This is a genomic window from Arsenicibacter sp. R0_47 (genome assembly GCF_057652235.1).
Window position 1 is genome coordinate 257187 of record NZ_JBYFCJ010000001.1, and the last position, 57671, is coordinate 314857.

General features: G+C 53.4%; 46 protein-coding genes (1 of these 46 only partly in view). 31 read left to right on the forward strand and 15 right to left on the reverse strand.

What is annotated here, in order from left to right; genetic code table 11:
* Window positions 1–109: 109 nt before the first annotated feature.
* The gene (locus AC23NW_RS01075; RefSeq protein WP_487447127.1) at window positions 110–2056 is read right to left on the reverse strand and encodes an ABC-F family ATP-binding cassette domain-containing protein; all 1947 of its coding nucleotides are present in this window, start codon (window positions 2054–2056) and stop codon (window positions 110–112) included.
* Between the two features lie 165 nt (window positions 2057–2221).
* Here AC23NW_RS01075 and AC23NW_RS01080 point away from each other — a divergent pair, with 165 nt between their 5' ends.
* Window positions 2222–3241: an SDR family NAD(P)-dependent oxidoreductase gene (locus AC23NW_RS01080; protein WP_487447128.1), complete on the forward strand. Its 1020-nt coding sequence runs from the start codon at window positions 2222–2224 to the stop codon at window positions 3239–3241.
* Here the strand turns inward: AC23NW_RS01080 and recF are convergent.
* Window positions 3235–4353 (reverse strand): DNA replication/repair protein RecF, encoded by a 1119-nt coding sequence (gene recF, locus AC23NW_RS01085; protein WP_487447130.1) that lies wholly within the window; start codon window positions 4351–4353, stop codon window positions 3235–3237. The genes AC23NW_RS01080 and recF overlap by 7 nt on opposite strands.
* Before the next feature lie 239 nt (window positions 4354–4592).
* Between recF and pdhA the strand changes: the two genes are divergently transcribed.
* The 7 genes from pdhA (at window position 4593) to serS (ending at window position 10774) form a co-directional block, all read left to right on the forward strand.
* On the forward strand, window positions 4593–5633 hold the full coding sequence (gene pdhA / locus AC23NW_RS01090; RefSeq protein ID WP_293834223.1) for a pyruvate dehydrogenase (acetyl-transferring) E1 component subunit alpha: 1041 nt from the start codon (window positions 4593–4595) through the stop codon (window positions 5631–5633).
* Window positions 5634–5824: 191 nt separating this feature from the next.
* Window positions 5825–6067, forward strand: a complete 243-nt coding sequence (locus AC23NW_RS01095) for a DUF4926 domain-containing protein (RefSeq protein WP_487447132.1) — start codon at window positions 5825–5827, stop codon at window positions 6065–6067.
* Window positions 6068–6226: 159 nt separating this feature from the next.
* A complete protein-coding gene (locus AC23NW_RS01100; protein ID WP_487447134.1) occupies window positions 6227–6922 on the forward strand; it encodes a tetratricopeptide repeat protein in 696 nt (231 codons plus the stop codon).
* Between the two features lie 128 nt (window positions 6923–7050).
* Window positions 7051–7554 (forward strand): 6,7-dimethyl-8-ribityllumazine synthase, encoded by a 504-nt coding sequence (ribH, locus tag AC23NW_RS01105; RefSeq protein WP_487447136.1) that lies wholly within the window; start codon window positions 7051–7053, stop codon window positions 7552–7554.
* Window positions 7555–7639: 85 nt separating this feature from the next.
* A complete protein-coding gene (locus tag AC23NW_RS01110) occupies window positions 7640–8974 on the forward strand; it encodes an aspartate kinase (RefSeq protein WP_487447138.1) in 1335 nt (444 codons plus the stop codon).
* 108 nt (window positions 8975–9082) lie between these two features.
* Window positions 9083–9400: a nucleotidyltransferase domain-containing protein gene (locus AC23NW_RS01115; protein WP_487447140.1), complete on the forward strand. Its 318-nt coding sequence runs from the start codon at window positions 9083–9085 to the stop codon at window positions 9398–9400.
* Between the two features lie 102 nt (window positions 9401–9502).
* The gene (gene serS, locus AC23NW_RS01120; RefSeq protein WP_487447141.1) at window positions 9503–10774 is read left to right on the forward strand and encodes a serine--tRNA ligase; all 1272 of its coding nucleotides are present in this window, start codon (window positions 9503–9505) and stop codon (window positions 10772–10774) included.
* A gap of 51 nt (window positions 10775–10825) precedes the next feature.
* Here the strand turns inward: serS and AC23NW_RS01125 are convergent, their stop codons facing one another.
* From AC23NW_RS01125 to AC23NW_RS01140, 4 genes are read right to left on the reverse strand one after another with little or no spacing between them, the layout of a single operon-like run.
* Window positions 10826–11095, reverse strand: coding sequence for a hypothetical protein (locus AC23NW_RS01125; protein WP_293834216.1), 270 nt, complete (start codon window positions 11093–11095; stop codon window positions 10826–10828).
* Between the two features lie 35 nt (window positions 11096–11130).
* Entirely contained in the window at window positions 11131–12375 is a 1245-nt protein-coding gene (locus tag AC23NW_RS01130; protein ID WP_487447142.1) for an NAD(P)/FAD-dependent oxidoreductase, read from the reverse strand.
* 42 nt (window positions 12376–12417) lie between these two features.
* Window positions 12418–13416, reverse strand: a complete 999-nt coding sequence (locus AC23NW_RS01135; protein WP_293834214.1) for a 4-hydroxyproline epimerase — start codon at window positions 13414–13416, stop codon at window positions 12418–12420.
* Window positions 13417–13441: 25 nt separating this feature from the next.
* Complete coding sequence (locus AC23NW_RS01140; RefSeq protein ID WP_487447143.1) at window positions 13442–14350, reverse strand: dihydrodipicolinate synthase family protein; 909 nt, start codon at window positions 14348–14350, stop codon at window positions 13442–13444.
* A 137-nt stretch (window positions 14351–14487) separates the two neighbouring features.
* Here AC23NW_RS01140 and AC23NW_RS01145 point away from each other — a divergent pair, with 137 nt between their 5' ends.
* The 3 genes from AC23NW_RS01145 to AC23NW_RS01155 all read left to right on the forward strand — a co-directional run bounded on the left by AC23NW_RS01145 (window position 14488) and on the right by AC23NW_RS01155 (window position 18448).
* A complete protein-coding gene (locus tag AC23NW_RS01145; protein ID WP_487447144.1) occupies window positions 14488–15354 on the forward strand; it encodes an AraC family transcriptional regulator in 867 nt (288 codons plus the stop codon).
* Between the two features lie 140 nt (window positions 15355–15494).
* Entirely contained in the window at window positions 15495–17159 is a 1665-nt protein-coding gene (locus tag AC23NW_RS01150) for a glycoside hydrolase family 28 protein (RefSeq protein WP_487447145.1), read from the forward strand.
* Window positions 17156–18448 carry a nucleoside hydrolase-like domain-containing protein gene (locus AC23NW_RS01155; RefSeq protein ID WP_487447147.1) on the forward strand — a complete coding sequence of 431 codons (1293 nt, stop codon included), beginning with the start codon at window positions 17156–17158 and terminating at the stop codon, window positions 18446–18448. Before AC23NW_RS01150 ends, AC23NW_RS01155 begins: the two co-directional genes overlap by 4 nt.
* Window positions 18449–18512: 64 nt before the next feature.
* Here the strand turns inward: AC23NW_RS01155 and treS are convergent, their stop codons facing one another.
* The 3 genes from treS to AC23NW_RS01170 all read right to left on the reverse strand — a co-directional run bounded on the left by treS (window position 18513) and on the right by AC23NW_RS01170 (window position 22506).
* On the reverse strand, window positions 18513–21812 hold the full coding sequence (gene treS, locus AC23NW_RS01160) for a maltose alpha-D-glucosyltransferase (RefSeq protein ID WP_487447149.1): 3300 nt from the start codon (window positions 21810–21812) through the stop codon (window positions 18513–18515).
* Window positions 21813–21904: 92 nt separating this feature from the next.
* Entirely contained in the window at window positions 21905–22321 is a 417-nt protein-coding gene (locus tag AC23NW_RS01165; RefSeq protein ID WP_487447150.1) for a type II toxin-antitoxin system death-on-curing family toxin, read from the reverse strand.
* The gene (locus tag AC23NW_RS01170; RefSeq protein WP_487447152.1) at window positions 22321–22506 is read right to left on the reverse strand and encodes a hypothetical protein; all 186 of its coding nucleotides are present in this window, start codon (window positions 22504–22506) and stop codon (window positions 22321–22323) included. The genes AC23NW_RS01165 and AC23NW_RS01170 overlap by 1 nt, the downstream gene beginning before the upstream one ends.
* Window positions 22507–22620: 114 nt before the next feature.
* Here AC23NW_RS01170 and AC23NW_RS01175 point away from each other — a divergent pair, with 114 nt between their 5' ends.
* The 5 genes from AC23NW_RS01175 to AC23NW_RS01195 all read left to right on the forward strand — a co-directional run bounded on the left by AC23NW_RS01175 (window position 22621) and on the right by AC23NW_RS01195 (window position 33591).
* Window positions 22621–25467, forward strand: a complete 2847-nt coding sequence (locus tag AC23NW_RS01175) for a hypothetical protein (RefSeq protein ID WP_487447153.1) — start codon at window positions 22621–22623, stop codon at window positions 25465–25467.
* Window positions 25468–25796: 329 nt separating this feature from the next.
* Window positions 25797–28094, forward strand: a complete 2298-nt coding sequence (locus AC23NW_RS01180; protein WP_487447155.1) for a S9 family peptidase — start codon at window positions 25797–25799, stop codon at window positions 28092–28094.
* A gap of 19 nt (window positions 28095–28113) precedes the next feature.
* Window positions 28114–30504: a glycoside hydrolase family 127 protein gene (locus AC23NW_RS01185; protein ID WP_487447156.1), complete on the forward strand. Its 2391-nt coding sequence runs from the start codon at window positions 28114–28116 to the stop codon at window positions 30502–30504.
* Between the two features lie 252 nt (window positions 30505–30756).
* Window positions 30757–32379 carry a DUF885 family protein gene (locus tag AC23NW_RS01190; protein WP_487447723.1) on the forward strand — a complete coding sequence of 541 codons (1623 nt, stop codon included), beginning with the start codon at window positions 30757–30759 and terminating at the stop codon, window positions 32377–32379.
* 117 nt (window positions 32380–32496) lie between these two features.
* Window positions 32497–33591, forward strand: coding sequence for an OmpA family protein (locus AC23NW_RS01195; protein WP_487447158.1), 1095 nt, complete (start codon window positions 32497–32499; stop codon window positions 33589–33591).
* A 2-nt stretch (window positions 33592–33593) separates the two neighbouring features.
* Here the strand turns inward: AC23NW_RS01195 and AC23NW_RS01200 are convergent, their stop codons facing one another.
* Window positions 33594–35228, reverse strand: a complete 1635-nt coding sequence (locus AC23NW_RS01200) for a M1 family metallopeptidase (protein WP_487447160.1) — start codon at window positions 35226–35228, stop codon at window positions 33594–33596.
* 45 nt (window positions 35229–35273) lie between these two features.
* Between AC23NW_RS01200 and AC23NW_RS01205 the strand changes: the two genes are divergently transcribed.
* Window positions 35274–36338 (forward strand): sialidase family protein, encoded by a 1065-nt coding sequence (locus AC23NW_RS01205; RefSeq protein WP_487447161.1) that lies wholly within the window; start codon window positions 35274–35276, stop codon window positions 36336–36338.
* A gap of 76 nt (window positions 36339–36414) precedes the next feature.
* Here AC23NW_RS01205 and AC23NW_RS01210 read toward each other — a convergent pair whose 3' ends face one another.
* Window positions 36415–36792: a MerC domain-containing protein gene (locus AC23NW_RS01210; RefSeq protein ID WP_293834200.1), complete on the reverse strand. Its 378-nt coding sequence runs from the start codon at window positions 36790–36792 to the stop codon at window positions 36415–36417.
* 179 nt (window positions 36793–36971) lie between these two features.
* On the opposite strand from AC23NW_RS01210, the gene AC23NW_RS01215 reads away from it, so the two are divergent.
* The gene (locus AC23NW_RS01215; RefSeq protein ID WP_293834199.1) at window positions 36972–37559 is read left to right on the forward strand and encodes a hypothetical protein; all 588 of its coding nucleotides are present in this window, start codon (window positions 36972–36974) and stop codon (window positions 37557–37559) included.
* Between the two features lie 55 nt (window positions 37560–37614).
* Here AC23NW_RS01215 and AC23NW_RS01220 read toward each other — a convergent pair whose 3' ends face one another.
* Entirely contained in the window at window positions 37615–38316 is a 702-nt protein-coding gene (locus tag AC23NW_RS01220) for a TapB family protein (protein ID WP_487447163.1), read from the reverse strand.
* Window positions 38317–38416: 100 nt separating this feature from the next.
* Window positions 38417–39301, reverse strand: a complete 885-nt coding sequence (locus tag AC23NW_RS01225; RefSeq protein WP_487447164.1) for a geranylgeranylglycerol-phosphate geranylgeranyltransferase — start codon at window positions 39299–39301, stop codon at window positions 38417–38419.
* 137 nt (window positions 39302–39438) lie between these two features.
* Between AC23NW_RS01225 and bshA the strand changes: the two genes are divergently transcribed.
* From bshA to gcvP, 6 genes are all read left to right on the forward strand, one after another.
* A complete protein-coding gene (bshA, locus tag AC23NW_RS01230; RefSeq protein WP_487447165.1) occupies window positions 39439–40587 on the forward strand; it encodes an N-acetyl-alpha-D-glucosaminyl L-malate synthase BshA in 1149 nt (382 codons plus the stop codon).
* A gap of 54 nt (window positions 40588–40641) precedes the next feature.
* Window positions 40642–41976, forward strand: a complete 1335-nt coding sequence (locus AC23NW_RS01235; RefSeq protein ID WP_487447167.1) for an NAD(P)/FAD-dependent oxidoreductase — start codon at window positions 40642–40644, stop codon at window positions 41974–41976.
* A gap of 169 nt (window positions 41977–42145) precedes the next feature.
* Window positions 42146–42802, forward strand: a complete 657-nt coding sequence (locus AC23NW_RS01240; RefSeq protein WP_487447168.1) for a sterol desaturase family protein — start codon at window positions 42146–42148, stop codon at window positions 42800–42802.
* A 164-nt stretch (window positions 42803–42966) separates the two neighbouring features.
* A complete protein-coding gene (locus AC23NW_RS01245; protein WP_487447169.1) occupies window positions 42967–43974 on the forward strand; it encodes an NAD-dependent epimerase/dehydratase family protein in 1008 nt (335 codons plus the stop codon).
* Window positions 43975–44199: 225 nt separating this feature from the next.
* Window positions 44200–45603, forward strand: a complete 1404-nt coding sequence (locus AC23NW_RS01250) for a tetratricopeptide repeat protein (protein ID WP_487447171.1) — start codon at window positions 44200–44202, stop codon at window positions 45601–45603.
* 181 nt (window positions 45604–45784) lie between these two features.
* Window positions 45785–48682, forward strand: coding sequence for an aminomethyl-transferring glycine dehydrogenase (gene gcvP, locus AC23NW_RS01255; protein ID WP_487447172.1), 2898 nt, complete (start codon window positions 45785–45787; stop codon window positions 48680–48682).
* Window positions 48683–48800: 118 nt separating this feature from the next.
* Here gcvP and AC23NW_RS01260 read toward each other — a convergent pair whose 3' ends face one another.
* Window positions 48801–49844 carry a toxin-antitoxin system YwqK family antitoxin gene (locus tag AC23NW_RS01260; RefSeq protein WP_487447173.1) on the reverse strand — a complete coding sequence of 348 codons (1044 nt, stop codon included), beginning with the start codon at window positions 49842–49844 and terminating at the stop codon, window positions 48801–48803.
* Between the two features lie 166 nt (window positions 49845–50010).
* Here AC23NW_RS01260 and fcl point away from each other — a divergent pair, with 166 nt between their 5' ends.
* The 3 genes from fcl to AC23NW_RS01275 all read left to right on the forward strand — a co-directional run bounded on the left by fcl (window position 50011) and on the right by AC23NW_RS01275 (window position 51703).
* A complete protein-coding gene (gene fcl, locus AC23NW_RS01265) occupies window positions 50011–50952 on the forward strand; it encodes a GDP-L-fucose synthase (RefSeq protein WP_293845189.1) in 942 nt (313 codons plus the stop codon).
* Window positions 50953–51017: 65 nt separating this feature from the next.
* Window positions 51018–51185 (forward strand): hypothetical protein, encoded by a 168-nt coding sequence (locus AC23NW_RS01270; RefSeq protein ID WP_487447175.1) that lies wholly within the window; start codon window positions 51018–51020, stop codon window positions 51183–51185.
* Between the two features lie 17 nt (window positions 51186–51202).
* A complete protein-coding gene (locus tag AC23NW_RS01275) occupies window positions 51203–51703 on the forward strand; it encodes a hypothetical protein (protein WP_487447177.1) in 501 nt (166 codons plus the stop codon).
* Between the two features lie 218 nt (window positions 51704–51921).
* On the opposite strand, the gene AC23NW_RS01280 is transcribed toward AC23NW_RS01275, so the two are convergent.
* Window positions 51922–52554, reverse strand: coding sequence for an acetyltransferase (locus AC23NW_RS01280; RefSeq protein ID WP_487447179.1), 633 nt, complete (start codon window positions 52552–52554; stop codon window positions 51922–51924).
* A 142-nt stretch (window positions 52555–52696) separates the two neighbouring features.
* On the opposite strand from AC23NW_RS01280, the gene AC23NW_RS01285 reads away from it, so the two are divergent.
* The 4 genes from AC23NW_RS01285 to AC23NW_RS01300 all read left to right on the forward strand — a co-directional run.
* Entirely contained in the window at window positions 52697–53527 is an 831-nt protein-coding gene (locus AC23NW_RS01285; protein ID WP_487447181.1) for a UDP-2,3-diacylglucosamine diphosphatase, read from the forward strand.
* Between the two features lie 69 nt (window positions 53528–53596).
* Window positions 53597–54688, forward strand: a complete 1092-nt coding sequence (locus AC23NW_RS01290; RefSeq protein ID WP_487447183.1) for a glycosyltransferase family protein — start codon at window positions 53597–53599, stop codon at window positions 54686–54688.
* A 54-nt stretch (window positions 54689–54742) separates the two neighbouring features.
* Window positions 54743–56737, forward strand: coding sequence for a S9 family peptidase (locus AC23NW_RS01295; RefSeq protein WP_487447185.1), 1995 nt, complete (start codon window positions 54743–54745; stop codon window positions 56735–56737).
* A 228-nt stretch (window positions 56738–56965) separates the two neighbouring features.
* Window positions 56966–57671, forward strand: partial view of a glycoside hydrolase family 9 protein gene (locus AC23NW_RS01300; protein WP_487447186.1) — the 5' portion only. 2501 nt of this gene lie beyond the right edge of the window; the window shows 706 of its 3207 coding nt (coding positions 1–706); its start codon is at window positions 56966–56968; the stop codon falls past the right edge of the window.

The window sequence follows — 57671 nt, forward strand, 5'->3', positions numbered from 1 at the left end:
CCCCCGGCTTTGAGCTCACCGCCAGGGTTGGCTTCTGGTGTTTTATTTATTAAAAAAATGTGGTGGCACGACTTTGCGTCGTGCCACCACTAGCATAAGTATCTCAGAATTAACCTAGTTTCGCTTCCAGTTGCTCGGCTTCGAGCATGGCGCTTTCCCACTGGGACTGCAGCTGATCAATCTGGTTCGTCAGCCGGTGATATTCGTCGTTTTTGGCCTGCATCAGCTTGTCGTCGCCGTAGGTCGACGGGTCAGCGAGTTCGGCTTCGAGTTTGCCCTTGCGCGCTTCCAGCTGACTGATTTTGCCTTCCGCTTCTTCTGCCTGCTGATTGGCTTTTTTCAGGGCCTTCTGTAGGTCCTTACGCTCATTATCGTTTGCTGGTGCGACAGCGGCCGGTTTTGGCGCTACCGGTGCCGGAGCGGGTTTATTGTCAGTAAAGGCATTTTTAACGCCCTGCTCTTTCCGTTCTTCCAGCCACGTTTCGTATTCGTCGTACGTGCCCGGATATTCCTTAATCTGTTCGTCTTCGATGTACCAGATCTTGTTGGCAATCTGCGACACAAAATACCGGTCGTGAGAAACCACCACGTATGTGCCCTCGTACTGCGCCAACGCCTGAATCAGGATGTTGACCGATTGCATGTCAAGGTGGTTGGTCGGTTCGTCAAGCAGCAGGAAGTTCGCCTGTGACAGCAGTACTTTTGCCAGGGCAACCCGAGATTTCTCACCACCCGACAGTACTTTAATTTTCTTGAACACATCGTCGCCCGAGAACAGGAAACAACCCAGAACACCCCGCAGCTCCCCTTCATTTTTTTCAGGGTTGGCCTGCTTCAGCTCTTCCAGCATGTTGTCGTCGACATTCAGCGATTCGAGCTGGTGCTGGGCGTAGAAGCTGAACAATACGTTGTGGCCAAGCCGGCGTTCGCCTTCCACCGGTTCGTTACCGGCAATGATCCGCAACAGCGTTGACTTACCACGGCCGTTGGCGCCGATGAGGGCCACTTTGTCGCCCCGCTCCAGCCTGATGTCGGCACGGGTCAGGATGCGTTTTTCGCCGTAAGCTTTGCTGATATCGTCCAGGTGCAGGATGTGGCGGCCTGGCTGTGTCGAAAAATTGAATTTAAAGTTAACGCGTGCGTTTTCGTCGATTACATCGTCAATCATATCCATTTTTTCGAGCAGTTTCACACGGCTCTGAGCCTGCTTGGCCTTCGAGGCTTTAGCCTTAAACCGCTCAATAAATCGCTCGGTCTGCCGGATTTTGGCCTGCTGGTTCTCGTACGCGCCTTTCTGAATTTCGTTCCGCTGGGCTTTCTCTTCCAGATAGAATGAGTAGTTGCCAGGGTAATAATTCAGCTTCGCACCTGATACTTCAACCGTAACATTAATTACGTTATCGAGGAATTCGCGGTCGTGTGAGACCACAATCACGGCACCTTCGTAGGTCTGAATGTATTTTTCCACCCACTGGATCGAGGGTAAGTCCAGGTGGTTGGTTGGTTCGTCAAGCATGAGCAAAGACGGCTTCTGGAGCAGGAGTTTGGCGAGCATTACCCGCATCCGCCAGCCCCCCGAAAACATCCGCAGCGGCTTTTGGAGGTCGGCTGTCGAGAAGCCCAGACCTTCCAGAATTTCTTCGGCCCGTGACTGCACGGTATATCCGTCCAGGGATTCGAATTCTTCCTGAGCACGGCCCAGTTTGTCCACCAGATCGTCGGTGTAGTTCGTTTCCATCTGGTGCAGCAGCTCATCAATGATCGCCTGTAGCTTGTTCTGGCGCTCAAAGGCCTGCATGGCTACCGACAGAATCGAGTCGTCGGTCTGATACGAAAGCAGGTCCTGATTCAGGAACCCTATGGTTACGTCACCGGCCTTCGAAATGGTGCCGCCGTCGGGCTGGTATTCACCAATGATGATCCGTAGTAACGTAGATTTGCCTGTTCCGTTGAGACCGATAAGGCCGATTTTCTGGCCAGGCTTGATATGTAGCGAAGCATTTTCGTACAGTGCCCGGCTACCCAGATAGTACGACAGGTTGGTAATCGAAATCATTCGGCAAAGGTACCAAATTTGCGTGGGATGGTAGCATTCCGGCCGGAAGGAGCGACAAAAAATACCCTGGCAGCCCATTCGCTCATTTCCAGCCGGATGGCCTAACATTCGTCCGGACGGGCTGTTGAATTGGGTAGGTCTATCATCCGAACGGGACAAAAGCGTATGCGTACAGGAAAAGCATGGTTGTGGGGGCTCGCAGGAGCAGGGGCAGTATGGGCGGTAAAACAGCTGATCCGGCAACGCCGCCGCATGGAATTTACCGGTAAAACAGTGGTTATCACCGGCGGGTCGCGCGGGCTCGGTCTGGTGCTGGCCCGGCAACTGGCCGAGGCGGGTGCCAACATCGCTCTGTGCGCCCGCGACATTCAGGAGCTCGAACGGGCTAAACAGCAGATTCTGCCCTATAATCCGCTCGTGCTGACGTATCCCTGCGACGTTACCGACCGCGATCAGGTCAATACCTTTATCAGCGATGTGATTCAGGTATTCGGCAAAATCGACGTGCTGATTAATAATGCCGGCATTATCCTCGTATCGCCTTTAGCACACCTGACCGATACTGATTTCAGGGAGTCGATGGACACGAATTTCTGGGCGAGCTACTACACCATTAACGCCGTGCTGCCGCATATGCGCCGGCAGGGGATGGGCCGGATCGTCAATATTGCCTCATTTGGTGGTAAGGTATCGGTGCCGCACCTGTTGCCCTATTCGGTCAGTAAGTTTACGCTGGTCGGGTATTCAGAGGGTTTACGGGCCGAACTACAGTCCGGCAATATTCTGGTAACGACCGTATGCCCCGGCCTGATGCGGACCGGAAGCCCGCGCAATGCCACGTTCAAGGGGCAGCACGAAAAAGAATATGCATGGTTCAAAATCGGGGATTCGCTGCCGTTCCTGACGATGGAAGCTGAGGAAAGTGCCCGGCAGATTCTGGATGCCTGCCGCCACGGCGACGCCGAACTGATTATCTCGTGGCCCGCTAAACTGGCGAATGCCGTTCATGGGCTCATGCCTAACCTGACGGCGGAGGCGCTGGCTTTGGTGAACGACTGGCTGCCGGAGCCGGGCGGCATCGGGGAAAACCGGCGGCTGGGCAAGGAAAGCGAAACGGCACTGTCGGCATCACCGCTTGCCCGGCTTACTGACCAGGCAGCCGTCGCCAACAACGAAGGTTACTGACCAATCCGGAAAAAACGGACATCGGCCTGCACACCGTCCAGAAGCTGGGTGGTGCGTTCGGGCCGAGCATCGGTAATGATCAGCTGGCCAAACGTCCGGTCCTCCATAAGCCGGATCAGCTTGCCGATCCGGATGTCGTCCAGTTTATCGAAAATATCGTCGAGCAGCAGAATGGGCTTAATCCCTTTTTCCTGCTTAAGCTGCTCAAACTGCCCGAGTTTCAGGGCGATTACAAAGGTTTTCTGCTGGCCCTGCGACCCGAACTTCTTCAGGGCAGTAGTACTGCCGTCGGGCATGCCAAGCAAAAACGAGTAATCGTCCTTATGAACGCCCATGGTAGTCCGTTGCAGGGCGACATCGCGGCGCCGGTTCTGCCGGAACTGAGCGGCAAAGTCCGGATTGCCTACTTCCGATTCGTAGACAATATCCGCTTGCTCGCGGGCGTCGCTCAGGTACGTGTAATGTGCCCTGAACTGGGGCAGAAATTCCGCCACGAACTGCGCCCGCCGTTTATGAATCCGTACGGCGAGTTCGAGCATGGGCTCGTCGTAGGTGTCCAGCAGGTCATGGTCAACGTTGCCCCGTTCGGCAAAGAGCTTCAGAACGCTGTTCCGCTGTTTCAGAATCTGCTGATACATCAGGTAATCACGCAGGTAATCCCCGTCGAGCTGCGACAGCACGCCGTCGAAAAAATGCCGCCGGTCTTCGCTGTGTTCACGCACCAGGTCGGTATCATTGGGAGCAACGAGCACCACCGGAAACCGGCCGATATGCTCGCTTACTTTCTCATAAGGCTTTTTGTCGGCCATCAGCACCTTGCGCTGGCCGCGCTGGAGACTCACCGTAATCTGCACGCGGTTCTGGCCCGCTTCATCGTCGGCGTCCTTATAAAAAAAACCGTCGATGATAAAATAATCAGCGTCGTGGTTGATTGTCAGCGTATCCTGCGACTGGAAGGCGCTTTTGCTCAGGGTCAGAAAATAAACGGCATCCAGCAGGTTGGTTTTACCGCTACCGTTGGGTCCCACAATCACGTTGATTTGCGGGCCGAAGGTAAACCGGCCATCTTCGTAGTTTTTAAAATTGGTCAGGCTGAGCTTTTCCAGATGCATGCGCGCTGATTTTTGGGGAGCAAAAGCGGTGGAAAACCGGCAAAATTCCGGTTTTCGTCAGTCTTTTTTCTATTGTCTCCCGTCAAGTGTCTTAAATAATCCGATAATGCGTAATTTCGCAGCCGGGTTGTAAAAGCCTGTTCGTCTGTCCGGCAGATGAACTGAACTCGCTATTGGCAACAAAGATACGGTTGGATTGTTCAACTGACAGTAGTAAGGCCGACACTGAAATAAGCATTATGGCAAGCGTCAAAGAAAAAACGAAAAAGGGCGACACGCCAGCCGCCGCAAAGACTGAGCATCCCAAAGAGCGGTACATGTACTGGTACGAATCGATGGTATTGCAACGGAAATTTGAAGAGAAAGCCGGCCAGTTATACGGTCAGCAGAAAATCCGGGGCTTTTGCCATCTTTACATTGGTCAGGAAGCCTGTTCGTCAGGTTCGTATTCTGCCTTGACCAAAGATGACAAGTGGATTACGGCCTATCGTGACCATGGTATCCCGCTCGCACTGGGTTCTGACCCGAACGCGATCATGGCCGAATTATTTGGCAAGCAAACCGGTTCGTCGAAAGGCAAAGGCGGCTCGATGCACATCTTCGATAAGTCAGTGAACTTCGTTGGTGGTCACGGGATCGTAGGTGCACAGATTCCGCTGGGTGCCGGTCTGGCTTTCGCCGAAAAATATAACAAGACACAAAACCTCTGCATTTGTTTCTTCGGTGACGGTGCGGTTCGTCAGGGTGCGTTACACGAAGCGTTCAACATGGCGATGACATGGAAGCTGCCGGTGATTTTCGTTGTGGAAAACAACGGATACGCCATGGGTACTTCCGTGGCACGGACCTCGAACGTGACGGAGCTGTATACCCTCGGTGAAGCTTACGACATGCCGTCGGAGCCGGTTGATGCGATGGACGTAGAGGCCGTACACGATGCCGTGAGCCGTGCTGCCGACCGTGCCCGCGCCGGTGAAGGCCCGACCTTCCTCGAAATGCGTACGTACCGCTTCCGTGGTCACTCCATGTCGGATCCGCAGAAATACCGGACCAAAGAAGAGGTTGAGCAGTATAAACAGCGCGACCCGATCGAGCAGGTACGGGCAACTATTCTGGAGCGCAATCTGGCAACAGAAGAAGACCTGGCGGCTATCGACAAGAAAATTAAGGGTATCGTTGAGGAATCAGTGAAGTTTGCCGAAGAGTCGCCATATCCGGCGGCTGACGAAGCGTTCAAGGACGTTTACGTGCAGAAGGATTATCCGTTCCTGATGGAATAGGCACAGTATATACAGACAAGAGGTTGGTCTATCGCCGCAACTGCACAGCAGGGAGGCCGGCAGACCAGCCTTTTTTTGTGCCTGAAAAAATCTGGTCCGCTATTTGCTATGGGAAAGAAGCGGTTTCAGTATTATTTTAAACAACCGTACCGGCTGTCAGTTGTCATCAGATAGATTATTTGTCAATTGATATGGAAGAGTTTTCATTGGTTGTTCTTGAAGAGAATCCGGCGAATAGCCGGCTCCGGAAGGGCGACGTCGGTACGATTGTTACGGTATACGGAGAAGGTAAGGCATACGAAGTCGAGTTTGTAACGCTCAAAGGTGAATCCGTTGCGGTTGAAACACTGCTGCCGCACCAGATCAGAGAGGTCCGGACTACAGAAATGATGGCCGTCCGGGACCTGACTGACGGGGTAAGCGGGGTGGTCTGACAAGCGTTCAGCCGGCAGGCAGATTTCCGGAAGCGTGCAGCGATTCGGTTTTCGTCGTGAAAAAAGCCAAATATCTAAGTACCAAAACACTTTTTTTGAAACCGAAGCTTTTTTGAAAATCGAAAAGTTCCTAATTTTGCGTTCCAAATTAAACGCTGTATGAGCAAAAAGAACACGGGACTGGAATTTCTGGAAGATCCGGACGCATTGGCCGGTCAGTTGGAACGTGCGGAAGACTTTTTCCAGGAAAACCGTAACATTGTTGTAGGCATAGTTGTAGGCCTGTTTGTGGTTGTTGGTGGATTCTTCGGCTATCGGTATTATATGAGTACACAGGATGAAGAAGCACAAAACAAACTTTTCCAACCTGTTTATCAGTTCGAAGCCGATTCGCTGAAACAAGCATTGAACGGCACCGGTGCAACGACGGGTCTGCTGTCTGTTGCGGATAACTATGGGTCAACAAATGCCGGTAACCTGGCTGAGTTCTACGCAGGTGTTGCCTTACTGAAAGAAGGTAAGTACGACGATGCGATTGAGCACCTGAAAGGTTTCAGCTCATCAGATCTGCTGGTACAGGCGCGTGCCTACGCCCTGGTTGGTGACGCCTATATGGAAAAGAAAAGCTTTGACGACGCCATCAGCTATTACCAGAAAGCGGCGGACTACAAGCCGAACAAATTCTTTACGCCCGGTTATCTGACGAAACTGGCTGTTGCTTACGAACAGGCCAAGCAGAACGATAAGGCTATCGAAACGTACAACACGATTATTGATAAATACGCTGAGTCGGCTGATGCCGTGAACGCCAAGAAGTATAAATCCTTGCTCGAAGCACAGGCCGGCGAGTCATAAGCGTACGTACATAAGCTACTACCAGAAGGACAACGTCGGCCAGGCGTTGTCCTTTTTTTTAGTCTGAGATTCAGCCGTGACGGGCAGGTATCCTGGCTCATTCAGTCAAACAGAAACAGATCGTTATCATGTCATCAGCCCATAAGAATCTAAGCGTTTTCTCGACAGAAAACATACCGGATATCAGCCATCGCCGGTTTGCCATCGTGGTCGCCGAGTGGAACCACGAAGTAACCGAAGCGCTCTTCGAAGGCGCCTATAACACACTCCTGGCGTATGGTGCCTCGGCCGACCGCATTATCCGTGGAAACGTACCGGGCAGTTTTGAACTGACACTGGGAGCGCAGTGGTTTGCCAACCGCGATGATATTGACGCCGTAATCGCGCTTGGCTGCGTGATTCAGGGGGAAACCAAGCACAACGACTACATCAATCACGCCGTGGCACAGGGCCTCACCAATGTCAGCCTGAAAAGCGGCAAACCGGTGATTTTCGGGGTACTGACACCCAACGACCAGCAACAGGCACTCGACCGGGCAGGTGGCAAACATGGTAACAAAGGCGACGAAGCCGCCATGACCGCCATCAAAATGCTCGGCCTCCAACAACAGGTTTATAGTTTCACTTTCTAATGAGTGATTGGGTGAATGAGTGATTGAGCGAAACGGTTTTGCAGCAATCACTCATTCACTCAATCGCTAATTCACTCAATTAAAAATGCACGTCTGGAAATTTGGCGGAACATCGGTGGGCAAGCCTGAACGCATGCACTCGATTCGCAATTTGGTGACCTCGGATGGGGGTCGGAAATTTGTTGTTTTATCGGCCCTGTCGGGTACGACCAATGCGTTGTTGTCGATTGCTGAGTCGCTGAAAGCGAACCTGCCCGACGAAGCAGGCGAGAAGATGGAACACCTGAAGGCGCATTACGACTCGTTTATCCGCGAACTGTATAAAACGTCTGAAGGCTTCGCAAAAGGCCAGCAGATTATCGAAAATGAGTTCTCGTTTATCCGTTCGCTGACAAAAAACCGGCCGTTTACCCTGAAGCAGGAGAAAGAGCTCGTTGCGGAAGGTGAACTGCTGAGTACGCAGATGTTTGCGGCCTATCTGGAAGAGCAGGGCGTACCATCGGTACTGCTGCCGGCGCTGGAGTTCATGCGGATTGACGCCGATGGCGAGCCTGAACTGGACTTAATTGAACAAAAGCTCCGCGAAATCATGCGGGGACACGATGACAAGGAAATTATTGTGACGCAGGGCTTTATCTGCCGCAACCCGCGTGGTGAGGTCGATAACCTGAAACGCGGCGGATCGGATTATACGGCTTCGCTGATCGGTGGCGCCATCCGTGCGGCAGAGGTACAGATCTGGACCGACATCGACGGTATGCATAACAACGACCCGCGGATTGTGAAAAAAACCTTCCCGATCCGTGAGCTGACCTTTGACGAGGCTGCAGAGCTGGCCTATTTCGGTGCCAAAATTCTGCACCCGTCAACGATCACGCCGGCCAAGCTGCGTGGCGTACCGGTTCGTTTGAAAAACACGATGGATCCGGAAGCGCCGGGGACACTGATTGCCGAGCGCACCAGCACGTCGTCGGATCAGGTATTCAAGGCGATTGCCGCCAAGGATGGCATTACGGCCCTGTATATCCACTCCACCCGTATGCTGAACGCCTATGGCTTCCTGCGCCGCATTTTTGAGATTTTCGAGAAGTACAAAACGCCGGTCGATCTGATTGCGACGTCGGAAGTATCGGTGTCGGTAACGATTGACAATACGACGAATATTCAGGCGCTGACGGACGAGCTGCGGACGTTCTGCGATCTGGAAGAACCGGACTACGATCAGGCCATTGTCTGTGTGGTAGGTAATTTCAGTGCCGACCACCCGGGTATCGCCCTGAAAGTGCTGGAATCGCTGAAAAATATTCCGATCCGGATGATTTCGTACGGCGGGACTGAGCACAATATTTCCCTGCTGATGCATGGCCGCTATAAGGCCGAGGCCCTGAATGCGCTGAACGAAGGATTGTTCGGCCTGTAACAGACGGCCCCGGTACATCAGACATGTGCCGGGGTCTTTTGTTATACCGGCTGCCGTGCCGCTATCCGGTGCTTATTCTGTAACTTCGTAACGGTAAATGGCTGCGATATGAAAAAAATCAGCAAGCGTCTTTTTCTGAAACAGGTAAAAGAAAGCATATTAGCAATTGATCCGGAGGCGGAAGTTTATTTGTTCGGTTCCCGGGCAAGAGGTGACTACCGTCGTAATTCTGACTGGGATTTTCTGGTATTGACGGATAAGACGCCCGATCAGAAACTGGAATACGCCATATGGGATACCTTTACAGAGTTGGAACTGGCTTCAGAGCAGATTATTAACCCAATTGTCCACGAAAAGCGTGAGTGGGTTAAACGGCCGGCGTCGCCTTTATACGGCAATATTTCTCTCGATGGAAGACCAATCTGAAACGCGGGGATTATTCAGTATACACCGGAAAAGATACTGCCATTATTAGAGGAAACTGAAGAATTTATAGCTGCCATCGAGCAACTACTAACCAATTAAACAATGCTACAACTTCCCTTCATCCGTGAGAATAAAGAACTGACACTCGCGGGCCTAAAAAAGAAACGGGTGGCAAATGCCGACGAAGCGGTAGAGCAGGTACTGACGCTCGACCAGCAACGCCGTGATACACAGAAAGAACTCGACGACGTGCTGGCCCGATCAAATGCGAAGGCTAAGGAAATCGGGGCGCTGATGAAGTCAGGCCAAAAAGAAGCTGCCGAGGCCGCCAAAGCCGAAACGGCTGAGCTTAAAAGCCGCTCGAAAGAACTGGAAGAAAGCCTGAAAACGCTGGAACAGCAAGTAATGGACGTACTGGTTACCCTGCCGAACCTGCCCCACAGCAGCGTACCGGAAGGCCGCTCGGCCGAGGATAATGAGGTGGTGCTGGAAAACGGCGACAAACCGGTATTGGGCGATGATGCCTTGCCGCACTGGGACCTGATTAAGAAATACAACATCATTGATTTTGAACTGGGTATCAAGATCACGGGTGCCGGCTTCCCGGTCTACAAAGGCAAGGGGGCCCGTATCCAGCGGGCACTGATCAACTTCTTCCTCGACAAGGCGCTGGAGGCCGGTTATCTGGAAGTGCAGCCGCCGATCCTGATCAACAAGGATTCAGGCTTCGGTACGGGCCAGTTGCCGGATAAGGAAGGGCAGATGTATTTTGCCACTGCCGATGAGCTGTACCTGATTCCGACGGCGGAGGTACCCATTACGAATCTGTACCGCGATGTGATCGTAAGCGAAGACCAGCTGCCGGTCAAAAACGTAGGGTATACACCTTGTTTCCGCCGCGAGGCCGGTTCATGGGGTGCGCACGTACGTGGCCTGAACCGGTTGCACCAGTTCGATAAGGTAGAGATCGTGCAGATCCGCAAGCCGGAAGAATCGTATCAGACGCTGGAAGAAATGAGCCTCTATGTGCAGGGCCTGTTGCAGGACCTCGAACTGCCTTATCGTGTGCTGCGGCTCTGTGGCGGCGATATGGGCTTTACGTCGGCCCTGACGTATGACATGGAAGTATGGTCGGCGGCGCAGCAGCGGTGGCTGGAAGTAAGCTCTGTTTCAAACTTTGAAACGTATCAGGCTAACCGGTTAAAGCTGCGTTATAAGGTAGAGGGGAAAACCCAGTTGTTACACACGCTGAACGGCTCCGCGCTGGCTTTACCGCGTATTCTGGCGTCTATTCTGGAAAACAACCAGACACCGGAAGGTATCCGTATTCCGAAAGTACTGGTGCCGTACTGCGGTTTTGAGGTGATTAATTAATTTGAACGGCCCTTCCAGGAAGTTTAAAACTTCCTGGAAGGGCCGTTCAAATTAACAATTACACGAGTAATTGTCGTATCCGGGATAATTCGGCGAAATAACGCCGTTGATGCTCACAATCTTTTTAACCGGCACTTCCTGACCGGTGGCCAGCAGTAGTGTATCGGTATCATTCTGCGATGCGCGGCCTTTCACCAGCACATCCGCTTTAATAAACTCGTGCAGATCCGTCATGTATTCGAGACGGACAAACCGGCGTTCTGCCGCTGCCGCTGTAATTTCCTGTTCAAACGTGTTGAGTACGGTTGTTGTCGATTCCATAAAAGTGTCCTCGTTTTATAGAATAACAAACGCACCTAGCTGAAACGTTCCGGATTGAACGGGGCCAGATCAAGGCTCGTTGTCTGTCCCGATAACGCTTCCGCAACCAGCTTACCTGTTGCCGGTCCGAGGCTGACGCCCATCATGCCGTGCCCCGTTGCCAGCACCAGATTCTCAAAACGATGCACATGGCCGATGTACGGAATACCGTCCGGCGAGCAGGGACGCAGCCCCCGCCATACCGATTCCGCCGCCGGCAGCTTAACCGTCAATTCGGGATAGTAGCGGTTGATGGCTTCGGAAATGCCCCGTACGCGGTTCATATTCACCCGCATGTCGGTACCGGCCACTTCGAGTGTTCCGGCAAAACGCAGGCTGTTGCCGATCGGCGTGGCCGTGGCGCGGGCTTCGAGCATAATGGCCGGCACACGGATGTTCGCGGGCAGGTCGGCCTGCATGAAGCTGTAGCCTTTGCCGCCCTGCAGGGATAGCGACAAGCCCAGCAGTTTCGCCAGTTCCGGCGACCAGGCACCGGCTGCAACAACCACGGCATCGGTTTTGTACGCGCCTTTGTTGGTAATCACCTGCTGAATGGCTTTGCCTTGTGTCTCAAACCGGACAACATCTTCCCCTTCGGCAATAGCAACGCCCTGCTTCCGCAGGTACGCGACCAGCTCCTGAATCAGTTTATTCGGGTTGATGTGTGCGTCGCCGGGGTAGTACACGGCGCCGCGCACGGTAACACTTACGTCGGGTTCCAGCGCCTGAACGCCCGCACACGAGAGCACCTGTGCGTCGATACCGGCGCGGTTGGCAATCCGGGCTTCTTCGCCCATTTCGTGTTCATTGTCCTGCGTCTGGTACAGCATCAGCAGCCCGCGCTCGTGCCAGCCGAAGTCAGCGGTGCCCGAAGCCGCCAGGTCCTGATACAGTTTCTTGCTGAGCAGACTCAGGTCGCGGAGTACGGGAATGGCCCGTTCTACGTGCTCTTCCGTCGAATGTTGCCAGAAAAGGTAGCCCCACCGCATCAGCTCCCGGCTGAGTCGTGGCTTCACGTAAAAGGGGCTGGTTGATTTCAGCATCCAGCGCATGCCTTTGGCGATCATACCCGGCTGGGCGAGCGGAATGATGTGGCTCGGCACAATCATACCGGCATTGCCGTGCGAGCAGCTGTCGGCAAAATGATTCCGTTCAATGAGCCGGACGGTGTGGCCGGCCTGTTGCAGGTAATAGGCCGAGAATAACCCGTTTACCCCTCCACCAATAATGGTAACGTTCATAGAGCAGCAAAACACCGGACAAAACGTTGTCCGGTGCTGTGTTTAGATAACCTGAAATCCGTGTACGTACGGGTCTTCTTCGTCGAATAAAATATGGTTGAACCCGTGAATAATGGCCCAGCCTTCAATGCTCGGCACAATCGCCGGTTTGCCGCCCAATTCGGTTTCGGCTTCGATCCGGCCGATAAACTTCGAACCGATGATGCTTTCGTGAATAAATTCTTCGCCTGGTTTCAGCCAGCCTTTGGCGTACCACTGCGCGAGCCGCGCCGATGTGCCCGTGCCGCACGGTGACCGGTCGATGGCCTTATCACCGTAAAAAACAGCGTTACGGGCGGTCGATGTCGGGTCGAGCGGTTCGCCGGTCCAGAGAATGTGGCTCAGGCCGCGGATCGTCTCGTTTTCAGGATGCACAAAGCTGTGGTGTTCGTTGAGGCGTTGCCGCAGCACACGGCTCCACATGACCAGCTGATCGGCGGTGTAGTGTTGTAGTCCCGGAAAGTTCGGCTGCGGGTCAACGATGGCGTAAAAGTTGCCGCCGTAGGCCACATCTACCGTCAGGGTGCCTAAATCCGGGCATTCCACGGTCAGGTTTTCGGCGGCCAGATACGACTTGATGTTCGTGATTTTCACCGACTTCACCTTACGGCCTTCCTGCCGGTATTCGATCCGGACCAGCCCCGCCGGTACTTCCAGATGCAGTAGTCCCGGTGTTTTGGGCGTAATAAGCCCCTGCTCAATGGCAACGGTTACGGTCCCGATGGTGCCGTGGCCGCACATGGGCAGACACCCCGACGTTTCGATAAACAGCACCCCGGCATCGTTGGCCGGATCCGACGGCGGGTACAGAATACTGCCCGACATCATGTCGTGACCCCGTGGCTCAAACATAAGCCCTTTCCGGATCCAGTCGTATTCGGCCAGAAAATGCTGCCGTTTTTCGCTCATCGTTGCGCCCTGCAGGTGCGGGATGCTACCGCCCGTTACCACCCGGACAGGGTTGCCGCAGGTATGGGCGTCGATGCAGAAGAATGTTTTCATCAGAAGACAAAAGAATAAGAGTCGGCTAGACTGCCAGCGCCGGCCGTATGGCCAGCGATGATTCGATCACGTCGAGGACGCGCTCGCGCTCAGCACCGGTCAGCATCAGGCGAGGGGCCCGGACATACTCAGAACCGATGCCGGTGGCAGCGGCGGCTAATTTAATATACTGCACTAGTTTTGGCTGAATGTCGAGCTCCAGCAACGGCATAAACCAGCGATAAATCTGGAGCGCTTCTTCAATCTGCCCGCTTTTCGCCAGTTCATAGATCGCAACCGTCTCCTGCGGGAAGGCATCAACCAGACCGGCTACCCAGCCATCTGCGCCCAGCAACAGGGCTTCAAGGGCCAGCGTATCCACACCACCGAGGATGTTGAAGCGGTCGCCGAAGGCGTTGCGCATGCGGGTGATGTTGGTCAGGTCGCGCGTAGATTCTTTCACTGCGGCAATGTTCGGTACATCGGCCAGGGCTTCGAACATCGGCACCGTAATGGCGATCTTATAATCGACCGGGTTGTTGTACAGCATGATCGACAGGCTGGTCGCTTCGGCAACGGATTTGAAGAACACCGTTGTTTCGTGCGAATCAGCGAAATAGCGCATTGGCGGGAGCAGCATCAGGGCGTCGGCACCGTTGGCTTCCGCTTCTTTGGCAGCGGCTATGGCTTCGCGGGTGATGGATTCTGCCACGTTCATGATCACCGGAACGCGGCCGGCGCTAACCTCCAGGGCCGTTTCGAGCAGCTGAAGGCGCTCTGAACGGGTGATGGTGCTGGCTTCGCCCAGCGAGCCGCCCAGAATCACGCCATGTACGCCCGCGTCGATCTGAGCGTTAAGGTTTTTACGGAACAGGGGTAGGTCAAGTTCGTCGTCGGCGGTGAACGGCGTCAGAATAGCGGGGTAAACCCCCTGCCATGAAACAGGTGTTGCCATGAGTAATCGGTTGTATAAGTCCTGAAATCAAAGTTCCGGAAAAAGCAGCAGATGAGCTAAACTGAATTTAATGTATTCTAATACTTTTTTTGCCTGTATTTTCAGTAATCTTGCAGTTGCATAACAAACAAGTATCAATGAAGGCGCTTTTGTTTCGGGTTCCGGCGGTTGATGACCGGTCGTTCCGTGTTCAGGAGGACGTAGAAGCACATTTCTACGGGCGTTTACATTTCCATCCCGAGATTCAGCTGACCCTGATCCGTGAAGGCGAAGGGTCGCAGATTATCGGCGATAAGATTGACCGCTTTCGTCCCTACGACGTGCTGTTGCTGGGGGCAAACCTGCCGCACGTCTTCCGCAGCGATCCGGAGTATTATGGCGGACAGGCGGATTTGCGGTCAGTATCCTACACCATTTTCTTTAAACCGGAACAGGTAGGTTTGTTCGGCTTACCCGAAACGGCGCATCTGCAGCAGTTGCTGAACGATGCCCGGCATGGCGTACGACTCCGCTGCCAGGAGCCGACGGCCCTGACCGAGATGCTGGAATCGCTGCCGCAGCAACGGCCGTTTGAGCAGCTGGTGACGCTTATGCGGGCGATGGACGAACTGGCCAGCCATCCGGCGCGGGAAGTGCTGTCGACAAGTGCTTACGAGCAACCCCGCCGCCCCGACGACCACCAGCGGCTGGATCAGGTGTTTAACTACCTGTTGCTGCATTATGCCTCGCCGATTACGCTGGAAGATGTGGCCGACGTGGCCAACCTGACCCCGACGGCCTTTTGCCGGTTTTTCAAGATTCATACGCGGAAAACGTTTTCGCAGCTGCTTAACGAAATCAGGGTCGAACACGCGTGCCGGTTGCTGTTACAGTCGGAGCAGTCGATCAGCCAGATTGCCTTTGCCTGTGGCTTCACGAACCTCTCGAACTTTAACCGCCAGTTTAAGGCGATCACCGGCAAAACCCCCGGGCAGTACCTGAAGACGGGGAGGCTGGATGCCTGATGGATATATGTAGAACGGAATGATATTCCGTTTTAAATGACAGCCTGTTTTGAATAGCAGTCCGTTTTACAATCTATTTTTTCAAAATGAGCCTGTTCTCTTGCGGTGGACGGGGCAGAAAATTGACTTACAGATAAGCCATGAAATTTTCCATGAATAACTATGTAACGTGCCTTGGATTGACCCTTGCCTTATCCGCCGGTCAGTTTGTACATGCGCAGAACCCGACCCCTTACAGCTGGAAAAACCTGCCGAAAATCACGCAGCCGGTTTTCCGGAAAGACACACTCAACATCACCGCCTATGGGGCAAAACCGGATGGCTATACCCTTAACACCAAAGCCATAAATGCCGCCATTCAGGCGTGTAGTCAGAAGGGCGGGGGTGTGGTGCTGGTACCTGCCGGTTTGTGGCTGACGGGGCCGGTTGAGCTGAAAAGCAATGTGAACCTGCACCTGAAAAAGGCGGCAACCCTGTTGTTTACAACCGATAAAAGCCAGTATGCGCTCGTTGAGGGCACGTACGAAGGCAAGCGGGCTGCCCGGAATCAGTCGCCGGTGTCGGGGATAAATCTCGAAAATGTCGCTGTTACCGGTCAGGGGATTGTCGACGGAAACGGCGACGTGTGGCGGGCTGTTAATAAAAATCAGCTGACCGAAAGCCAGTGGAAAGAGAAAATAGAGTCGGGCGGTGTGTTGAAAGACGACGGCAAAACGTGGTATCCGAGCGAGCAGTTCAAACGGGCGAGCGTCGGTAACCGCAGCATGCTGCTCACCGACGGCAAGACCCCGCAGGATTTTGCCGATATGAAGGATATGCTGCGGCCGAATCTGGTAGTGTTCACCAACTGCAGAAACGTATTACTGGAAGGTGTTACGTTCCAGAATTCAGCGGCCTGGTGCCTGCATCCGCTCATGTGCCGGAACCTGACGATCCGGAACGTGACCACCAAAAATCCGGAATACGCCCACAACGGCGATGGTATGGATATTGAATCCTGCAAAAACTTCCTGATCGAAGGCTGTACGCTCGACGTGGGCGATGATGCGATCTGCATCAAGTCGGGTAAGGACGAAGAGGGCCGTAAGCGGGGAATGCCGACCGAAAACGGCGTGATCCGCAACAATACCGTCTATAACGGCCACGGCGGGTTTGTGGTCGGCAGCGAAATGAGCGGCGGGGCGCGTAATATTTTTGTCTATAACTGCACGTTTATTGGTACCGATAAAGGCCTTCGCTTCAAATCGGTCCGGGGGCGCGGCGGGGTGGTAGAGCACATCTACGCCAAAGACATCTTCATGAAAGACATCGCGCAGGAAGCCATATTCTTCGACATGTACTACTTCGTTAAGTTTGCGACCGACGGGGAGCGCGATATGCGGCCGGTAGTAAACGAAGGAACGCCGGTTTTCCGCGATATGCATTTTGAGAATATCGTCTGCCACGGTGCGACAAAAGGCGTTTTTGTGCGCGGTTTGCCCGAAATGCCCGTCAAAAACATCGTGATGGAACGGCTGTTTCTACAGGCCGACAAAGGTGTTGAACTGATCGACGCCAGCGGGATTCAGATCCGGAAGGCGCAGTTTGTGACGAAGGAAACAAAGCCGGTAATTCTGGTTGAAAACGGGCAGCAGCTGACGTTTGACGGCATTACTTACGACCCGAATGCGGGCCTGTTGTTTTCGATCAACGGCGAACGGAGCCGGCAAATCAGCGTGACCGGCACCGATCTGACAAAGGCGCAGAAGAAAGCCGAATTTGGTCAGGGTGCCTCGGAGCAAAGTTTGACGACTGCACCAAAATGATCCGGAACCTGTGGGTAACCTGCTGGCTGGCCGTTGTGCCTGCGGTACTTTGGGCACAACAGCCTGTGCCGGTTAAACCGCGTATCCTGATCAGCACCGACATCGGCGGCACCGATCCGGACGATAACCAGTCGATGGCGCATTTTCTGATGTACAGCAACCTCTTTACGACTGAGGGGCTCGTATCGTCGCCTTCGTACGGGAACGGCACAAAGCAGCATTTGCTGGATATGATCGGTCTGTATGAGCAGGATTTGCCGAAACTGGCTAAGCATGCCAAAGGTTATCCGTCGGCGGATGCGCTGCGGGCCATCTGTAAGCAGGGGCGGCACGGCCTGCTGCCGTTCAAGGGGTATGCCGCCGCCACTGAAGGCTCTGACTGGATCATCAACTGTGCCCGCAAACCCTCGCGTCAACCGCTTTGGGTACTGGTCTGGGGTGGTCTTGACGATGTAGCGCAGGCTTTACACGACGCACCGGATATTCAGGATAAAATTAGGGTATACTGGATTGGCGGACCTAACAAGAAATGGGGTGCCAACGGCTATGCCTACATCGCTGAACACTTCCCGAACCTGTGGCTGATCGAAGCCAATGGGTCGTACTATGGTTTCTTTACCGACACAGCCGCGCCGGACAGCCTCCGGAACGACCGCTATTACGACCGCTATATCCGTGGTGCCGGCCGTCTGGGCGAGGACTTTAAACACTACTACAAAGGCAGCGTGAAGATGGGGGATACGCCTTCGCTGCTGTACATGATGGATGGCGACCCTGCCAATCCGCTGAAAGCCGGCTGGGGCGGCAGCTTTACGCGGTTTACGCATAGCCCGCGGGTGGTTTTCAGGCGTAACACGACGCTGGCCGACACTGTGACGGTATATTCGGTGGTGGAACTCCGGTTCAAGGGACCGGTTATCAATCTGCCGCCGGATTCTGCCTGTTTCACAATGGCGGTCAAGGCAAAGATCGGGCAGCAGACATGGCCGGGCTATTACCTGGGCGATGGGAATTATGCGATCCGGTATTCACCCAAACAAGCCGAAACACTGACGTATACGATGACCGCCAACATCGCCGGTTTTCCCGAACAGCAGGGACAGTTTGTCGTCCGGAACGGCTGGCCGGGCAAACCATCGCCTGACGATTACCGGTTAGGCCCGAACTGGTTTACTGACCGCCCCGATGCCCAGCTGTTCGAAGGCATACAGCAGGGCGCTAAAACCGTTTCCGCCTGGCGCACTGCCATCCTGCTCGACTGGGCAAAGCGGTGGGCATGGCTGCGGTAGGCTTTTTATGTTGACAGGAGCCGGTTTTATATTGCACACAGCAGCACAAACCGGCTCCTGCTTTTTACCGCTCTACCACCAACCGGTGAATGATCCGGGCGGGAACGGTTACGAATTCGGGGCGGTTCGCCAGTTCGGTGTTGAGGTCGGACAAGGCACGCTCGAGCATGTAGGTTTCCAGCATCATCGTCCGGTCGGTTTCGTCGGCCGGGATAAACGAGCAGCCTTCCACTGTATCCAGATAGGCCCGCAGGAAAAAGCCGCTCATGCCCTTGGCCCACAACCGCGCAAACGGCAGCAGTCCTGTAATGTCGGCTTCCTGCACCTGCCGCGTAGCCTGAATGCCCTCGTAGGCAACGTAATAAAATGACCGGATCATCGATGCCACATCGCGCAGCGGCGACCGCTTCAGCCGGCGTTCGCTGTAGCTGCGGGTCGGGTCGCCCACGAAATCCTCGATGGCGAGGTCTTTGCCCGTGAGCAGAACCTGACCCAGATGGTAATTGCCGTGAATCCGGATCTTGGTCGCTTCCAGCTTGTGGGTATAAATCCGCTTCAGTACATCCAGCACGGCGTCCTTATGCCCGACAATGGTATCAATCTCTTTCCGCGCCGATTCGGGCAGGCTGTGCAGGTGCCGTTCAATCTGCTGATACCCCTCACGGACCAGCGATTGCATCCCGGCAAAAAGCGACCGCTGATAGTGCAGCGAAAAGGACTCGGGGCTGAAATCAGGCAGCTTACTGTCGGCCAGCGCCATGTGCAGCTGGGCCGTACGGACTCCCATCAGGCGCGCTTCTTCGGAGGCGGTGTTGCCCAGCAATACCTTCAGGTTTTCCGGTAGCTCGTCGAAGGCCAGCGGATGGGTCAGTGTCCCTTCCAGCTTTGTCGGCAGTTCGTCGCGGTTGCGGGCCAGAATCCGCTCGATGTAGTTGTTGATCCGCTCCTGCATGAACGTCCGCCCGTTACCGTGATTTTCGATCAGGTCCTGCATCATACCGAGTACAATCGTATCGTTCTCCTGCTGCCACTCAATGGCGCCCCGATACGCCGGAATGTAGTTGTAATGCGCTTCGTCGGTCAGGTAACGGGTAATTTCCAGATCAGGATTAATGGCCGGATCCACTTTGCGGTAGAGTTTCAGGAAGTAGCAGTTGTCGTAAGCCAGCCCCGTATAGCCGTCTACCGAGGTGTGTACCTTCACCTTGAGCGTCTCGTCGCCGCACCGGTTGGCCAGCGCTTCTTTCCCCTGGAACAGCAACCGGCTGCCGGCCGAGGCGCCGATCCGCTGGTTTTGGGCCATGTGGGTCAGGAGCGTTTGCTGTAGGTCGGCCGTAAACAGGGCATCACACAGGATCCCTTCGGTGTCGCCGATCCGCAGCCGGGCAATGACGGCATCCGGACAGGTTGCGGCCAGTTTACCGGCGCCGAAGCCCAGCGGCAGAAAATAGGTCTCCGGCAGACCGCTCTTGTAGGTCGCTTCGATAAGCAGGAAAACGACGGAGCCGTTGCCGGTCTCAACCGTTGCCTGCCGGACAATGCTCAGGCTGTGCAGGTTCCGGTCTTTGCCGCTGAACCAGTTCATCCGGGCAAAATAGGCCGGTAACAACGTTTGTTCGAGGTCACTGCCGAAGCTTGGCAACAGGTCCTCCCAGCGGTTAAGCGTCAGCGACGGCCATTCGTCGGACTGGCGGCTGGCCGTATTGACCGGCTCCATCACAAACCACTCATATTCGTATGGCGCCATGGTAAAGAAATAGGGTACGCCGTCGCGGACTTCGGGGAAGCGGTTCTTGCTGAATACCTCTACCGGCCGGTAGCCCGCAAACCGCGACAGATCAATCTCCGCCGGTTGCGAGTATTTCGACAGGTTCACCACGATCAGCAGTGTTTCGTCTTCGTACTGCCGGGTATAGGCCAGAATTTTCGGATTCTCAACCGGCAAAAACGTCAGATCCCCCCGCCCGAACGCCTTGAACCGCTTCCGCATGTTGATCATGCGTTTGGTAAACCACAGCAACGACGAAGTATTCTGCCGCTGCGTCTCCACGTTCACCGACTCGTAGTGATAGGCCGGATCCAGAATCACGGGCAGGTAGAGCTTCTGCGGGTTGGTGGCCGAAAAACCGGCGTTCCGGTCGGGCGACCACTGCATCGGGGTGCGCACGCCGTCGCGGTCACCGAGGTAAAAGTTATCGCCCATTCCGATTTCGTCGCCGTAGTAAATCACCGGCGTACCACGGAGCGAAAACAGCAGGCTGTTCAGCAGCTCAATTTTCCGGCGGTCGTTGTCCATCAGCGGGGCCAGCCGGTGCCGGATACCGAGGTTAATGCGGGCTTTCGGGTTTTTGGCGTAGGTTTTATACATGTAATCCCGCTCTTCGTCGGTCACCATTTCGAGCGTCAGTTCGTCGTGGTTACGCAGGAAAATGGCCCACTGACAGGTGTCCGGAATGGCCGGTGTCTGGTCGAAAATATCCGTGATCGGGTAGCGGTCTTCCATCTGCACGGCCATGAACATGCGCGGCATAACCGGAAAATGGTAGTTCATATGGCACTCATCGCCATCGCCGAAATACGAAGCCGATTCTTCCGGCCACATGTTGGCTTCGGCCAGAAAAACGGTGCCGGGGTGTTTTTCGTCAACGTGTTTCCGGAGTTTTTTGAGGTATTCGTGGGTTTCGGGCAGGTTTTCGCCGTTGGTGCCTTCCCGTTCAAAGAGGTAGGGAATGGCATCGAGCCGGAAGCCGTCGACGCCCATTTCGCACCAGTAATCAATGATGGTAAAGATTTCGGCCTGTACCTGCGGACTGTCGTAGTTGAGATCGGGCTGGTGGTGGAAAAACCGGTGCCAGTAATATTGCCCGGCTACAGGGTCCCATGTCCAGTTGCTGGCTTCAAAATCCTGAAAAATGATCCGTACGTCTTTATACTGCGTCGGATCGTCGGACCAGACGTAGTAATCCCGTTCCGGAGAGCCTTTGGGCGCTTTGCGGGCCCGCTGAAACCACGGATGCTGGTCAGACGTGTGGTTAATGACCAGTTCGGTAATGACTTTGAGATTGCGTTTGTGAGCCTCATCCAGAAACTGCCGGAACTGATCGAGATCGCCGTACGACGGATTGATACTGTAATAGTCGGCAATGTCGTAGCCATCGTCGCGCAGCGGTGAGGGGTAGAAGGGCAGCACCCAGACGGTCGTGACGCCAAGTTCCTGCAGGTAATCCAGTTTTTGAATAAGTCCCTGAAAATCACCGATTCCGTCGCCGTTTCCATCGCTGAATGCCTTGATGTGCAGTTCGTAAATAATGGCGTCTTTGTACCAGTGGAGCTTATCGTCGAGGGTTATGTTTTGTGGATGCATAGCCTGTTGTTGTTCATGAACGTTGATATACGATTACGTATACAACGCCCTGAACGACAAAATGGCCTGAATTTTTTAGGAAGTGTACGTTGTCAGTGAGGCTGGTTGGTAACAGCGTATCGGGTAAACCAAGCCCTGCAAGTATCCAGATCGACCAGGCCGGAGGCTACCCGGATAATGAAATCTGTCAGTAAAGTATCGTCTACGGATGGTGCCATGGAATATCCGTTCAGGTTGAGAAAAATCAGAGCTGCACCAAGTCCGGTTCGTTTATTTCCGTCTGAAAAGATATGGTTACAGATAATGCTATGGCAAAGAAGCGCAGCTTTATCTGTAATCGTCGGGTAAAGCGGCACTCCAAACATATCTGCCTGCACTGCATCCAGGAGGTAATCTAAATTTTCTTCGTGTAAAAAGTTTTTGGGCGGCATAAAATTCCCGCCGTGCTCCTGAATAGTCGCCTGGTTGAGTTTGATAATTTGCTCTTTCGTCAGATACCTTACCTGCATTACGCCAGTGCTTTAAAGGTAGCATCAAAGCGCTTGAAGTTTGCCTGCATTAAGGCGTCGACTTCAGCATCAGTCGGCTGAACCTGTTCCTGCAGAATTTCTTTCAGCAGATTTTTAAACGTTTCGGGTTCTTCATGCAAAAGCTCCCGTAAAGCAGCCTTAATGGTGTTTTTATCAATAACCATAATTCTTTACATTTAACATCAACAAAAATACATACTTCCGGTCGTTATTAACAACAACGTAAACCGTCTAACGTTTTTAATCACAGTTTCTTTACGCCGTCACTACTTGTCTGTATGCAATCACTCTACCACCTCATTCGCTTCGAAATCAACTACCATCTTCGCCGGCCGGTTACCTATGTGTTTGCTCTGCTTATTGCTGCACAGGCAGTCTGGTACAGTCAGCGGTTGTTTTCCTACTACGCCAACGATAAGACCTTCATCAACTCACCGGCGAACCTTTACCTCGTAATGGCCTCGTTCGGCATGGCCATTGCCATCATGGCATCAATTCTGGCGGGGCAGTCGCTTACCAAAGACCTGGACCACAAGGTAACGGGGTATCTCTACAGCCTGCCGATGTCAGATCATACCTATCTGATCGGAAAATTTGCGGGGACATACATCACCGTGCTTTTACTGTCCCTTTTCTATCCGGTTGGCGTGTTGGTTTTACCACTGCTGTTTCCGGATCAGACCGGTCCGCTGCACATTGGTCCGTTGCTCGATGCGTTTGTCCGGGTCGTGCCACAGAACATCCTGCTGGTAACGGCCATGTCCTTTTCGCTGACAATAGTTACCCGCCGGATGCTGGGGGCCTACCTGACGATGCTGCTGTTCATGGTGTACTTCCTGCTGATGGAATCGAACCGGGAGGCGGCTTTCGAAAGTGATCTGCTGATGCTCGATCCGTTTTGCTTCGGTATTACAAAGGACACCGTCGATGGTCTGTCGACAACTGAGCAAAATACCGGTTACCTGCCATTTGCCGATTTCTTCATCATTAACCGGTTGCTGTGGCTGGGGGCGGCTCTCGGGCTACTCGTCAAGGCGGATACTCAATTTTCGTTTCAGGACTTTGTAGAACAACCACAGTCCCGCCGACAATCACTTAAAGTAATTGAGAACGTTATTCCGCAAACAACCGGTCTGCCGGTGATGACGCCGCTTTTTACAACTGCCGCCCGTTTGAAACAGGCTGCCTGGCTTACATGGCTGGAAATCAGGATGCTGTTCCGTCAGCCCGTAGCAGTACTCAGTTTGGTGGCAGTTATGCTGCTGACCGTTGCCTATGCCTATCTGTACCGTACAGAGGGCGCTGATCAGTTTTTGTTGCCGCTAACGGCCAGGATCACAGCGCTTCGTCATCCGATTGGGATTGCCCTGTCGCTGTTGCTCATCGTTCTGACCGGTGAACTGATGTACCGTGAACAGACAACCCGGTTTCAGCTCATTTATGATACGCTGCCGTTCCCTGGCTGGGTAACGCTGTCGGCTAAGGTATTGACGATGATACTTCTGGCGCTGGGCTTGTCGCTGGGCTTAGGCCTGGCCGGTGTGGGCGTTCAATTGGCGAGCGGGCTGGCGTCAGCTGTAAACGGAGCGCTTTATGCCCGTGATTTGCTGATGGATGGTTTTGGCGGATTTGTACAACGCATTATCCTGACAGTACTGATCACAACCCTGATCCCGAACCGGTACCTGGGTCTGTTTATATCCATATTGGTGTACGTGTTGCTGGTTACGGCCGATGCGGTCGGGGTTGATGTCCCGGTCTACAGCTTCCTGCCTGCCGCCGCAGATTACTCCGAACTGACCGGCTACGGCCTGTCTGCCGCTATCCAGCCTTACTATGCGCTGCTATGGTGGCTGGTAGCCGGATTGCTGTTCCTGCTGGCGCTTGGCTGGCAACTACGTGGTATAGAAACGTATCCTGTCGCGCGGCTCCGGCAATGGCAACAACGGGTAAACCGCCCGTACCGGCTTGCCTTGCTGGCCGTAGCTATACCGATCCTGGCCGTTAGCGCCCTTATGCTGCGTTTACCCGATATACAGCCAGCAACGGCCTTTATCCCGCAACGCTGGGCACCGCCGGCTAATCAGCAGCGGCTGGATTATACCATCCGGACTGCTCAGGGAACTATTCCCGTCACAGTATATGCACAGCATACCTACAACCTGTCGCTGTTCAAAGAGGCAATTACCGACGCGCTGCAATCTGGTTCGGCAGTATTAGGGAAGTATCCCTATCCGTCGCTGACGGTTGCGGAGGTGCCGTTTCAGGGCGATCCGGCCCTGTCGATGGCTGGGGGGCGGATTTACCTGTCGGAGAAACGGGGCTGGTTTACCGACATTGCGCGGGAGGGACCCGACGAAACCTACCTGCTTCTGTCTCGGCTGGTATTTGAGCAATGGCTGGGAACCCAGAATGTTGATAAGCCGGTAACAGGGGTCATCCAGCATGGTATCGCAGAGTTTCTGGCCTTACAAGCGCTGGTTAACCGATATGGTGAACTAAAGCTACCCGTACATATGGAGGAACATTTCAGGCTGTATAAGAAAGGGCGCGGACGGGAAAAAGGGTATGAACCGACGCTAACCGAAAGTGCGCGAAAACCATATGCCGATATTCATAAAGCCAGTTTAGCCCTGCATGATCTGGGGCAACTCTGGGGTTATAAAAAATTAAATAAAAGTATCGGAAGCTTCTACAGCACAACGATTGGAGCCGGTAAACCGGAAAAGGCTACTACGCCGGCATTACTGCAGCAACTGACTAGTCAGTTGCCCGACTCACTAACTTATCAGCTGGCTTACTTTACAAAGCGGAATTGGTACGATTGGCAGATTGCATTTTTGACCCAACAGGATGATGTTGTCCAGTTTAATGCCTTAGCAGATAAGTGGGAAGACGATGGCATGGGTAATCAAAAACGTGTTCCGGTTCTGGATTGGATACAGGTAGCGTTGCTGGATGAAGAAAAGCACATACTGAGCCGGACGGAGGTATTTGTCGGGCCCCTTGAGCCACCGGTCAGAGTTACTCTCGTACCCAAAGCCAGATTTATTGCTATTGATCCTGTATGTACTGTGCCCGACCTTAACCGAAGAAATAATATCAAGCGGTTAATGGTATATTAAGCTGTGTGTACCTATCGTCTTGGCCGGATATTACTCCTTAAAATAAGCTTACATCCGGCCAAAATGAGCATATATAAACAGCTATTGCCTTTATTTGAGCAAAAGGGCGATAAAATACTACCAAACTTCGGTAAAGCAGGCAAAGCTATGTTGTGGGGAAAAGAGTAAGTTTGATGTACCTTTTGTGTACAACGAGAAACTATACAAAAAGATGTTAAGGGACTGACAGAAACAGCTAACTGCCTTGGATAGCTGTTTTTTTTGTAAATTTTGTGTAGAAATTAGTTTACAAATTCTTTTCGGAATAAGCACTTAACCATAACCCATACATGCGTTCACACGTTTTCCGACAGCGGTGTTGCCGCCGCTTAAGCTATCTTTTTCTCCTTATATTAATCCCCTCACTGACTTTCGCTCAGGGTCAGCAGGCTGATTATCTCCGCGCTGAGGCGCTGCGTACTAAACTGCGCGATAAAGTGTATCATGCACCCAATACCGTTAACTGGTCCGCATCCGGTAAATACGGCTGGTATACCATTCAGACTGAACAGGGTAAAGAGTTTATCACCGTTGATCCGCAGGCGCGCACCCGCCAGCCTGCCTTTGATCACAGCGATCTGGCACAGAAACTGTCCGATAATTCCCGCCGGAAATATATTCCGTATAGCCTGCCGTTCAATCAGTTAACCTACCGGAAAGACGATCAGGAAATCGAATTTGTCGTCGATGGCATTACCTGGCAATATGCCCTGGCTACCCGCGAACTACGTAACAAAGGGGAAACTAAACCGGAGGGGCGCAATCCCCGGTACTGGGGTGCATCGGCGCCGGAACTCAGTGATCAGACCGTTATCTCGCCCGACAGCAACTATGTTGCCTTCATCCGCAACTACAACGTATATATACGGGCGCAGAAAACCCGTCAGGAAACCCAGCTGAGCTTCGACGGCTCGGAAGGTGAGTATTATTCCAGCCGCCTGCAATGGTCGCCCGATTCCAAAAAACTGGCCACCAACAAGGTGCGGCCGAATCAGAAGCATTTGATCTATTTTGTCCGGTCGTCGCCGGAAGACCAGCTACAGCCAAAGCTTGAAAACCGCGAATACCTGAAACCGGGCGATGCGCTGCCGGTACGCCGGCCGCAGCTCTTTCTGATTGACGAACGCCGGCAGATTCCTGTCGATGATGCGCTGTTCAATCAACAATACAACATTTCGCGGCTGGAGTGGCGCAAGGACAGCCGCGCCTTTACGTTTGAGTACAACCAGCGCGGGCATCAGGCTTTCCGGGTCATTGAGGTCAACGGCACAACCGGTGCCGCGCGGGCCATTATCGACGAACAAAGCAGGACGTTTATTGACTACAGTGGCAAACACTTCCGCCACGATGTAGCCGACGGTAAGGAAATTATCTGGGCCTCGGAGCGCGACGGCTGGAACCACCTTTATCTGATCGACGGTCGTAACGGCAAGGTGAAAAAACAGATTACCAAAGGCGATTGGCCGGTCCGGCAGGTTATCCATGTAGATGAAGACAAACAAACGATTCTGTTCGCGGCCGGTGGCCGGATTGAAGGGCAGGATCCGTATTTTCTCCAGTATTACCGCGTGAATTTTGACGGCAGCGGTCTGACGGCCCTGACCACCGAAGACGCTAATCATACGGCAGCATTCTCGCCGGATCATACCACTTTTATTGATACCTATTCCCGCGTGGATATGCCACCGGTGACTGTCCTGCGCAGCGCTGCTGACGGCAGCGTGCTCATGGAACTGGAGAAGGCCGACATTACCGAATGGAAAAAACTGGGCTGGCGCGAACCGGAAGTATTTGTGTCGAAAGCCCGCGACGGCAAAACGGATGTCTGGGGCATCATCATCCGGCCGACGAATTTTGATCCGGCCAAAAAGTATCCCGTCATTGAGAACATTTACGCGGGGCCGCATGCCTCATTTACCCCGAAGTCGTTCATGACCAATAACCGGTCGATGTTTGAACTGGCCGAACTGGGCTTTATCGTGGTGCAGCTCGACGGGATGGGCACCTCGCACCGGTCGAAGGCGTTTCATGACGTATGCTGGCAGAATCTGAAAGATGCCGGCTTCCCCGACCGTATCCTGTGGATGCAGGCGGCGGCGCAGAAATACCCGTTTATGGACATCAGCCGCGTTGGTATTTACGGCACATCGGCCGGCGGGCAAAGCTCAACGGGGGCGCTGCTTTTCTATCCGGAATTCTACAAAGCGGCGGTTTCTTCCTGCGGATGTCACGACAACCGCATGGACAAAATCTGGTGGAACGAACAATGGATGGGCTATCCGATCGGCCCGCACTACGATGAGTGCTCGAACGTGACCAACGCGCATAAACTACAGGGCAAATTGCTGTTGTTTGTGGGCGAGGTAGATGATAACGTCGATCCGGCGTCGACCATGCAGCTGGTTAATGCCTTGGTCAAGGCTAACAAGGACTTTGATTTTCTGATGGTGCCGAACATGGGGCACTCGACCGGCGGGGATTACGGCGAACACAAACGGCGTGATTTCTTTGTCCGGCATCTGATGGGCATCGAACCACCGTCGTGGAGTAGCCTCGAAGCGGCGAACAAAGCACTGACAGTGAAATAAATACATAACCTTTCTACGCATGAAAACGTACTTTCTGACAGGCGTATCCCTGCTGTTGGGCACCGCATTGTCGCTCGGGCAAACCAACCGGAATGATTACCCGATCCGGCCGGTGCCGTTTACGTCGGTTAAGGTCAATGATCAGTTCTGGGCGCCGCGCATCAAACGCAACCACGAGGTAACGATCCCGATTGCGCTTGATCAGTGCTACAAAACCGGCCGTGTCGATAACTTCCTGGTTGCGGGAAAGCTAAAGCCGGGCAAGTTCTGTACCGAATACCCGTTCGATGACACCGACATTTACAAGATCATTGAAGGAGCCAGTTTCTCGCTGCAAACCTTTCCTGACCCCAAACTCGATGCCCGGATTGATACCCTGATTGCCTATGTCGGCAAGGCGCAGGAACCCGACGGCTACCTGTACACGACACGTACGATTGATCCGGCGCACCCGCACGCGTGGGCCGGTACGGCACGCTGGGAGAAGGAATCGGACCTGAGCCATGAACTCTACAACAGCGGGCACCTGTTTGAGGCGGCGGTGGCGCATTACCAGTCAACGGGCAAAAAAACGCTGCTGGCCATTGCTACGAAAAACGCCGATCTGCTTTGCCGCGAGTTCGGGCCTGGCAAGCTGGATTATGCGCCAGGGCATCAGATTGTGGAAATGGCGCTCGTTAAGCTCTACCGCGTCACCGGACAGCAGAAATACCTGGACCTGGCAAAGTTCTTCCTGGATGTGCGCGGACGGGGAAAAGAATACAGTCAGGATCATAAAAAAGTAACGGATCAGACCGAGGCCGTCGGGCATGCCGTACGGGCTACGTACATGTATTCGGGCATGGCCGATGTGGCCGCCATTACGGACAATAAAGCCTACCTGAACGCCATTGACCGGATCTGGGAAGACATTATCCACGATAAATTTTACCTGACCGGCGGCATCGGCGCGGCAGGCGGCCATGAGGGCTTCGGAGCTGATTATGAGCTGCCGAATATGTCGGCTTATAACGAAACCTGTGCCTCAATCGGGAATATCTACTGGAATTACCGGCTGTTCCTGCTCCACGGACAGGCAAAATATTACGACGTACTGGAGCGGACGCTGTATAACGGCATGATTTCGGGCGTATCGCTGAGCGGCGACCGTTTCTTCTATCCGAATCCGCTCGAATCGCAGGGACAACATGCGCGGAGCGCCTGGTTTGGCTGTGCCTGCTGCCCGAGTAACGTCTGCCGGTTTATTCCGTCGGTGCCGGGCTACATGTATGCCCAGACCGATAGCCGCCTGTATACCAATCTGTTTATCAACAGTACGGCACAGGTGCAGCTGGGCGGAACAGCACTGGAGGTGATCCAGAAAACAGACTATCCGTGGAGCGGGTCGGTACAGTTTACGCTGAACCCGGCCAAACGGAAAGCGTTTGATATGGCCATCCGGATTCCGGGCTGGGCGCAGAACCAACCGCTGCCGGGCGACCTGTACCGGTTTACCGATCAGGACAAAACGCCGTTTACGCTACTGGTCAACGGCAAAGCGGTGGCCTATAAACTGGTTGATGGCTATGCCATTGTCCGGCAGGAGTGGAAAAAAGGCGATCAGATTCAGCTGGAACTGCCGATGCCGGTGCGGCAGGTGGTAGCTAACATACAGGTGGCGGCCGATGTCGATAAAGTGGCCCTGCAACGCGGTCCGATTGTGTATTGCGCCGAGTGGCCTGACTTCCCCAACGGCCACGTCCTGAACCTGATTGTTTCGCCGAAAACGCAGTTAACCGCCAGCTACCGGCCGGACGTCCTGGGCGGGGTAACGCTTATCGACGGGCAGGCGCAGCAATCGCGGCGCACGACCGATAACGGCATTGCCGTGGCCGACGCCCGTTTCCAGGCGATTCCGTACTTCGCGTGGGCCAACCGTGGTTCGGGCGAAATGGCGGTCTGGTTTGGTACCAAAGCAACGGCATCCCGCCCGCTGCCCGCGCCAACCATTGCTTCAACCAGCAAGATTACCGCCTCGCACGTGACAAAAACACTGATGGCCATCAACGACCAGGCTGAGCCTAAAAACTCAAACGACCATGACAACCTGTACTACCACTGGTGGCCGAAAAAAGACACTTTGCAGTGGGTGCAGTATACATTTGAGAAGCCGGCTACCGTCTCGTCGGCAAAGGTGTACTGGTTTGATGACGGCCCGTGGGGCGGTTGCCGCGTACCGGCGTCGTGGAAGGTGTTGTACCGCACGGAAGCCGGTGACTGGAAGGAGGTGCAGGCGAAAGGTACTTACGGCACGGCAAAGGATGCCTATAACGAAATCCTGTTTGAGCCGGTCCGGACCAGTGCCTTGCGGCTCGATGTGCAGCTGCCGAAGGAGTTTGCCAGCGGCATCATGGAATGGATGGTGCGCTGAGGCGGCTTTTTAGGGATAAAATTGTAGATTACCAGCTACTTAACCAGTACTCACTACCTTCACTGATTCACAAACATGATGTTACATTTATTTAGAGCGGCTGCCCGTTTGGGGGGGATCACCAGGGCGACCACGTGGGGTCGCCCCTACGGGGGGCAATGCGCGGCATTGCTGTTGACCGGTGCTGCGGTGTATGCCCAGCCTGCGCCCATCAGTCCGCTGTATCGCCAGACCAGTGAGGTGCATCACCTCATGACCCAGTACAATGCCGATCAGGGCAGTCTGAGCCGGTTTTATGTTGTCGAAAATTCGCCCGAACGGCGCGAACGCATGCAGCGGCATACGACCGAATACCTGGCACAGCTCCGTAAAATGGACTTCGACAAACTACCCGTCGATAGCCAGATTGATTACCTGCTGTTTCAGCGGAACCTGAACGTGGCGCTGCGCGAACTGGCGCAGGAGGAAACGGAGGTAAAGCAGATTCAGCCGTGGTTCCCGTTTGCCGATAAGGTGTATGCCCTCGAAAAGGCCCGCCGGCGGGGGGCTTCGGTCAATGGGGAGCAGATTGCTACCGAGCTGGCAAAGCTGAGCAAGGAGATTGCCGAAACAAAGAAAATGGTCGAAAAGCAGGACAAAATCGACGTTGCGCTGGCCCAGCGCGCCGAAGGAACTGCCAGTGGCCTGCGGTCGGCGCTCAAAAGTGTGTTTGAGTTTTACAATGCCTACGACCCGCAATTCACGTGGTGGGTACCGGCGCCGTACCAGAAAACCGATAGTTTACTGGCGTCGTATGCCTCGTTTTTTGCGAACAAAGCTAAGGTTGCGGCACCGTTTAAAGATGATGGCAGCGGGATTGCGGGCGTGGCTGTCGGGCGCGAGGAGTTGCTGCGGCAGCTGGAGTTTGAATACATCGCCTATTCGCCCGAAGAGCTCATCGACATTGCCAACCGCGAATTTGCCTGGTGCGACCGTGAGTTGTTGAAAGCGTCGCGCGAAATGGGCTTCGGCGATAACTGGAAACAGGCGCAGGAAAAGGTAAAAAACAGCGTGGTGCCGGTGGGGAAGCAGCCGGAGCTGATTCTGCGGCTCTATAACGAGTCGGTTGATTTTCTGAAGAAAAAAGACCTGATTACGATCCCGCCGATTGCAGAGGAGACGTGGCGCATGGCCATGATGTCGCCGGAGCGGCAGAAATTCAGTCCGTTTTTTCTGGGCGGCGAAACCATCCTGATTTCGTACCCGACCGCTGGCATGTCGCACGAAGACAAGCTGATGAGTATGCGCGGCAATAACCCGCACTTCTCCCGCGCTACGGTACACCACGAACTGATTGCCGGCCACCACCTGCAGGGCTTTATGAACAACCGCTACAAGACCTACCGCCGCTTCCGGACACCGTTCTGGACCGAAGGCTGGTCGTTGTACTGGGAAATGATCTTATGGGACATGAACTTCCCGCAGTCGCCGGAAGACCGGATCGGGATGTTGTTCTGGCGGATGCACCGGTGTGCCCGGATTATTTTTTCGCTCAACTACCATCTCGGCAAATGGACGCCGCAGCAGTGCATCGACTTCCTGGTCGACCGTGTAGGCCACGAACGGGCCAATGCCGAAGGAGAAGTGCGCCGGTCGTTTGTCGGGGGCTATGAGCCGTTGTACCAGCTGGCGTATATGACGGGTGGCTTCCAGTTCTACGCGCTCAAAAAAGAACTGGTCGATAGCGGTAAAATGACCTATAAGCAGTTTCACGATACAATCATGCAGCAGAACTCGCTGCCCGTCGACCTGATTCGTGCGCTGATGACTAACCAGAAACTCTCCCGCGACTATAAAACCAACTGGAAGTTTTACGTCCCCTCGCCGACGCGCTGACCAGACGGCTTCAGTTGATGCCGCATGCATAGGATTTGTAATGTAACGACAAGGCAAGCCTTGTCGTTACTATGTTTGTCGTTTTTTAACTATGTTTGTAGTGAAAACGACAACGCTATGAAATCCCTGCCATTTTTCCTGTTGCTTTTCTGGTTTTCGCTGCCGTTGCTGGGGCAGCGCCCTTCGGCTAAAAAGCCATTGCGACAAACGGGAGACGGGCTTAAAGGAGAGTATTTCAATGGCAATGCGTTTCAGGAAAAGGTCGCTACCCGCGTTGACCCCGTCATTAACTTCACCTTCGACGGTTTTACAAAACCTGTTCAAGGCTTAAAAATCCGGCCATTCACGGCACGCTGGACGGGGCTTCTGCTGGCACCGGCTACCGGGCAGTACCAGCTTACGTCGGTGGTTGACGATGGCATCCGGGTGACGATTGGCGGTATGCGGGTGATGGACGAGTGGCGCTACAGAAAGCAAAAGGTAACCGGCCGGCCTTTCCGGATGGAAGCCGGTAAATACTACGATATCCTGATTGAATACATTAATGAGAAGAGCAACGGGTACGCTGATCTGGACTGGGATTTCAGGGAAAAGGCGAAATACACTGCACCCGGCTTTATCTCAACCCGTTCCATTATTCCGGGCCGCTTTTTCTTCAGTGAAGCCGCCCCGGATACGCCGCCACCGGCCAAAACGGCTCCGGCAGCCCAAACGCCGGTAATCGCCGCGCGTGAGAAACCCGGGGCGGTGCCACCAAAAGTAACTCCTACAAAACCTAATGCGGTGCAACCTAATGTGGTCCAACCGATAGCGGCCAGTCAGCCTGTACTGCCACAAGCGGCTGTGCCGCAGATGACGCTTTCGTTAGGCAGCACGGTCATTCTCCGGAAAGTAACGTTCGAAGAAGGGGAATATATCCTTAACCCGTCTTCCTTTACTGAGCTGAACCAGCTGGCTACCAGCCTGAAGCAGTATCCCCGGATACATGTCGAGATCGCCGGGCATACCGACCTTGAGGGTGATCTGCGCCTGAACCAGTATTTATCCGAAAACCGCGCCAAAGTGGTGGCCAACTACCTTGTCCGGAAAGGTATTAACGAAGAGCAGATTACCATTAAAGGCTACGGCGGCAAGCGGCCCCTGATCAAAAGCGGGACCGGGGCCGAACGCGCCGCCAACCGCCGTGTCGAAATTACGGTAACGGCGATGTAAGGCTACTTTACCTCTTTCACCAGCACATAATAATCGGCGTCGGCCGTAAGTGTTTTGCCGGCCGTGTTCATTTTTTGCCACGCTGTGGTTGGTTTCAGGCGCTGGGTCGAGCCATTGTCGTCCAGGCATACCTCCAGCGGCATGTCGAAGCCTGCCACGCAGTTGGTCCAGCGGTATTCCAGCGTTTTACCCTTGATGCGGTATTCGAGCGTTGGGAGGCGGGTGTCGCGCAGGTACTGATCAAATACGGGTTGCAGGTTCATGCCCGATTGCTGGCTCATAAACGCTTCAATCTGCTTGCCTTCGACGGTCTGGTGGTAGAAAGTTTTGTTCATACCCCGCAGAATCCCGCGCCATTTTTCGTCGTTGTTGACCAGCTGACGGATGGTGTGCAGCATGTTGCCGCCCTTGTAGTACATATCACCGGAGCCGCTGTGGTTGACGTTGTAGACCCCGATAATTGGTTTGTCGTTACGGATATTCCGGCGGGTGCCGATCACGTAGGTGGCGCCGGCATCCTTGCCGTGGTAGTATTCAGTAAACAGGTTTTCGGAGTAGTTGGTGAAGCTTTCATGCACCCACATATCGGCAATGTCGCGGTAGGTAATGTTGTTGGCATACCACTCGTGGCCGGATTCGTGGACAATGATGAAATCCCACAGCAGGCCCCAGCCCGTCTGCGAGAGGTCGCGGCCGAGGTAGCCGTTGCGGAAGCCGTTTCCGTAGGTGACCGAACTCTGGTGTTCCATGCCCAGATAGGGTACTTCGACCAGTTTGTAGCCGTCTTCATAGAACGGATACGGTCCGAACCAGTGTTCAAACGCTTTCAGCATGTCTTTTACCTGCGGAAACTGCTTACGGGCCTGCGCTTCGTGTTCGGCGAGGGCGTAAAAACTGAGCTGTAAGGGGCCTTTTTCGCCGGTATATTCTTCGGACCAGGATACGTAGTTGCCCACATTAACGTTCACGCCGTAGTTATTGATCGGGTTACTGACAGCCCATTCAAACGTGCGGGTACCGTCGGTATTCTGAATAACCCGCTGGAGCTTCCCGTTCGATACATCCATCAGTGGTTCCGGCACCGTCACGCTGATCAGCATGGATTCTGGTTCGTCGTACATGTGGTCTTTGCAGGGCCACCACGCACTGGCGCCCAGGCCCTGGCAGGAAGTTGCAATAAACCACTGGCCTTTGGCATCGCGGGTCCACTGAAAGCCGCCATCCCAGGGCGGACGTTTAGCAACCCGTGGCTTGCCCTGATAAAACACCGTCAGTTGTTCGGTTTTGCCGGTCTGCTGTGGCTTTTTCAGGGTTACGAAAAAAGCATCACCGTCGCGCCGGAATGAAAGCTCCTGCCCGTCCTGCTCGATTCTGGTCACCTGAAGCGGCCGTTGCAAATCAATCTGCATCGTCTGGGATGGTTTCAGGACTTTATACTGAATTAAATTGCTGCCGCTGATAGTACTATCGGCCGGTTGTATCCGTACTTGTAGATGATAATAGGCCAGGTCCCACCATACGCGTTCGGGCGTGATGCTGCCGCGCAGCGTGTCGTCGTGGGTAAAGGTGTAACGTTGTGCCTGAAGCGAACCGCTCAGCGCCAGAAAGAGGGTGATGAAGAGGAAAAAACGGTACATACGTGTCTTTTGATCAAGCAAAGCAACTCAACAAATCGCTCCGCCATGCAATCTAACGTATTTCTGCTTTTAATGTGTTTACTGCCGGCCTGGTTATCGGCCCAAACCGGCCCGGGTATTGTGAAAAGTGAATTTATTTACGAGACCGCACCGTTTCCGTCCTGCCATGCTTCGACGATTGCCGAAACGCCGTCCGGTCTGGTTACGTCGTGGTTTGGCGGAACGCACGAAAAACATCCGGATGTGGGTATCTGGGTCAGCCGGCAGGTGAAAGGAGCCTGGACCCCACCGGTCGAAGTGGCCAACGGGGTGCAGACCGACGGCAAGCGGTATCCGTGCTGGAACCCCGTGCTGTTCCAGTTTCCGAAAGGACCGCTGGTGCTTTACTACAAGGTCGGCCCTAGTCCGTCGACCTGGTGGGGGATGGAAATCCGGTCGGCCGACGGCGGAAAAACCTGGTCGGCCCCGAAGCGGCTACCCGACGGGATTCTCGGCCCGATCAAAAACAAACCGGAGTTGCTGGCATCCGGTAAGCTCCTGAGTCCGACCAGTACCGAACACGATGGCTGGCGGCTGCACGTCGAAAGCTCAACCGACAAAGGACAGACGTGGCAGGCAACCCCGCCGCTCAACAGCGGTAAGCCCGGAGCCATTCAGCCAAGCATCCTGATCCATCCCGGCGGAAAACTACAGATGGTTTGCCGGGGGACAGGCGGTTACATTCTGAGCACATGGTCAACCGATGGCGGTACAACCTGGTCGGCGCTCGAAAATACGCCGTTGCCGAATCCAAATTCGGGGATTGATGCCGTAACGCTGAAAGACGGACGGCATGTGCTGATCTATAACCATATCTCCGACGGGGCCGAAAAATGGGGTCGCCGGTCGGTACTGAACGTAGCGTTCTCAAAAGACGGCAAGGTCTGGGAAGCTGCCAATGTACTCGAAAACGAACCGAAAGCCGAATTCTCCTATCCGGCCGTTATCCAGACCAAAGACGGACTGGTGCATATTACCTATACCTGGAAACGGGAGCGGATTAAACATGTAGTCCTTGATCCGTCAAAAGTTACCCTGACAGCGATGAAGGACAGCAAATGGCCGGAGTAAGGTATCGCTGCCCCACCAACGAAACGCCCCCTGCCGGAACCAACCGGCAGGGGGCGTTTTATGTATATCAGTTCGCTCAGTGCGCGTGTTCCAGACGGCAGTGGCGGATATTGAACAGGTGAGAGCCAACGAGACCTAACGAAGCGGCATAGCCCACGTACTCAAAGATCGGGTTAACGTCTTCCAGCAGAATGGCAACGGTGAAAAGGCCCAGAAAACCCCAGAGGCTTGTCCGGACAGTGTTGGGGGCATGGCGGGTAGCAAAATACACCGCAATGATGTTGACACCGATGAAGACATAGTCGAGACTTAAAAAGCTCGTTCGTACCAGGTCATCTTTTAAGAAGTTGGTTGTCATCAGCAACACAGGGGTAATCAGGCAATGAATCAGGCACAATACCGAGCCTGTAATCCCAATGTAATCCGCTTTATTTGATTCCGCTTCCGTTTTCATCACCGCAAATTTACGTCAATTCTTTCGTCCGTTGGTACTATTAACTCAAATATTTGCAGCAAAGTTGCAAATAATATGCAACGGCGTTGCAAAAATAGAAAAATCTTTCCGTTATTTGTCAGGACATTACAGTTCCGAGTGACTGAACTACTGGTTTACAATCTGAATACGAAGAAGTTATGAGAAAATCTGGTGCTAATTCTTTTCGCCGTTATGTAGCAGGAGCATCCCTGTTTTGCGCGACTTTTTTTTTGCTGACCGGCTGCGACAGGGCCAATAATCCGGAGCCGGCCGATGAAAATGAACTGATTACAACTGTGAGCCTGAAGTTCACGGAACAGGGCACGACCAACGCCCAGACCTTTACTTACCGGGATATTGACGGCGATGGCGGGCAGGCTCCGACGAAGTTCGACGCCATTACGCTGACGGCCGGTAAAACCTACGATCTGGCTATTTCGTTTCAGGACGAAAGCAAATCTCCGGCCGACGACATCACCGCTGAAATTAACCAGAAGAAAGATGAACACCTGGTGGTATACACACCGTCACCGGCTTCCTTGCTGACGGTTACCATTACCGATAAAGACAGCCGGAACTATCCGGTCGGACTGACCTCAACGGCGAAGGCAGGTGCGGCCGGAACCGGAACCCTCAATGTACAGCTGCGTCACCAGCCACCGGTCAATGGGCAGCCTGTTAAGAATGGTACTGCCACGCCGGGCAGCGACGATGTAAATCTGAAATTCACGCTGACAGTTAAGTAAGCAAACAGAAGAGTGGAGGGTGTAACGAGACCGTCAGGTCTCGTTACACCCTTTTTTAAAATACCTTACTCAGTACGGTATAGGCATACAGCTTACCATTCTTGCTGTAGGTTTCAGAGCGGATGTCGAACAGGGTATTATTGGCGCGGTAGGTCACGACCTTCAGATTGGCCGGAATGCTCATGCCCATCACTTTCGACTTCACGGTCATGTCTGAACTGATTTTGAAGACCTCAAACGTCCCCGCCGGTACGGTCAGGTTTTCCTTGCTGCTCACGCTCCGGTTGGTCATATCGATGCTCATTTCAACCATCAGGGAGCCGTTGTTATACATGTCGGCTTCCAGTTTACCATCCGGCAGCGTCTGCCCTGCCGAGAGGGCCGGATACACCAGCCGGTTGGTTTTCAGCCGTACTTCCCCGTCTTTAAAGGCCTGATTCTGGCCGTTCTGCATAAAGCCTGATAAATCGGCGACGAGTTCATTGCCTGAACAGGTGTAGGTCAGGGTCGATTTCTGTACGGATTTGCCTTTTTCATCGGTTGACTCAAAATCGACTTTTACAACCGTATTGCCACCGTCGCGGCGCACATCGGTGACGTTATACGTCATTTTGCCGGTCATTTTATCTTTGGCATTGTAGGTAACCATTTCGCAGCCCATACCGGCCTTGAGGGTGATGCCCATACATGTCTGTGCATACGTGGTGACAGACGCAACGGCGATCAATAAAAACGTGAAAAGAAAGGAGCGTTTCATAGAGCTATGGAAATGTTAACCGGCTCAAGATAACCGAAGTTACAACGCAGCTCTACAGCTTCTTAGGAAACGGTAACAAGGCGGATGGTTACCCGGCCCGTTAAGCCCAGATCATACTGACAACCCCAAGGAGCATGATGATTTTACACAGATCGCTGAGGTGGCGGAAATCCCGCTTTTTGTCGGCCAGCAGTAAGCAGTAAACCAGATACCCCACCGGCAGGAGCAGCGCCGTGAAAATAAGGCTCAGGTGCAGATTGCCCAGCGAACGCGCCATCAGAAACAGGATCAGGATAAAGGTGGCGATAAGGCCGTACAGGAAATATTTGGTCCGGCGCAGTCCCCAGACGATGGGCAGGGTCCGGCAGCCAAAGCGCGCGTCGCCGCGGATATCTTCCATGTCCTTGATAATTTCCCGGACGAGTGAAATCACAAACGAAAACAGGGCGTAAATCATCAGTAAATCCACATTACGCCGGTAATACACGGCCAGAATAATGAGCGATAGGGCCGTTAAAAACGACACAATGACGTTTCCGATAAAGGGCTGCCGTTTGAAATGGGCCGAATAAAACCACAATAACGTCACTGAGAGCACATCGACCACAAATACCCACCGGCTCAGATACAGGCCGATCAGGCACCCGATAATATTGAGCGTCTGGTGGGCGCCCATGGCCACGCGGCGCTTCAGGTACCGGCCGATAATCACCCGTTCGGGCTTATTGACGATATCGATTTTAATGTCAAAGTAATCGTTAATGATATACCCCGCTGCCGCAATACAAACGGTTGATAATGTGAGCAAAAGCATCTGCGGATCGAGCAGGGCCGACCCCGGACTCAGGTCCGGCCGGTTAGTCATTGAACCAATCAGACAAATGCGGGCAAGGTACTGCGTTAAGACCACGATCAGCAGATTTTGCACCCGTACCAGCCGCAATAAACCAGAAAAATATGCCGAAAGAGGGAGTTTGCGGGTCATGCCAGGATACTGATATATGCTACTTAATCAATCAAAAATAACACATTAAGGTTATTAAGATAAACCGTTCCATACCATTAACAAATTGTTTACGGTCATATATGGGATTTTTTACGGAAAAATGATGTTGCTCAATCATGAAAATCGGCATTGTTTGCTATCCTACCTTTGGTGGTAGTGGTGTGGTAGCTACAGAATTAGGCAAAGCACTGGCCAAAAATGGCCATCAGGTCCATTTTATTACCTATCAGCAGCCTCCACGGCTCGATTTTTTTAACGAGAACGTATTCTACCACGAAGTCAATATCCCGTCGTATCCGCTTTTTCAGTACCCGCCCTATGAATCGGCGCTGGCCAGCGAGATGGTGAATGTGGTTATGAATGAAAACGTGGATCTGCTCCATGTCCACTATGCCATCCCTCATGCATCGGCTGCCTACATGGCAAAAATGATTTTGCGGTCATGGGGTAAATGTGTGCCCGTGGTTACGACCCTTCATGGTACGGATATTACGCTGGTGGGCAAGGATGCCTCCTATGAGCCGGTTGTCACGTTCAGTATCAACGAATCGGACGGCGTTACGTCGGTATCGGAAGATCTGCGGAAAGACACCTACCGGCACTTCAAGATCAACCGTGAAATTGAGGTAATACCGAACTTCATTGATCTGACCCGTTTTCAGCGGCAGCAGAAAGACCATTTTAAAACGGCCATTTGTCCGAACGGGGAAAAACTGATCGTACACACCTCAAACTTCCGTCGGGTAAAACGGATCGACGATGCGGTGATGACGTTTTATCATGTCCGCCAGCAGATGCCGGCCAAATTACTGCTTGTCGGTGACGGCCCTGAGCGGAACCGGATTCAGCAGCTTTGCCGTGAACTGGGTATCCATGATGATGTCCGTTTTCTGGGTAAGCTCGATGCGGTGGAGGAAATTTTGTCGGTAGCCGACCTCTTCCTGATGCCGTCTGAAAATGAAAGTTTCGGGCTGGCCGCACTCGAAGCCCTTGCCTGCGAAGTGCCGCTGATTACGTCGAACGCCGGTGGACTGCCTGAGCTGAATATACAGGGTGTGACCGGGTTCATGAGTAATGTCGGCGACGTGGATGATATGGTGAAAAATGCTCTGTATGTCCTCAACGACGACAACCTGCCGACCTTCAAGGCCAATGCACTGGCCCGTGCCAAAGAGTTTGAATTGTCTAAAATCCTGCCTTTATACGAGAACCATTACGAACGGGTAATTGAACAAGCACAGTCGCTGCGGGTTTATCCGGTATAGGCAGCGGTTGCTGAAACGGCCGCTGTGGCTTGTCCGATCAACGAAACACAAGTTATGAATCCAAACATACCTCCCCGTGACGGCCGGAAGCGCATTGTCATTGTTGGTGCCGGATTCGGGGGCCTGAAGCTCGCCCGCCGGTTATCGCGCCGCGCCGCCTTTCAGGTGATTTTGCTCAACAAGCAGAATTACCACGAATTCCAGCCGCTGTATTATCAGGTGGCTACGTCGGGCCTGGAAGCTAATTCCATCCTGTTTCCGTTGCGGGCGGTGTTTGGCGGCTGCAAAAACGTGCATATCCGGATTACAACCGTAACGGGCGTACGGCCGGCCGATAAAGTCGTTGATACTGAACTCGGCCCTGTTGAATACGACGACCTGGTGATTGCCACGGGCGCGGATACCAACTTTTTCGGGATGCAGAACATCATTGAGCGGGCATTGCCGATGAAGTCGGTTGCCGAAGCCATTGCACTGCGTAACCGGATTCTGCAAAACTTCGAAGATGCGCTGAGTGTCGGTAACGAAGATGAAAAGCAGGGACTGATGAACGTGGTCGTTGTCGGCGGCGGGCCAACCGGCGTTGAGCTGTGTGGTACGCTGGCCGAGATGAAGCGCACGGTGTTACCGCGCGATTATCCCGAACTGAATTTCGACATGATGCAGATTTACCTGATCGAGTCGGGCGGGGAATTGCTGGGGCCGATGTCGGAAAATGCACACCGGAAATCACAGGAATATCTTGAAGAGCTGGGCGTTCATGTCAGCCTGAATACCCGTGTAAAAGACTTTGACGGCCGTACGGTCTTTATGGCCGATGGCAATACTCTGCGGACCAACAACCTGATCTGGGCAGCCGGCGTACGGGCCAATCCGCTGGCCGGGTTACCGGCCGAATCGCTGGGGCGCGGCAACCGGCTGACGGTGAACCGCTATAATCAGGTACAGGGCGTTACGGATGTGTATGCCGTAGGCGACGTAGCGCTGATGACCGAAGAAAAATGGCCGAACGGCCACCCGCAGATTGCGCAGCCGGCCATTCAGCAGGGCAACCACCTGGCCAAAAACCTTATCCGCCGCCAGCAGGGGGAAGCTATGCGGGATTTTGTCTATAAAGATCTCGGGACTATGGCCACCATCGGACGTGGTCTGGCCGTGGCTGATCTGCCGTTTCTGCGCTTCAGCGGCGTCATGGCGTGGTTTGTCTGGCTCTTTGTTCACCTCATGGCCATTGTCGGCGTAAAGAACCGTTTGCTAATATTAATTAACTGGATGTGGAACTATGTGACATACGATAACTCGCTGCGGTTGATTATACGGCCCAAATTGCCTAAAGGGAACTTTGACGCTATAAAGGCGAAGGTTGATGATCAGGTAGTTGTAAAGTAGCGTAGGGGTATTCCGGATCTCAGCTGTCTTGTAACAGAGGATTTACCTCGGATGGTCATCTAATAATTTTAATAAGGTTATGAAACCTGTAAGCAAGTCTGACAGTTGTCATAACATCAAACCAAGAACGGTTTTAGATTTGCGATCATTCAACTTTATAAAAACTACTATGGAACAAACTACTGAGAGAGCCACCATGGATCGCCCCGGATTCCGGGCGGCACATGCGCGGCCTAAAAATAGCGGTACCCGCCAGCTATTCGACAATCCTGTTCTGGAAGCACTTTCACGTACGCATATTTCAGTGCCTATTTCAATGTGGCTTGCCCTGTCAGCTTTTCTGGGCTGGTATGCGTTTACGTACACAGACATGAGCAGCGCCCTGATTGGCGGGCTGTTTGTTACGGGCTTTGTTTCCTTTACGCTGTTTGAATATGTACTGCACCGGTATCTCTACCACCTGGAGCCGAAAACAGAGCGCCGGGCCAAAATTCAGTACACATTTCACGGCATTCACCATGAATTCCCGAAAGACAAAACCCGTCTGGCAATGCCGCCGGCACTGGCTATCTTCGTAGCTGCGTTTTTCTTCGGCGTATTTTTCCTGCTGATGGGTGAAGCAGCCTATGCGTTTTTCCCTGGTTTCCTGGTCGGTTATTCAGGCTATCTGGCCGTACACTTCATTGTACATGCCTACGCCCCGCCGAAGAATTTCTTCAAGTGGCTGTGGATTAACCACAGTGTACACCACTACAAAAACCACGACAGTAACTACGGCGTGTCATCGCCGGTCTGGGATTATATTTTCGGTACTTACGTTCGCTGATCGTGCGGGCAAGGGTACGGGATTAATCGTGCCGGAAAGAAAAAGCAACAGGTCTGCATCCTGTCTGAAAAAATTACAAACCACTGCCGGCAACCAATCCGTTGCCGGCAGTGGTTTTTTTAGGGGAAATACCGAATTTCGCAGCATGGAAGAGCAACAGCTACATGACGTCATTTGCTAAAACCGTTTTTATTACCGGCGCGACCGGCTTTATCGGCAGTCATATTGCCCGGCGGTTTTTGCGGGAAGGCTATCAGGTGGAAGCCTTGAAGCGACCGGAAAGGGATGCCGGCCTGCTCACTGATGTTGCTGATCAGATCAAGTGGCACGAGGGCGATATTACCGATATCCCGTCGCTGGAGGCGGCTATCCGGCCAGGTATTGATGTGGTTCATGCCGCTGCCGTTGTGTCGTTTGTTCCGAAAGACCGCGCCTACATGGAAAAGGTCAATGTTGAAGGCACGGCTAATGTGGTCAATGTCTGTCTGCACGCCGGTATCCGCAAACTGGGCTATATCAGCTCGGTAGCGGCCCTGGGGCGTCCGGCAACGAATAATCAGCCGGCGGGTCAGCCCGTACTGATTTCTGAAAAGCAGAAATGGGAGGATTCACCGCTGAACTCGAACTACGCCAAAACAAAATACCGGGGCGAACTGGAGGTCTGGCGTGGTGTTGCCGAGGGCCTCAATGCCGTTATGGTTAATCCGTCGGTTGTATTCGGGCCGGGCGACTGGAACCGGAGCAGTATGCAGCTGTTTAAATACGTGTATGACGAAAAACGGTTTTATCCCGGCGGGCTGGTGAACTACGTTGACGTCCGGGATGTGGTCGACGCAATGTTCAGACTGATGGTCAGCGACATTACAGCCGAACGCTACATTCTGAATGCCGGCACTATTCCGTACAAAGAATTGTTAGATAAGATAGCAGTAGCGTTGAAGAAGCGTCCGCCATCCGTTCCGGTGTCGCCCGTTCTGTCAGAAATTGCGTGGCGGGTAGAGGCTGTGTGGTCCTGGATTACCGGTACATCGCCGCTGGTTACGCGCGAAACGGCCCGTTCGGCCGGTAGTTTCTATCAGTTTGACGGGAGCCGGATCCGGCAGGTGATTGATTTTCAGTATCGTGCATTACAGGACACGATTCAGGCTGCGGCAGCGGTCATAAACGGCTGACGGAGCAGGTGATTTGCCCCCATGCAGTACGGCGAAAATTAGTTTGCGGTAATTGGTGAAATCATTTAAAACGCATATCTTTCTACTGCTATTAGATAGTTCGCACGGCTGTTGTGCGGCCCCTATCAACTGATTTGCGAATAACGAACGACGAATGGCGATCCTGTTGCGGTTGCTTTTTCATAGCTCGCACCTCGTAAATTGTACATCGTAAATCAATTGGACATGGAGCAAGAGTTTGAGGAAAGAGAAGGCGATATCAAGGAATCTCTCCGTCAATTTGAACTGATGTTAGCCCGTCGCGAGCGTCAGTTTTTTGATCTGGAAGTGTATGAGCGCCTGGTAGAACATTATCTGAATGAAGGTGACCTCGACAAGGCGTTGCTCGCCGCCGAGGCCGGTCTGGATAACTACCCCTATGCCCTGGAACTGATGCTCGACAAGGCACAGATTCTGGCTAACCAGACCCAGTTCGATGAAGCACTTGAGCTACTCGACCGGGCGGGCCTGTTTAACCCCGGCGATCTGGATATTCAGTACATGCAGGGTACTGTCCTGAACATGGCCGGTCGGTTTGAAGAGTCGGTGCAACTGCTGGAAGAGCTGCTGGACCGTACGGACGATAAAGACGATATTTATTTTCAGATTGGTCAGAGCTACCAGAACTGGGGCCGGTACGACGAAGCTATCGAGCAGTACAAAAAGGCAATTGATCTGAACATCAATAACGAGAATGCGCTGTATGAACTGGCTTTTTGCCTTGACCTGACGGGTGAACTCGAAGGTAGTCTGCCGTATTATCAGAAACTGATCGACGGCGACCCGTATTCGTACAACGCCTGGTATAACATCGGGATTGCCTACAGCAAGCTGACACGGTTTGAGGAGGCGGCTGAAGCCTATGACTATGCCACCATCATTAAAGACGATTTTGCGTCGGCATGGTTCAATCTGGGCAATACGCACATGAATCTCGGCCAGTTTGAAAAGGCAGAGCAGTGTTACCGGAATACCCTCAAGCACGAAGAGCCAACCTCGGATACGTATTGCCACCTCGGCGCGAGCCTCGAAAAGCAGAACAAGCTACAGGAGGCTATCCGCGAATACCGCGAGGCTGTCCGGCTGGATCAGCTGTGGGACGAGGCCTGGTTTGGCATCGGTGTCTGCATGAGCGAACTCGGTAAGTGGTATGAAGCCTTGCCGTTTATCAATAAAGCCATTAAGCTGAACGACCAGAACGGGGAGTATTACCTGGCGCTGGCGGAAACCGAATACAAAATCGGTAATGTCATATCGAGCGTGGAAGCCTTTGAAAAGGCAGCCGAGGTAGATCCTGCCAATCCGGATATTTATCTGGTGTGGTCGCTGCTGCCGTTCGATCAGGGGAACTTCACAAAAGCATTTGAGATCATTCAGCAGGGCATTTCGGAGTTGCCGAAGGAGGCCGATCTGTACTATCGTGCAGCCGTTTACCTCATTCACGCCGGTCTGTACCGGGAGGCACTTCTGAATCTGGAAGCAGCCCTGACCATTGATTATGAAGCGCATGTGCAGCTGTTTGAGTTTTTCCCGGAACTGGAAAAACAAAAGGCACTGTACAAAATCATTCAGCAATACAAAAAAGACTGATACATAATTGCCGTTTCAGAACGTAACGCCGCCTCCATACCCGGGGGCGGCGTTATTGTTAACATAGGAATGAGCAAAGAGACTATTGCTGGAAAACAGGAAATTGTAAACAAGGCTCTGAGAGTCCGCACCTTTTGTCGTAACTTTGAGTTTTGATAGAAATCTCCGTTTCTACTGATTTATGAAAATTAATCTTCAGCAAACTGATCTGTTTGAGAACCGGCATAACGGAATAGTCGATCAGGACGTGACCGACATGCTCACCAAAGTAGGGGTCGACTCCATTGATGAGCTTATCAATCAGACCGTTCCAACAGGTATCCGGCTTGCCAACCCACTTAATTTGCCAGCGCCTAAAAGCGAATACCGCTTCCTGGCTGACTTCAAAAAATTAGCCCAGCAGAACAGGATTTTTAAATCATACATCGGTACGGGCTACTACGATACGATTACGCCAAACGTTATTCTGCGCAATGTGCTGGAAAATCCGGCCTGGTATACGGCTTATACCCCGTATCAGGCAGAGATTGCACAGGGACGTCTGGAAGCACTGCTGAATTTTCAGACGGTCGTTATTGAACTGACCGGTCTGGAGATTGCCAACGCATCCCTGCTCGACGAGGGCACGGCGGCGGCCGAAGCCATGCACATGCTGTATGCCACGCGGCCGGCTTCGAAAAAGAACGCAAATACATTCTTTGTATCGAGCCTATGTCACCCGCAAACCATTGACCTGATCATCACGCGGGCAACGCCGATCGGGGTAAACGTCGTTGTGGGCGATCACCGTCAGGTGAATCTGACCTATCCTGACTTGTTCGGGATGTTGCTGCAATATCCGGCAACGGATGGCAGCGTGTTCGACTATACTGACCTGATTGCTTCGGCGCACGAACAACATATTACGGTAGCTGTAGCGGCTGACCTGCTTGCGTTGACACTGCTGACGCCTCCGGGCGAAATGGGTGCTGACGTGGTTGTGGGTTCTGCCCAGCGTTTCGGCGTACCGATGGGCTATGGTGGACCGCATTCGGCGTTCTTTGCCACCCGTGATGCCTATAAACGTCAGATTCCGGGCCGGATTATCGGCGTGTCGCAGGATGCTGAAGGCAAACCGGCCCTGCGGATGGCGCTCCAGACCCGTGAGCAGCACATCCGCCGCGAAAAGGCGACCTCTAACATCTGTACAGCGCAGGTATTGCTGGCTGTTATGGCCGGCAGTTACGCCGTTTACCACGGTCCTCAGGGGCTGCAAACGATTGCCGGTAAGGTGCATGGCCTGACTAAGGTATTCGCAACGGCCCTGAAACGCAACGGCTATGAGGTGCTGAACGAAAACTATTTTGATACCATCACGGTAAAGGTTGACGACGTTGACTCGCTGAAAAAATCGGCAAAAGCAACGCAGGTTAACCTGCGCTACTATGCCGATGAAGAGCGCGTAGGCATTGCCTTTGATGAAACAAAAACACTGGAAGACGTAACTGAGCTGCTGATGGTATTCGGCATCAAGGCTGATGTTGAACGGATTGCCGGTGAACTGGAAATTAGCTGGCCGGAGCGGCTGGTTCGTCAGTCAGATTACCTGACGCATCCGGTCTTCAATACGCACCATACGGAGCACGAAATGCTGCGTTACCTGCGGTCGCTGGAAGAAAAAGACCTGTCGCTGGTGCACTCCATGATTTCGCTGGGTAGCTGCACGATGAAACTGAACGCTACGGCCGAGATGATTCCGGTGACGTGGCCTGAGTTTGGTCGCCTGCACCCGTTTGCGCCGAAAGATCAGACAGCCGGCTATCAGCAGCTGTTTAAGGATCTGAACGCATGGCTTTGCGAGATCACCGGTTTTGCCGCCATGTCGCTGCAGCCGAACTCAGGCGCACAGGGCGAATATGCCGGTCTGATGGTGATTCGTGCTTACCACCTCAGCCGTGGCGACGACCACCGGAATGTAGCCCTGATCCCGCAGTCGGCACACGGAACAAACCCTGCCAGCGCCGTTATGGCCGGCATGAAGGTCGTTATCGTGAAATGTGACGAACGTGGTAACATCGACGTGGCTGATCTGAAGGCGAAGGCTGCCCAGTACAGCAACGACCTGTCGTGTCTGATGGTTACCTATCCGTCGACACACGGGGTGTTCGAAGAAAGTATTAAAGACATTTGTGCGACCATCCATAAGTTTGGCGGGCAGGTGTATATGGACGGTGCCAACATGAATGCGCAGGTGGGTCTGACCTCGCCGGCTACCATTGGCGCGGACGTTTGCCACCTGAACCTGCACAAGACGTTCTGTATTCCGCACGGCGGTGGTGGTCCTGGTATGGGCCCGATTGGTGTGGCAGAACATTTGGTGCCGTTCCTGCCGGGTCACGTTGAACTGAACGGTACGGCTGAACGTGCTGTGAAATCACCGAAAGGTGCGGTGTCGGCTGCCCCGTATGGTTCGGCCAGCATCCTGACCATTTCGTACGCCTACATTGCGATGATGGGTGGCGAAGGCCTGACGAACGCCACCAAGCGGGCTATCCTGAACGCGAACTACATCAAGGCGCGGTTAGAAGGCCACTTTGACATTCTGTATACAGGCGCAAACGGCCGTTGCGCACACGAAATGATCGTTGACTGCCGTCCGTTCAAAGCATCGGCAGGCGTTGAGGTAGAAGACATCGCCAAGCGGCTGATGGATTATGGCTTCCACGCGCCGACAGTGTCATTCCCGGTTGCCGGTACGCTGATGATCGAACCAACCGAATCGGAGTCGAAGACGGAGCTGGATCGTTTCTGCGACGCCCTGCTGAGCATCCGGAACGAAATCCGGGAGATCGAAGAAGGTAATGCTGATAAGGCAAATAACGTCCTGAAGCACGCCCCACACACCGCTACAGTGGTGTTGAGCGATAGCTGGGATCGTCCGTACAGCCGTCAGAAAGCGGTTTACCCGCTGCCGTACGTACAGAGCCGTAAATTCTGGCCAACCGTAAGCCGCATTGACTCGGCCTTCGGTGACCGGAACCTGATCTGCGCCTGCATCCCGACTGAAGCCTACGCGGCTGAAGAAGCGACTGTGGCGTAAACAGACACGCTGTTCCGGCTTTACAAATCCGGAATAAGCTAACCGTGGATTTCCAATCCGCGTCCCGAACAGCGTTTATAACAAAAGGGCCCGTTCTGATCAGAACGGGCCCTTTTGTTTAGTTATTTGTAGTCGATTCCTCTTCGGTTTCGGCGGGTTTATCTTTGGCATCGTAGGTGATTTTGCCTTTTTCGTCCCATTCGCTGATGATAAACGGCTCAAACTCCGTATCCCAGCGGTCGCGGCCGTATTGCATCAGCCGCTTCCGGAACTGACGGGTGGTACCGGCGTAATATTCCGTCCACCGGCCGATTTTCACGCCATGGTCGTACTTACCGGTGACCGAAATCTTTCCGTTTTCATGGAAAGCGTAATACGTGCCGTTAACCTGGCCGTATTCGACCGGCGTTACTTCCTTGATTTTCGTATGGGCCGAATCGTACCAGGCAATCCGTGCTTCGGCCGGAAAACCGTGGTGCCAGCGGCTCTTATCCACCAGCAGGAAGTTCTGGTCGTATTTTTCCCAGCGGCCGTCTTTGGTGCCCAGATAGTAAAAGCCTTCTTCCATCAGGTTGCCGTTCTGGTAGCGCTTGTAGGGTCCGTGAAGCAAGGGCCGGCGGTCGGTCCCGTCGCGGGGAATGGCACTGGTAACCCGGTGGTTTTTCTCGTCGAACCAGTAGGTGTCTGACGTCTGGACAAACTTCGGGGAGTCCTGATGTTGCCGGAGAATGTAAAACTCTTCGACCACTGTACGGTCACCGCTGCCGAACTTATTGTAGGCTTTCACCATGGCAATGCCATCGTAGTCGGTTTTGGACTGCTTTTTCTTTGCCCGGTCGGAATCTTTCTTCTTGCGAAGTTGCTTTATCTTTAAACCCAGATCGGGTAAGGTTTCGGTAACCAGCTGATCGACGTTTTTAGGCGTTTCGTAACTGCCTGATGGCAGGCCAAGGCCCGACAAGGCCGACGGGGTAGAGACCGAGCCGGAGGTCGATGGTAAGGGAATATTCGACAGAATCGACTTTTTCTTACCGCGCTCCTTCAGAGGCACAGGCGGTCCGCCCGCGGTCGTTAAGGCCGACGGTTGTGTGGTTTGCGACCAGACCGGTACGCTAACCAGTAAACAAGACGCTAAAAAGGTCAGATGAATAATTTTATGCATAGTCGCAGGCACGGCGCATGAAACTGATTCCTGAGGGCGGCACTCCGCCGGAAGTTTCTTAGTTTTGCAACGCCGTGACGTTGTGATTTATTTTACAAAAATAATGCCTGACTTCGAATAAGTTGTCAGCACACCGGCAGACTACTGCCATTGATTTTCAGCCATCGTGGAACAACAAGCAAAAATTTATGTAGCCGGTCATCGGGGGATGGTAGGCTCTGCACTGGTCCGGAAACTAAAGACCGCCGGTTACGAAAACATCATTATGCGTACCTCGTCGGAACTGGATCTGCGGAATCAGGAAGCGGTTAACGAATTCTTCGCTGCCGAGACCCCTGACTACGTATTTCTGGCCGCTGCGAAGGTAGGTGGTATTCTGGCTAACAATACGTACCGGGGCGAGTTTCTGTACGATAACCTGATGATTGAAGCCAATATCATCCATGCTGCTTACCGGAACGGAGTGAAAAAGCTGATGTTTCTGGGCTCGTCCTGTATTTATCCGAAAATGGCACCTCAGCCGCTGAAAGAAGAGTATCTGCTGAGCGGATTTCTGGAGGCGACCAACGAACCCTATGCCATTGCCAAAATTGCGGGCATCAAGCTGTGTGAAGCTTACCGCAGCCAATACGGGTCGAACTTTATTTCGGCTATGCCGACAAACCTCTACGGCCCGAATGACAACTACGATCTGCAGGGCTCGCACGTGCTGCCGGCATTGATCCGGAAGTTTCATGAGGCCAAAATCAATGACCAGCCAACGGTTGAGGTGTGGGGTAGTGGCTCGCCGCGCCGCGAATTCCTGCACGCCGACGACCTGGCCGATGCCTGTTTCTTTCTGATGCAGAACTACGACGGTGAGCAGTTTGTAAACATCGGAACGGGCGAGGATGTGACCATCCGCGAACTGGCTGAAATGGTGAAAGACGCCGTTGGTTTTGCCGGTGAAATCCGCTGGAATACCGAAAAGCCGGATGGTACACCGCGCAAACTGATGGATGTTTCCCGCCTGCACGACATGGGATGGCGACACACAACCGACCTGAAAGAAGGCATCGAAAAGACGTATCAGGATTTTCTGGCCAACGTCGAATTATACGTTGAATAATGTAACCCGTATGGGCGACCCCACGTGGTCGCCCTGTTATGTTTTCATGTCAGCCACAGCCGTGTATGAAGAAACTAACGCATTATAAAAACTTTGGTGAATTAAAAGCAGAAGTGCAGCCAATTAAAGCGGACACTGCCGGTATTAAGGAGCGTCACGCAAAATTTGAAACATCCTTGGCGGAGTTAAGGCTCCTGTACCTGAAATCAAAATCATCTTCGAAGAAAGAGTAGTAAATCTGATATAGTCTATGGAATACGCGGGCATAATCCGGGATATATGCAGTATTTTTGACCGCAATTCAGTAGAATATATGATTATCGGTGGTACTGCTGTAGCTCTTCATGGTTATTACAGAAAGTCTACGACTCAATCCGGAGCAATCGTTGATAAGCCTGATATAGATTTCTGGTATAATCCTACTTACGAAAACTATTACAATCTTCTGAATGCTTTAGAGGAGCTCGGCATAGTTGTATCTAAATTTCGGGAAGATACTTCTCCTGATCCTAAAAATTCGTTTTTCAGGTATGACTTAGAGGAGTATAGTCTTGATATTCTTCCTGTTATTAAGGCACCCATAAGATTCTGGGATGCATTCCGGCGAAAAGAGCATTTTTACTTTGATGGTGTCGAAATCTCATTTATAGGATTGGAAGACTTACTGAAAGATAAAGAAGTATCGGCAAGGCCCAAAGACATAAATGACGTTGAAAATCTCAAACGCGAGAATGGTTTTAACTCATTTTAAGCTCCGGCCGGAAACTACTCCGACCGGAAAAAATATTACCTGTACTAAATTTAAATTAACATATTTTTTGCAGTTACGTGTGTAACGGAATTGTGTACTTGTTCTTAGGCGACCGCGTACAAGAGGACGACCACGTACAAGAGGGCGACCACGTACAACAGGGCGACCACGTACAACAGGGCGACCACGTACAACAGGGCGACCACGTGGGGTCGCCCCTACAGGGTTTTGGCGGGGTTGCCGAATACGGTTTTGCTTGCCGCTACGTTTTCAACCACTACTGATCCGGCGCCGATCCGGGCGTTTTTTCCGATCGTTACACCCGCCACAAGAACGGCTCCCGTGCCGATAAAGGCACCGTCTTCAATCGTTACGCCGCTGTTAATGACACAACCGGTTCCGATGTGCACATAGTCGCCGACGATAGTGCCGGCGTCAATGATCGTACCTGCCTGAAGAATGCAGTGATTGCCGACGGTTACAGTTGGATTCAGCACCACGCGCGCCGCAATCAGGTTGCCATGACCGATGCCCGACGAACTGGCCAGCAACGCTGTGTCATGAATGGCATTCACCGGCTGTACTTTCCGGCGCTCATTGAGCATCTTCACTAATTGTTTACGCACACGGTTGTCGGCAATGGCAACACAAGCCTCGCATTTCTGACCGATCAGCTTCAGGTAGCCGTCATCATCCGTATCGCCAAGTACCGAAATATCACCGAACTCCTGTCCGCGCAGCTTCTGATCGTCATCTAACAGGCCATATACCACGACATTGTTGCGCTGAAAAATGTCCAGCGCCGTTTGCCCAAGGGTACCGGCCCCAAATATCAAAACGGGATTTTCCATAGATAAAAAAACACAATCACTCTGTAGTGTACAATACCGCAGATCGGCCAAAAACGTTCACCGGCGACCGAAGGAGTTGATTATTAGCAATTTCATAATAGTGCCATAAAACGCGGGTAATGTGCAGTATGTATTTTCGGACATGAAACCAAAACGGCATTTTCGCACCATTGTGCTCTCCGATATTCACCTCGGTACGTCGGGTTCGAAGGCAAAGGAAGTTACAGAATTTCTGAAAACATACTCTTGCCAGAAACTGATCCTGAACGGAGACATTATTGATGGCTGGCAGCTGAAGCAATACGGTGCATGGAAAAAAAAGCATACCGCCTTTTTCCGGACCGTACTGAAGCAAATTGTCCGCTACGATACTAAAGTCATTTACCTGCGGGGAAATCACGATGACTTTCTGGATCAGATCATGCCGCTGCGGCTCGGAAAAAACTTCTCGATCCGGAAGGATTATGTGCTTCAATCGGGGGATAAACTGTTCTATGTCACCCACGGCGATGTCTTTGACTCCATTACCTCGCACATGAAGTGGCTGGCCCACCTCGGCGATATCGGCTATACCTTTCTGCTCTGGATCAATAAACTCTACAATGGCTACCGGACCTGGCGCGGGCTGCCCTATTATTCCTTATCGCAGGAAATCAAAAAGCGGTTCAAGCAGGCCGTTAACTACATTTCTGACTTTGAAATCAAACTGACCGAACTGGCCAAAGCCCGCAACTGCGACGGCGTTATCTGCGGCCACATCCACCAGCCCGCCATTCATAACTATACCAACGGGATGATTTACATGAACTCCGGCGACTGGGTCGAAACGCTGAGTGCGCTGGTAGAGGATTACGACGGCAACTGGAATCTGATCTACTATACGGCCGATCAGGAAGAAAAAAGCCCCGGAACGGTTCCTGCCCTCAACCTGACATTTGAAAAACCTGCCATAATCCCTAATTTGGCCATGTAAGTGAGTGAATGAGTGATTGAGTGAATGAGCGATCACCCAATTGCTCATTCACTCAATCACTCAATAAATATGCGTATTCTATTCTTAGTGCAGGGCGAGGGGCGGGGGCACATGACACAGGCGCTGGCGCTGGCGCAGATCGTGCAGGCAGCCGGCCACGACCTCGTGGGTGGTCTGGTCGGGGTGACGCAGGGACGGCCGGTCCCCGCTTTTTTTGCCGATGCCTTTCCGGCTCCCATTGAGGCAGTAAACAGCCCCGCACTTATATTTGATACAAAAACAAACGAGCTGAAAGTCGGTACGTCGGTGCTGAATTCGCTTAAGAAAAGCAAGGTCTACTTCAGCAGCCTGCGGCAGATCCGCGATGCCATCCGGCGGCACCGCCCCGACGTGGTAGTGAATTTTTACGAAATTCTGGGCGGGCTGGCCTATGCCCGCTACCGGTTCAAGGTGCCGGTTGTGACCGTTGCGCACCAGTACCTGGCCTTTCATCCTGCGTTTCCGTTTCCGCCGGACAAACCACTGGACAAGCAGGCGTTTCTGCTCTTGTCGCGCATCAACGCATGGGGTGCCCGGTTGAAACTCGCCCTGTCGTTTGATGAACTGCCTGACGTTCCTGCTGAGCAGCTGAAAGTAGTGCCGCCGTTGCTGCGGCAGGAGGTGCTCGACCGCACACCCACCACTGAACCGTACCTGCTGGCCTATGTGACGCAGCCGGGTCTGCGAATGCAGGTAGAAGAAGCCCATCGCCGGCGTCCCGATGTACCGCTGCGTTTTTTCCACTCGGGCGTGACCGAACCGGAGCAGGTTGTCGATGATACGCTCACGCTCCATGCCATCGACGGCAAACGGTTCCTGGATGTGATGCAGCATTGCCGCGCGGTAGTGACAACGGCGGGTTTTGAGTCGGTATGCGAGGCGTTCTACCTCGGTAAGCCCGTGCTGATGATTCCGCAGCCCAACCATTATGAGCAGGAAGGCAATGCGCTCGACGGGCAGCGTGTGGGCGTGGGCATCGCCTCCGACAGTTTTGACCTGGACCGGCTGATGACCTACCTCCCCAACCATGATCCGGCCGCCAATGCGCGCTTCCGGCAGTGGCACAGCCGCTGCGCTGAGCTGTTTCTGGGGGCGCTGGAAGGCGTGGTCAGGAAAAACTAAATCGTCCCTCTTTTCTTGGTATCTTTAGGGGTTTCTTTCGCAACAAACCCCAATATGAAACACATTCTTCCGCTTTTGCTGATGGCGGGCAGCGTCTGTGCCCAGCCACCGGCCAAACGTCCGATCAATCCTTCTGACGTGGCCCGTTTACAGACGATCAGTGACCCACAGGTGTCGCCCGATGGCAATTGGGTGGCTTTTGTACAGTCGTCGGTCGATGTGAGCAAAGACAAACGTAATGCCGACCTCTGGATGATCAGCTGGGACGGTAAGGAGTCGGTACAGCTTACCAACAGCCCTGACGGTGAATCAACGCCGCGCTGGAGTCCCGACGGCCGTTATCTGTCGTTTACGTCGTCGCGGAACGGGAGCAGCGGCAGCCAGCTGTGGCTGCTCGACCGGCGGGGTGGTGAAGGCAAAAAACTGACCGACCTGAAGGGCGAGCTGGAAGAATACGAATGGGCGCCCGACGGCAAACGGATTGCCCTGGTGATCCGCGACAAGGACTATTCTGATTCGGCGAAGACCAAAATCCGGACCCCCTATGTCATGGACCGGTACCAGTTTAAACAGGATATTCAGGGTTATCTCGACCGGCGCGCCGCCCACTTGTTCCTGTTTGACGTTGAGAAAAAAACGCTCGATACACTCACAAAAGGCATTTACGATGAATCATCGCCGGTCTGGTCGCCCGATGGCAAGCAGCTGGCCTTTGTGAGCAACCGCACCGCTGACCCCGACAAAAACGAAAATGCCGATATCTACGTGATTGCCGCCCAAAAAGGCGCTGCCATGCGGCAACTGACAACGTGGGCGGGCCGCGACGGAAATCCGGTCTGGAGCCCCGACGGTACACAGATTGCCTATACCCGTTCGACGGCGGCGACCAGCTTTATCATGTACGATCAGGCAGTGCTGGCGGTGGTGCCGGTGCAGGGCGGCGAACCCCGTTTGCTGTCACTGGCCCTTGACCGGCCGGTGCGCAATCCGCGGTGGTCGGCCGATGGCAAAAGCATTCAGGTGCTGGTCGATGATGACCGCCGGACGTATGTGGGCGCTTATGCCCTCGCCGACGGTAAGCTGAGCGTCGTGGCCGGTGGTGACCGTGCGTTCAGTGATCTGGAGCGCCATCCGAAAGGCTATTGGGCTACGCTGATGAGCGAGCCGCAACTGCCAACCGAAATTTATGCGGTCGAAGGGACTACGGTCCGGCGGCTGACAAAGGTACAGGATGAGTTTGTGGCACCGCTGGCACTGGCAACGGTTGAAGGCTATACCTCACGCAGCAAAGATGGCACGCAGGTGTCCAACCTGCTGTTTAAACCCGCAAATGCGGTGGCAGGACAAAAATTACCCGCTATCTTCTTTATCCACGGCGGTCCCGTCGGGCAGGACAGCTACGGGTTTGACTTATCGCGGCAGATTCTGGCTTCGGGCGGATATGCGGTGGTCGGCGTCAACTACCGGGGCAGCAGCGGCCGTGGGCTGGAGTTCTGCAAGGCTATTTACGCCGATTGGGGCAACAAGGAAGTTTCCGACATTTTAGGCGCGGCTGACCAGCTGGTGCAGAAAGGCATTGCCGACCCCGACCGCTTAGGCATCGGTGGCTGGAGCTACGGCGGTATCCTGACCAATTACACCATCGCAACCGACCTGCGTTTCAAAGCGGCAGCGAGCGGAGCCGGCAGTTCCCTGCAACTGACCATGTACGGTATTGACCAGTACGTTAACCAGTACGAAAATGAGCTGGGTGCTCCGTGGAAAAATCTGGATAAGTGGCTGAAACTGTCGTATCCGTTCCTGAAAGCCGATAAGATCAAAACGCCGACCATGTTCATGGCGTCGGAAAAAGACTTTAACGTGCCGGTAGCGGGTAGCGAGCAGATGTATCAGGCGCTGAAGTCGCTGGGGGTACCGGCGCAGCTGATCATTTACCCGAACTCATTCCACGGCATTACAACGCCAAGCTACCAGAAAGACCGCTTTGTCCGCTATCTGGACTGGTTTGATAAATACCTGAAAGCACCGGCGTTGCAGGCGCAGAAATAATCTGTAAAGCATACACCGTAATCGTGGTCCGATCAGACAGTATCACCTGTCAGGTCGGGCCACGACCTGTTTCCGGAAGGGGTATCTTGCCGCTTACGCGTGAAAACCGGCCATTGGCTCAGTAGGGTGGCTATGTCTCAGGTTTCCGTTGTAAGTTTCTGGTAGAACGTTGCTTAGCCGTATTCCGGCAGGCACACAAGCGTTGTTCTAACCGCAAATTCCGCAACAATGAAAAGCCTGATAATCTTCTGCACCCTATGGCTGTTTTCGGGTATGGTATCTGCCCGCAACCTGACCGCCCCGATGGCGGCGACCACGCTGACCGGAAGTATTTCCGTCACCAGCAGCCAGCAAACCGGTAATCCACGGACGCGCACGTTTACCTACCACCTGCCTGCTGCTACACCTGCCTGTAATCTTCCGCTGATGATTGTACTGCACGGCGACGGTGGAAGCGGTGCCGGGATCATGAACTATACCGGCTTTAATGCCGTGGGCGATGCGCAAAATTTTATCAGCGTATATCCGGATGCACTACCGGTGGCAGGGTCGGTACAGTGGAATAAATTTGCTGATAATGCAACGGGATCAGGGGATAACGGCAACGATGCCAACGCGCCTGATGATGTGCAGTTTATCGTAGACCTGATCGATTATTTCTACCGGCGTTTCGGCGTTGACCGCAGCCGGGTGTATGTAGCCGGCCATTCGGGTGGGGGCTTCATGGCGTATTACCTGACGATCGCCAATGCCTCGAAGGGCCGTATTGCCGGTATTGCGCCGGTAGCTGCCAGTCTGTGGGGCAACGATACCTACCTGAACAGCCAGTTTGCTGCCGGCACATTTTCCCGGACACCCGTACTGCACATCCACGCCACAACCGACACGGAGGTTGGTTTTCCTGACCTGAACAGTGGCTGGATCTGGCCCGAAG

Excerpts from the sequence above, each read along its gene's own strand:
- AC23NW_RS01130 (WP_487447142.1), bottom strand. The coding sequence starts at position 12,375 with ATGAACGTTACCATTATTGGTGGAGGGGTAAACGGGTTATTCTCGGCC.
- AC23NW_RS01210 (WP_293834200.1), bottom strand. The coding sequence starts at position 36,792 with ATGAAAACGGAAGCGGAATCAAATAAAGCGGATTACATTGGGATTACA.
- gcvP (WP_487447172.1), top strand. The coding sequence starts at position 45,785 with ATGAAAATTAATCTTCAGCAAACTGATCTGTTTGAGAACCGGCATAAC.
- AC23NW_RS01225 (WP_487447164.1), bottom strand. The coding sequence starts at position 39,301 with ATGACCCGCAAACTCCCTCTTTCGGCATATTTTTCTGGTTTATTGCGG.
- AC23NW_RS01295 (WP_487447185.1), top strand. The coding sequence starts at position 54,743 with ATGAAACACATTCTTCCGCTTTTGCTGATGGCGGGCAGCGTCTGTGCC.
- AC23NW_RS01110 (WP_487447138.1), top strand. The coding sequence starts at position 7,640 with ATGCACGTCTGGAAATTTGGCGGAACATCGGTGGGCAAGCCTGAACGC.
- AC23NW_RS01100 (WP_487447134.1), top strand. The coding sequence starts at position 6,227 with ATGAGCAAAAAGAACACGGGACTGGAATTTCTGGAAGATCCGGACGCA.
- AC23NW_RS01175 (WP_487447153.1), top strand. The coding sequence starts at position 22,621 with ATGCAATCACTCTACCACCTCATTCGCTTCGAAATCAACTACCATCTT.
- AC23NW_RS01205 (WP_487447161.1), top strand. The coding sequence starts at position 35,274 with ATGCAATCTAACGTATTTCTGCTTTTAATGTGTTTACTGCCGGCCTGG.
- AC23NW_RS01075 (WP_487447127.1), bottom strand. The coding sequence starts at position 2,056 with ATGATTTCGATTACCAACCTGTCGTACTATCTGGGTAGCCGGGCACTG.
- ribH (WP_487447136.1), top strand. The coding sequence starts at position 7,051 with ATGTCATCAGCCCATAAGAATCTAAGCGTTTTCTCGACAGAAAACATA.
- AC23NW_RS01135 (WP_293834214.1), bottom strand. The coding sequence starts at position 13,416 with ATGAAAACATTCTTCTGCATCGACGCCCATACCTGCGGCAACCCTGTC.
- AC23NW_RS01190 (WP_487447723.1), top strand. The coding sequence starts at position 30,757 with ATGACCCAGTACAATGCCGATCAGGGCAGTCTGAGCCGGTTTTATGTT.
- treS (WP_487447149.1), bottom strand. The coding sequence starts at position 21,812 with ATGCATCCACAAAACATAACCCTCGACGATAAGCTCCACTGGTACAAA.
- AC23NW_RS01290 (WP_487447183.1), top strand. The coding sequence starts at position 53,597 with ATGCGTATTCTATTCTTAGTGCAGGGCGAGGGGCGGGGGCACATGACA.
- AC23NW_RS01150 (WP_487447145.1), top strand. The coding sequence starts at position 15,495 with ATGAAATTTTCCATGAATAACTATGTAACGTGCCTTGGATTGACCCTT.
- AC23NW_RS01200 (WP_487447160.1), bottom strand. The coding sequence starts at position 35,228 with ATGTACCGTTTTTTCCTCTTCATCACCCTCTTTCTGGCGCTGAGCGGT.
- bshA (WP_487447165.1), top strand. The coding sequence starts at position 39,439 with ATGAAAATCGGCATTGTTTGCTATCCTACCTTTGGTGGTAGTGGTGTG.
- AC23NW_RS01095 (WP_487447132.1), top strand. The coding sequence starts at position 5,825 with ATGGAAGAGTTTTCATTGGTTGTTCTTGAAGAGAATCCGGCGAATAGC.
- AC23NW_RS01240 (WP_487447168.1), top strand. The coding sequence starts at position 42,146 with ATGGAACAAACTACTGAGAGAGCCACCATGGATCGCCCCGGATTCCGG.
- AC23NW_RS01170 (WP_487447152.1), bottom strand. The coding sequence starts at position 22,506 with ATGGTTATTGATAAAAACACCATTAAGGCTGCTTTACGGGAGCTTTTG.
- AC23NW_RS01235 (WP_487447167.1), top strand. The coding sequence starts at position 40,642 with ATGAATCCAAACATACCTCCCCGTGACGGCCGGAAGCGCATTGTCATT.
- AC23NW_RS01245 (WP_487447169.1), top strand. The coding sequence starts at position 42,967 with ATGACGTCATTTGCTAAAACCGTTTTTATTACCGGCGCGACCGGCTTT.
- AC23NW_RS01155 (WP_487447147.1), top strand. The coding sequence starts at position 17,156 with ATGATCCGGAACCTGTGGGTAACCTGCTGGCTGGCCGTTGTGCCTGCG.
- recF (WP_487447130.1), bottom strand. The coding sequence starts at position 4,353 with ATGCATCTGGAAAAGCTCAGCCTGACCAATTTTAAAAACTACGAAGAT.
- AC23NW_RS01165 (WP_487447150.1), bottom strand. The coding sequence starts at position 22,321 with ATGCAGGTAAGGTATCTGACGAAAGAGCAAATTATCAAACTCAACCAG.
- AC23NW_RS01080 (WP_487447128.1), top strand. The coding sequence starts at position 2,222 with ATGCGTACAGGAAAAGCATGGTTGTGGGGGCTCGCAGGAGCAGGGGCA.
- AC23NW_RS01180 (WP_487447155.1), top strand. The coding sequence starts at position 25,797 with ATGCGTTCACACGTTTTCCGACAGCGGTGTTGCCGCCGCTTAAGCTAT.
- AC23NW_RS01115 (WP_487447140.1), top strand. The coding sequence starts at position 9,083 with ATGAAAAAAATCAGCAAGCGTCTTTTTCTGAAACAGGTAAAAGAAAGC.
- AC23NW_RS01125 (WP_293834216.1), bottom strand. The coding sequence starts at position 11,095 with ATGGAATCGACAACAACCGTACTCAACACGTTTGAACAGGAAATTACA.
- AC23NW_RS01280 (WP_487447179.1), bottom strand. The coding sequence starts at position 52,554 with ATGGAAAATCCCGTTTTGATATTTGGGGCCGGTACCCTTGGGCAAACG.
- AC23NW_RS01275 (WP_487447177.1), top strand. The coding sequence starts at position 51,203 with ATGGAATACGCGGGCATAATCCGGGATATATGCAGTATTTTTGACCGC.
- serS (WP_487447141.1), top strand. The coding sequence starts at position 9,503 with ATGCTACAACTTCCCTTCATCCGTGAGAATAAAGAACTGACACTCGCG.
- AC23NW_RS01220 (WP_487447163.1), bottom strand. The coding sequence starts at position 38,316 with ATGAAACGCTCCTTTCTTTTCACGTTTTTATTGATCGCCGTTGCGTCT.
- AC23NW_RS01285 (WP_487447181.1), top strand. The coding sequence starts at position 52,697 with ATGAAACCAAAACGGCATTTTCGCACCATTGTGCTCTCCGATATTCAC.
- AC23NW_RS01250 (WP_487447171.1), top strand. The coding sequence starts at position 44,200 with ATGGAGCAAGAGTTTGAGGAAAGAGAAGGCGATATCAAGGAATCTCTC.
- AC23NW_RS01195 (WP_487447158.1), top strand. The coding sequence starts at position 32,497 with ATGAAATCCCTGCCATTTTTCCTGTTGCTTTTCTGGTTTTCGCTGCCG.
- AC23NW_RS01270 (WP_487447175.1), top strand. The coding sequence starts at position 51,018 with ATGAAGAAACTAACGCATTATAAAAACTTTGGTGAATTAAAAGCAGAA.
- AC23NW_RS01145 (WP_487447144.1), top strand. The coding sequence starts at position 14,488 with ATGAAGGCGCTTTTGTTTCGGGTTCCGGCGGTTGATGACCGGTCGTTC.
- pdhA (WP_293834223.1), top strand. The coding sequence starts at position 4,593 with ATGGCAAGCGTCAAAGAAAAAACGAAAAAGGGCGACACGCCAGCCGCC.
- AC23NW_RS01140 (WP_487447143.1), bottom strand. The coding sequence starts at position 14,350 with ATGGCAACACCTGTTTCATGGCAGGGGGTTTACCCCGCTATTCTGACG.
- AC23NW_RS01260 (WP_487447173.1), bottom strand. The coding sequence starts at position 49,844 with ATGCATAAAATTATTCATCTGACCTTTTTAGCGTCTTGTTTACTGGTT.
- AC23NW_RS01185 (WP_487447156.1), top strand. The coding sequence starts at position 28,114 with ATGAAAACGTACTTTCTGACAGGCGTATCCCTGCTGTTGGGCACCGCA.
- AC23NW_RS01215 (WP_293834199.1), top strand. The coding sequence starts at position 36,972 with ATGAGAAAATCTGGTGCTAATTCTTTTCGCCGTTATGTAGCAGGAGCA.